The following is a 56,980-nucleotide window of genomic DNA, read 5'->3' as shown; positions in this document are numbered from 1 at the left end:
ATGAGTTAAAGCTGCGTGGTTATCAAACTGAGTCCCAACAATCGTTAAAAATTAAATATAAGGACATATTTCGCACGGAAGAGTTACGTTTTGATATTTTGGTTGACAAAGCACTCTTAGTGGAAGTTAAGGCAGTCGAAACAGTCATCCCGATTCACAAGACAATTACCTTGTCTTATATGAAGTGATTGAATATTCCATTGGGCTGACTTATCAATTTCCATGCCGAACGATTGGTCGATGGTGTGTCGCGATTGATTTTACCTGGCTCTGGACCAATGACCCTTCCGCCAAACAGCATCTAACTATATGATCGGATAAATATTCACTTAAAAGCTTTCTGCTGTTTCTCTGCTTCCTCCGCTTCCTCCTGTTAGAAATCCTTTTTACATTTACTAGTCTTCGCTTTGGCCAACCCTCCCGCATGATTCTGCTCATCGATAACTACGACTCGTTTACCTACAATCTGGTCCAGCGATTAGGCGAGATTGATCCCGCGATTGACTTGCGGGTGGTCCGCAACGACCAACTGACCGTGGAGGACGCCGTCGCGCTCGCCCCCACGCATTTGATTATCAGCCCCGGCCCTTGCACCCCGACCGAGGCTGGCATCAGCGTCCCTCTGATCGAACGCCTGGCAGGCAAGCTCCCCATCCTGGGCGTGTGCCTGGGGCACCAGTCCATCGGCCAGGCGACCGGTGGCAAGATCGTCCGCGCGCCTCGGCTCATGCATGGCAAGGTTGACCAGATCCACCATAACGGCCGCGGCCTGTTCGCCGGGCTACCAAATCCTCTTTCCGCGACGCGCTACCACAGTCTGGTGATCGAGCCGGAAACACTCCACCCCGACTTTGAAATCACCGCCTGGTCCGATTTGCCGGACCGCCGCCAACGCGAAATCATGGCGATTCAACATCGGCAATTCCCCCTTTTTGGCCTGCAGTTCCACCCCGAAAGTTTTCTCACGCCCCAGGGGACGGACATGCTGCGCAATTTTCTAAATTATTCCCCCCTGGCCACTCGCTTGGCGAAAAATAATCCGGGCCAGACCTTGGGCCGCGGCTTTCACGAACCCCCCGTGGCGGGCGCCCCCCACGGCACGCATCAGCCCTATGCGCACGATTTACCAGTGCTGACGCTAGCGCGGGAGTTATCCCACCCTGAAGATTGAGCGGTGTCCCTAGGGCCTAATTTGCCTGCTTGATAAAAATTGGTCCGCCCGCTCCATTCACAAATTTCATCGTTTTATTTCACTCGCCGGAAGAAAAATTCTGAACTTTTCGAATAAAATAGATTGAGACGGTTTTAAATTACTCGTTTTGGCGGGAGCTTTCGATGGCCAATTCTGGCTGGCGGCGAATTTCTGTTTTTACAGGGTGGACGGGACTGGGTATCTGCCTGTTATCGCTGACGGTCCTGGCCCAGCCGGGGCCGCGTCCCAGCGGACGCGCGGGCAAATCCCCGGCGGAGATCCTGAAAAGCGAATTGGACAAGGCCCATCGCGACCGTTCCAATAGCGGCGATCCGGCCAAGGAACGAAAAGTCCCGACTGATCCAAAATTGCAGGTGCTGTATAAGGACTTTGTCGAAAAGACCGTCAAGCTGGCCCAAGAATACGAAAAGGCCAACGATCTGGACTCGGCCCGCATTTGTTATGAAGAGATATTGTATTTGTTTCCCGATTACGAGCCAGCGAAATTAAAGCTGAACGAATATCTGCAGCGCGAAGCGAGCGCTCAAAAAAAGGTGGTGGATGTCTTTGCCAATAAGGACTGGCAGGACACGGGTCTGGTGGTAATCGCGGGCAAGCCGCTGGTCTTTACCGCCGAGGGAAGCTGGATTTTTAATATCAGTTATAAAATCGGCCCCGACGGGGTCCCCATCCCGGAGGACCTGCGCGACTTTAACCTGGGCGCGCTGATTGGGATGATCGACACGGGAAATCCCAAGGAAAACAAAGCCTTTGTCATCGGCCAAAGCCTGAAGCTCATACCCAAGCTATCCGGGCGGCTGCTGGTGCGCATCTATGATAGCGACGTCAGCGATAACGCGGGCAAGCTGCAACTGGAGGTACAGGGGACGTTTCGTAAGTGAGGGGCTCATTGGCCTAGATGTAAAACCAATTGGTTAGCGGTCATAAATTCCGCATAATCGCCATAACCCGCCGCGAATTTATAAGATAGACTTTCTAAGAGGTTCGGCCCCGCAACGCCATTCGGCACAGCGGAGATTGCCGCGGCACGCCATTCGTAACCCTAACGCGAATTCATCCCGCCGGGACCTTATTCACTCATTCATTTAAAACAGGTATCGCAATGCGCCACAATCCCGTCATGGCAGTCATTTATCTGGGGTTACTGGGCCTGACCTACTATCTGTTCCCGGATTATGAATGTTCGCGAAGTTATGACATAAAACCCGTGAGCGGCACGAATCAGGATCAAGTTTGCCAGATCGCCGCGGATTTTATGGGCGTGGACCGCGCGACCGTCAAGCCGGAGACCACCCTGGCCGAATTAAAAATGGACGAGCTGGATGGCGTCGAGCTGATGCTAATTCTGGAAAATCACTTTGATGCGGAACTTCCCGACGCGGAGTTTGCCCTCTTGGCCGAGTCGCCAAATTGGCGGGAGCAGCACAAAGCCACCAGCCTGGCCCGGTTAGCCGGACTGCTGCGTGATGCCCGCTCCACCGACAAATCCAACACCGGCTCTCCCCCCGAGGTCGAAACGGAATTTCTCCCGGTAGCTGATTTATTCGCGGATTAAACCACTTTTTTACTTTTTTTCAGGGGCAATGTATGTCTAGCCAGAGTTTAACCCAACTGACGGCGCAGCAGTACGATTGGTGGTCTGTATGGCGACAGCGGGGCCGGGCCGCGTATATTTGGCAAGTGGGAATTTTATCCTGCGGACTGCCGGGGGGCTTGGCCTGGGGGATTGGATTAGCGCTGCTGATGGAGTGGAATCTGGCCTGGAGCGTGGGGGCGGGGCTTATCTTGGCCCCCCTGGGAGGATACTGCCTGGGGGAACAGCTCTGGAATGATTTTGAGTCCCGCTATGCGGCAACAGACCCCGCGAATTCGCCACCATCGTCAACCTGATAATATAATCCGGGCAAAATCATGGGCCACGGGATGCGGGTGCCCCTCGGCCGCCGCATTTTCCGGTCGGACCAGCAGCACCGTTTGCATTCCGGCGGCGCGGGCGGCGTCCAGTTCCGCCACGATATCGCTGGCAAAAAGGATCGCATCCGGCGGATAATCATAGTCGGCGGCAATCTTGGCGTAGCTGGCTTTATCCCGCTTGGGACCAGTCGTTGTGTCATAATGGCCACTCAGGTAGGGCAAGAGATTCCCTCGCACGGTATGGGCAAAAAAAAGCTGTTGAGCGGCGATACTGCCTGATGAATAAATCCGCACCGGGACGCCCCGCCGCTGGCATTCCGCCAGCCATGGAGGCACATCGTCATAGACATGCGATTGGAGTTCGCCACTTTCAAAGCCACCTCGCCAGATGAGTCCCTGCAGTTCCTTGAGTCCCGTGGCCTTGACATCTCCCGCCATCAGGCGGCGCACTTCCTGCAAGACCAAATCCAATGCCTGTTGGGGGTCTCGGTCGGCGGACCATTTTTCCCAGGAATCTTTATCGGCGTCCCGGGCAATGAGTTCCAGCGCGCGGCGGGTCGCGGGTTCGTCCCATGTTGCCTGTAAAAACCCCTCCACCCGCGCGGCGGCATAGGGAAACAACACATCGGTGACGAACGAGATTGACGAGGTTGTTCCCTCGACATCCAACAAAACGGCGGTGGCGGAAAAATGCGGCATCCCCTTAGGGTATCACCCGCCAAACATTTGCGTCCAGTGGGCCACGGATTTGCCCACGCCAATCCGCCGGTGGTCGCCCAGTTGGTTCTTAAAATGCCCCGGGCTATGAAACCACGCTAGGTGGGCCTCATTCCCCAGCGGAGAGCCCATAAAGATATTTTCACCGTCGGCCGTGGTTTTGAAATTGACCGCCCGGTCCCAGGGGGTCTTTTTGCCGGTGACGGGGGACTCGTGGGCGAAAAACTTCAGCTCGCGCATATCCTGGCTATGGTCCCGTGAAGCAGCGACAAGCGCCGGATCAATCTCTAGCACGTTCAGGCCCAAGAGGCCCCGCAGCAGATTAAGCTCCAGGATACAACGGGATTCCTCGGGATCGAGGTCCGCGGCGAGTTTTTCGTTTTTGGCTAAAACTTGCCGATCCTGGTCGGTCATCGGCCCAGCTAGTTTGACCGCTAGTTCTTCTTCCCGCTGGAGATACATTTGAAAATTGGGCTGCTCGCCAACTTTTTCAGTACCTTGCGCAATCAAGCGATATTCGGCCACGGCGCAAAGTTCCCATAGGCGGCCCAGCTCGGCCATTTTTTCACGCCGTGTTTGCAGGTCCGGCGATTTGGCAAAGATCTCGGTCCGGTCCATGAGCAACAATTCACCCAATCGGGCGACCGCCGGATCAGCCACGGCCACAATCTGTGGTTTGGTTAGTTGTTCTTCTTTGGTCAACTCCAGCACCGACTGCCGCAACTGGGTTACTTCCGCGGATGAAATCGCTTGCAATCGCGATTGGGATGTGGCCCAAGCCGCCTCGGTAAATAAACCCCGATACTTGCTAAGTTGCGGCTCCAGATCCTTCACAATCAAATGCCGGATCCGGGCGATGCCCTCTGGCCCATAGGTGATCGCCTTTTCCACCGCCGCGGCTCGATGGCGCGGGGAACGGGCATAGCGGCGATAGCTGGCCAAAGCCGCGCCTAGTTGCCGCTCCTGCACTTTGGTCAATTTACCCGAAGGCAAAAGTGGCGGGGGCTCAGCCGCTTTGGCGGCGGGTAACGCGTTCACCTGGGACTGTTGCGCCAAGACGGGATTTGCCCGAACTCCGCTACAAATCATTACCAGGGGTACAATAATCAAACAACATATCCTATTCCCCGGCCAAAAAGCCGCGGATCCGCGCATGCCCGCCATGGTTTCTGTTCCTGTCAATCGGTTGGGACGATTTGATACTGAACGATCTGATATTCACTCGCTCATCAGAGGAACCTGTGTGGAAACAAGTGGCCGAAAGGAGCAAAATCCCTGCTTTATTCGCATTTGCCAGAAATTTTATTCACATCCAGCAACCAAGTGAAGAAAAATAATAATATTTACACAACCCACATCAAATCAAAATTTTCCGCGGTATTTTGGCGGTTTGCAGAACAAGAATTCTTCCCAATCACCCTAGCTTAACGCCACGCGCAGCCCGTCAAAAGCCAGTTCCATCCCGTCGGGCAGTTCCGCGCTGACGTGTTCATGGTCAATCTCGTGTCCCATGTGGGTAAAGATGGTCCGGCGGGCACCTAAGCGCTGCGCCATGTCAATGGCTTCTTGCAGGCTAAAGTGCGATACATGCGGCCGGGGACGAAGCGCGTCCAAAATCAGCACATCCAGATCGGCTAGTAACTCTTGGCTTTCCGCGGGTATGCCGTTGGTGTCGGTGCAATACGCCACATTTCCAAAGCGAAAACCCAGCACCTCAAACCGTCCATGTCGCAGTCGCAGCGGCACCACCCGCGTCCCCAGGACATCAAAAGGGGCCAGCTCCACGCGGCGAAAATCCAATGTCGGCACGCCACCGGCGTAATTTTTGGACTCGGGGGCAAAGGCATAATCAAAGCTCTTGCGCAGGCGAGCTTCCACCTGTTCCTCGCAATAAACGGGTATCGCCCCCCCCAGGTAAAACGAAAATACCCGCACATCATCCAGGCCCATGACATGGTCGGCATGATCGTGGGTGTACAAAATCGCGTGGGCGACGCCGATTCGCTCCCTTAATAGCTGCTGCCGCAGATCGGGCGTGGTGTCCACCAAAAGCGTCCCCCCGGGCAAGCCCAGGGCGATGCTGCTACGGAGCCGCTGGTTACGGGGATGAGCGCTAGCGCACACCGGGCAACCGCAACCAATGCAGGGGACGCCGACCGAAGTGCCAGTCCCCAAAAAGACCAGTTGTCCCGTTAAGTCGGCGGATAAATAAGCGGCGTGGGACAACAGCCAAATCCCGGTGAAAGTCAGAAATGCCGAATCGTTACTTCACAAAAAGCACCGAAGTCAACAAAACAAGTTTTCGGCAATTCTTTGATCCCTTTGTTTACTTTGTTCAAAATGCAATTGAACAGGAGGTAGCGAAGGTAGCAGAGAAGAGATTTGTATTTCCTCCGCTCTCGCTGCTTACTCCTGTTCAAAAATGAAATGCGTGCTCGTTTTGCGCTTTACTTCTTTAAATAGCGCTGCGCCATTTCATCCAAGGAGACCGGCTTGATTTTATCCGCGTTCCCCGCCTGGCCAAATTGGACCATTCGCTCGGCGCAGATTTTCTTCATGGCGTCGCGGGCCGGTTTGAGGTAATCCCGAGGGTCGAATTTATCGGGATGCGACCACAGCACCTGGCGAATCGCGCCGGTAATGGCCATGCGATTGTCGGTGTCGACATTGATTTTACGCACACCGTGTTTAATGCCGCGCTGGATTTCCTCCACCGGCACGCCCCAGGTCTGCGGCATTTTACCGCCGAATTTGTTAATGATATCCTGCAGCTCTTGCGGCACGCTGGACGAGCCATGCATGACCAAGTGGCAGTTCGGCAGGCGGCGGTGGATTTCCTCGATGCGCTTCATGGCCAGGACTTCACCGTCGGGCTTGCGGGTAAATTTGTAAGCGCCGTGGCTGGTGCCGATGGCCACAGCCAGCGCGTCCACGCCGGTATCCCGCACAAAACGCTCCGCCTCGTCGGGGTCGGTTAGCAATTGATCGTGGCTTAGTTTACCCACCGCGCCATGGCCGTCCTCTTGTTCCCCTTCGCCATGCTCCAGCGATCCCAGACAGCCCAACTCTCCTTCCACGCTGACGCCGCGGGCGTGGGCCAGCTTGACCACCTCGGCGGTGACTTTCACGTTGTAATCGTAATCCGCGGGGCTTTTGCCATCCTCGGCCAACGATCCGTCCATCATCACGCTGGTAAAGCCGTTCTCGATGGCGCTCAGGCAGGTCTGGGGACTGTTGCCATGATCCTGGTGCATGGCAATGGGAATCTTGGGGTATAACTCGGCGGCGGCCAACATCAGGTGCCGAAGGTAGTTATCCTGCGAATAACCGCGGGCCCCGCGGGACGCCTGCACGATTACCGGCGAGTTGGTTTCCTTGGCCGCTTCCATGATGGATTGTATCTGTTCCATATTGTTGACATTGAACGCCGCCAAACCATAACCATGCTCGGCCGCGTGATCCAACAAAATGCGCATCGGCACCAAGGGCATAACACCACTCCTGCAAGGGAAAAACCGCGAAAAACAAACTTTGGCCACATCCCGGCCGCCCTGGCCAAAAATCGTATTCTATGCGGAAATAGGCGGGCACAACAGGGGGCGAAAATCCCTAAAAATGCATGCCGTGGACCCGGCCAGATCACTCATCCGTCGATTGCAGTAACGGATCAAGTTTGTTTTGGGCAAGACGAATGGCCAGTACCTTTGGCTCGGTCTCTCCCTGGACCTGATGGCCTAGAAAATAATGCCCCAGACTTCCCGGCCGATCGGGCACGGGGGCGATCACCAGCATCTGGCCCGGCAAAAGCTGCGCGGAGATGGACAAATGCTCTAAAGTCAGCCGGGGCTTGCGAATTTCCTGGCGAATGATGCCTTCCTCGCCTACCCAGTGTTGCCTAGCAACCCCATGCTGGATTTCCGGCAAAAGCCGCACTCTTACTCCACGATTCACGGCGGATTGCAACTGCAACCGCCAAACACCCCGCGCTTGGGTGAGGGATTGGCCCTCAATCCGACCTTGATTATTGTACAACAGCGGCCAAGTCGCGTGCTCTCCACCCGCCTGCACTTCCGCCGATTGACCAGGAATCAAATGCAGCGTGTTCCGCCGCACACAAGGCTCGCTCCCCAGGGCCATCGCCGCCACCGCGGCGGTTGGCGCATCAGTCGGGGGAGAGGCCTCTGTTTTTTCCGCTGACAGGGTTCCCCCATTATCCGCTAGCGGGATTTCATCAATCAATTCGGCAGGAGATTGAGGGGGTTCACCGGGGGCCTCTGTGGAATTTGCTGTATCGCCAACAAATTCCCCAAGTTCGTCGCTGGTAAGCGGCTGGGTTTGCTGGGCCAATAACTTTGCCAGCACGGGATTTGGCGTGCCAGTCACCACGCCGGCCCGCAGTCCATTGGCGGCCAATTGACGGCGGGTTTCGTCTGACAAGGCAAATTCGTCGACTCCTTGCCACATTTCGGCGGCGGCGGCGGTACTAACGCGGGGAGAACGAATACTGTAAATTTCCAGCGCGGATTGCCCCTCCGCCAGTTCAAACGATTTGAGAGGGGAACGTCCGGTCGGCGCGACCCAATTTAGCCGGCAACCCGCCAGCGCGCAACAGGCCAATCCCGCGCCTAACAGATGCAAAAAATGGCAAATTGCCCGCCAACGCATGCCACCCATCCTTGAGTAGGCTCATACCATAGTTGAGCTATAAGAGGCTTCTCACCCAATTGACTGAGTTCCACGCCGCGACATGTGCCGCGTCCCGCGTTGAATAAAAATTGAATATGCCGATCGCCAAGAATATCCCCGTGCGAAGCCAGGGTCAATCCGAACTTATGGCCTCTTCACCCAAGAAATCCCTCGGGCTAGAAAAACAAAAATAGAAGTAACTGGGGCCGCCTGTCCCAGACACCAAGAAATCCACCCGTTCCAGCCCGGCAATACTGGAAACGGGGAATGCAAAAATGCTAGCAATAACCGCGACAAACTAAGTTAACCGGGGACGGCAAAAAAACATCAATATAATAACTATGCCTCGATCTCCGGAGCGGTCGCCACAGCAGCCGACTGGCCCACAAATTCCAGCAAAACGCGCTGGCCGGCATCTCCCAGGCGGGGCTTGGCCAATTTGAGGATGCGGGTGTAACCACCGGGACGGCTAAGAAAGCGCGGGGCAACTTGGTCAAAGCAAAGCCGCATGGCTTCTTTGTTGCCTAGCAGGGTGGCGACGCGGCGACGAGCCTCGACATGGGGTGCGATGGCCTGCGTCCACTTGGTCCAATCGGGGCTTTTGCGCCAGGATTTGTACGCCTCGCCGCGACGGTCGATTTCGCCGTCGGCATTAGTCGGCGGACCAAACGGGCGGGCCGCCTCCAGCGACTCTTGCGAACGAATCGCCAGGGTGATGCATCGCTCGACCACGGGGCGGACTTCCTTGGCCTTGGGCAGGGTGGTGATGATCCGACCGGCGACTTTGGGTTTCCCTTCTGTCCCTTCTTCGTAGAGTTTTTCGGTCAGGAACAGAGCGCTGGCCAGGTTCTTCAGCAAGGCGCGCTGATGGCTGGGGGAACGACCTAAAACCCGGCCTTTACGACGATGACGCATAACCCACACTCACAATTTGTCAAGCGCCGCGCGGCGGTGGCAACCGCCGCGCTGGCAATGATGGAAATAAATGCCTGCCAAAAACTGGCCACGAAATAAAAACGCTGCTGCTAACGAAGGATCCTGGCCGGGGGGCTAAACCGCCGCCACCGCCGCTGGCAACCGCATGCCCAGGCGTAGACCCAACTCCGCGAGTTTATCACGGACTTCGCGGAGGGTAGTCTCGCCAAAGTTGCGAACTTCCAGCAGTTGGTCCTCGTTACGGACGACCAAGTCGCGCACGGTGTTGATATTCTCGCTTTCCAGGCAATTGGTGGCCCGGACGGAAAGCTTTAGTTCGGCCAGACTCATGTTCAGCTTGGCCTCGATGGAGGGATCCAAACCACCCCCCCCGGCCGAGCGGGCGGTCGTGGTCACGCGTGGTCCCAGTTCATTGTACTGGACAAATGGATTTAAGTGCTTGCGAAGGATTTTTGCCGCTTCGACCAGCGCCATCTCCGGGTGGAGCGAGCCATTGGTCCAGATTTCTAAGGTCAGCTTGTCGTAGTTGGTCTTTTGGCCGACGCGGGTTTCCTCAATATCATAACGAACGCGGGTAACCGGGCTGTACACGGCGTCCACCGGGATGATCCCGATTTCCTGCACGTTGGCGCTGTGTTCCGTCGCGGGGATATAGCCCCGGCCGTTTTCAATCACCATTTCCACCTCAAATTTGACGTCTTCGGTCAAGGTGGCAATCACATGGTTCTTGTTAATGACCTCAACCGTGTCGTCGGTCACGATGTCGGCACCGGTCACCAGGCCCCGCTTGGACTTTTCAATGCGAATGACTTTTGTCGAATCCGTGTGATTCTTGATGACGAGCGACTTGATGTTGAGGACGACATCGGTCATGTCCTCCACCACGCCCGGCAGCGTGCTAAATTCGTGCTGCGCGCCCAAAATCTTAATCTGGGTCACAGCGCTCCCCTCCAGGCTGGAAAGGAGAATGCGCCGCAAGCTGTTGCCAATGGTCACGCCAAATCCACGTTCAAACGGCTCCGCCACGAACTTGCCGTAAGTGGGGGTCAGCGTGCGGTAATCGCACGTAACATTACTGGGAAGTTCAAAACCGCGCCAACGAATATGCATGGATTACAACTCCTAAAAAAACCTTTGCCCCGCGGGGCAAAAATTTTTACATGAAACACAGGCATCGTCGAGCGGAGCGGGCATCACCTTGCGCGCTCCCATAAGACCTCGACACCCGCATACACAATTGTTCGGGGGGCAACCGCCACGCGGCGGGGCCACAATTATTCTTGTTTAACTGGATTACTTGGAGCACAACTCGATAATCAAGTTGGCCTGGACCGGTATGGAGACGTCATCCGCGGCGGGCAGGCGGTTCACCCGGCCTTCTGGAATGCCTCCTTCGATCCGGCTTAAAAAGTCAGGCACGCCATGCGTGTTCTCCGCCAGGATGCCGGTCACCGCCTGCAGGCTCTTGACGCGGTTTTTTACCCGGATAACGTCCCCCATCTTGACCAGATAACTGGGAATATCCAACCGGTGGCCGTTAACCGTGATATGACCGTGCACAATCAACTGCCGGGCCTGCGCCCGGGATTGGGCAAAGCCCAGTCGATGCACGATGTTATCTAACCGCCGTTCCAGCAGACTCATGAGGGCTTCGCCGGTGTTTCCCTTGCCCCGGTTCGCCCGGTCAAAGTAGCCGCGAAATTGCCGCTCTAGCACGCCATAATAATGCTTAACCTTTTGCTTTTCGCGCAGGTGCAACCCATAGTCGGTCAGTTTGCCGCGCTTGGTGTTGTGCATCCCCGGCGGCACATCCCGCCGTTCAAACGCGCACTTCGGCGTATCGCAACGGGTGCCTTTTAAAAACAACTTCATGCCGTCACGGCGGCACAAGCGACAAACGGGTCCAGTGGTACGGGCCATAACCGCTCTGATTAACGAAAAAAGCAAAAAGGGACAATCAAGCCAATTAAATTCATCCAGCCGAAAATCATCTACCAACAAGCGTAATTACACCCGCCGCTTTTTCGGGGGGCGGCAGCCATTATGCGGCAGCGGGGTAACATCCTCGATACTCTTGATCGACATACCGGCGGCCTGCAACGCGGTGATCGCGCTTTCACGACCGGCGCCCGGTCCCTTCACCCGCACTTCAATCTCTTTCACGCCAAATTTGCTGGCCTTTTCGGCACATTGCTGGGCGGCGCATTGACCGGCATAAGGAGTGCTTTTGCGGCTTCCCTTAAAACCGGTGGTCCCCGCGCTTGACCAACACAGGGCGTCCCCCTTGGTATCGGTAATGGTCACCGTGGTGTTATTAAATGTCGCCTTGATATGCGCAATTCCGGCGGAAACATTGCGGCGGATTTTCTTGCGCTTATTAGCCTGCGAACTTGCTTGACTTTGCTTTGCCACGAATCAACTCTCCCCTACAAAAAAATTTCGCCCAACAACACCCACAGCTAAACCAACCGACTTTGCCGTAACCGACCCAGCTAAAAAATCGAACACCCGACCAGGGCACAAAAATCACCCCGCCCCGTTCAACCTACTTTAGATCCTTGACACCCTTCTTGCCCGCCACGGTTTTCTTTGGCCCTTTGCGGGTGCGAGCGTTGGTACGGGTCCGTTGGCCCCGAACTGGCAAATTACGTTTGTGCCGGGTGCCGCGGTAACAACCGATGTCCTTTAGTCGCTGGACATTCTGCTGCGTTACCCGCCGCAGTTGCCCTTCTACCGTGTAATCCTTGTCTAACAACGTGGCGATTCGCGCGACTTCCGCCTCGGTCATATCCCGGGCATTTGCCTGCGGATCCACGCCCGCTTTTTGACATAATTCACGCGCGATGACCGGTCCCACGCCATACAAATACTGCAGCGAGAAAACCGTGGGCTTGTCCGCCGGAATGTCCACACCCATCAAACGAGGCATCAGTTCACCGCTAAAAAACCAAAAAATGAATGTTTAAACGCCGGGATGCATGACCCAGCCAACAACTAGCGTGGCTCGGCGCCCGACCAATCCACACCAAAAAAAACACCGCCATCACAAAAATGGCTGGCTCAAAAATTTGGAGTCACAAAAACAACCGGTTTTAACCCTGACGCTGCTTATGGCGGGGGTTGCTGCAAACCACAAACACCACTCCCCGGCGACGGACAATCTTGCAGGCGTCGCAAATCCGCTTGATGCTAGCTCGAACTTTCATGACTCACACCCACGATTTATTCAAAAAAATTGGAAGAAAGTTAGTATATCGGGGTCTGGCCCCCCCTAGCAAGGCCCCGCCCGGTGACTTTTTTTGTTAAAATTGGGATTATTCGATGACCGGTAATTGATATTGGGCAAATTCTTCCGGTTGGGGGGCGGCGGTGAGGACCCAGGGACCATTTTCGGTGATGGCCACGGTATGTTCAAAATGCGCGCTCGGGCGGCCATCTTGAGTCGTCTGTGTCCATTGATCCGGGTGGGCTTTGACTTTTTTGCTTCCCATATTGACCATCGGTTCCACGGCGATGACCAGGCCCGGCTCTAGTTTGAAATCATGATTGCGGCGAAACGCGGTATTTACAAAGTTAGGAACCTGAGGCTCTTCGTGCATTCCCCGACCAATGCCATGCCCGACAAAATTTTCCACCACGCTATAGCCGGCGGAGCGGACAAAGATGGCCATTTGCTCGGCGACTTCGCCCCAATACTTTTTTTTGCCCATGAGATCGATTGCCAGATTTAAGCAACCCAGGGTCACATCCAGCAGGCGTTGGGTCTCGGGGTGGACTTTGCCCACGGCGTGGGTCAGGGCGGAGTCAGCGCACCAACCGTTGAGCCGACACCCCGTATCAATGCTGACAATGTCCCCCTCGACCAGGGGCTTGTTTTTAGGAATGCCGTGCACAACCTCGTCGTTAAGGGAAATGCAACAGACGGCGGGAAAGGGAATTTTTCCCGGCACCCCCTTAAACAGGGGAATGGCCTGGTGTTTGGCAAAATAGCGTTCCACCGCCTGGTCGATTTCCAGCGTGGTCGCGCCGGGCTTGACCATTCGTTTGATGATTTGATGCGCGCCCCAGTTGACAATTCCCGCGCGGCGCATGAGCGAAAGTTCCCGCGCGGATTTGAGGCTGGGAAGTTGTGTCGATTTTTCCGTGCTGCGTCGCATTACCGCGTTTCACCCGCAAAATTTAATGCCTGGATAAAATATCCACCCGCCACGCCTTACCGCCCGTTCATTATACGATTAATTCGGCTGGATGCGGTGCCGCTCGAGCGCGGCCCGAATCCGCTCAAAAACCTCGTCGGTGGTGCCGATGCCGTTGATCGTCTCTAATAAACCCCGTTGTCGATAGTAATCTAAAAGGGGCTCGGTCCGCTCGCGATAGGTGTGAAATCGCTGGCGAATCACCGCTGGTTCATCATCCACCCGACCCCGCCCCGCCAAACGCTGGATTAATACTTCTTCGTTCACCCGCAATTCCAAAACCACATGCAGGGGAATTTGATGTCCCAGCAAATATTCGTCCAAGGCCTGCGCCTGGCCCAGCGTGCGGGGGAATCCATCCAACAGGCACCCCACCCGGCAATCAGGCTGATCCAGCCGCTGCCCCACCAATTTGATCATGATGGGGTCGGGGACCAAATGCCCCTCGTTCATGTATTTTTCGGCCAGGAGCCCCTCGGGGGTATGCAGTCGGACGGCCTCCCGCAGAAGATCTCCGGTGGAGACATGCGGGATTCCCAGATAGCGGAGCAAACGCTGGGATTGCGTTCCTTTGCCCGCGCCCGGTGGTCCGATAAAAATCACCCTCATGTCCGTGTCGCTCGCGCACGTGATTTGGTGGCGAAAAAAAACGCGGCGATCCCGCGAAAATTCCGTGTTCCGCCGCCACGGTGGGCCAAACGCAAATGCGCGTCCCCGATCCGGGACGCAGCCCCTGTGGTTCAGCCAAATTCACCCGTTCTACTCCGCCACCTACCACCCGCCGCCTCTCTCGTAAATTATTGCAAAAGTCCGCGATAGTTCCTCATCACCAAATGGCTGTCTATCTTTTGCACCAAATCAAACGCGACACTGACCGCAATCAACAGGCTGGTCCCGCCATAAAACACCGTGATTTGCGACGGCAAGTCAATAATGCTCCCCAACACCAAGGGCAAAATCGCCACCAACGCCAAAAAACCCGCCCCAATATAGGTGATCCGCACCATGACTTTTTCCAGATAACTGGCCGTGGGTGTCCCCGGGCGGTGTCCGGGGATAAAGGCCCCCATGTTTTTCAAATTATCCGCGATATCCTTGGGATTAAAACTGATCGCGGTCCAAAAGAAGCAAAAGAAAAAGATCAAACCCACGAAGATCGTCATGTAGGTCAGCGAATGCTGGTCATTGAGGGCATTAGCCAGGGAGCTGACCACCCCCTGCCCTTTAAAGAAGTTCGCGATCGAGGTAAAGAAGAACTGCGGAAACAGCAACAAACTGCTGGCAAAGATGATCGGCATCACCCCCGATTGATTCACCTTTAAGGGGAGATATTCCTTGGTTCCGCCGTAGACTTTGTTTCCTTTGACATGCTTGGCGCTGTGCGTGGGAATCCGCCGCTGGCCCAGGGTCATCATGATAACCCCCAACACCACCGCGTAAAATAGACCCAGCAACAAGATGATGTACTCTACCCCGTAGCGTCCATCCCCCGAGCCACCCAACTCCAGCGTAAAACGGTCGCTCGAGTTGTACATGGCTCCGGGCAATTCCGACAAAATGTTCGCCATGATCAGCAGACTAATTCCATTGCCGATGCCATATTCGTCGATTTGTTCCCCCAACCACATTAAAAACACCGTTCCGGTGGTCATGATCAACACACAGATGATTTGCCAGTACCAGATCATGCCGCTCTGCAGATTTTTGGGATCATTCAGAAACTCCGGCAAGACGGAGCCATTGCCCGAGGAATAGCCCAGGATCAAGTAGCTTTGAATCAGGGCCAACGCCACGGTTAATAAACGCGTGTACTGATTGATTTTCTTGCGCCCCGCTTCGCCTTCTTTTTGCAATGCCTCAAGCGGGGGATAAAAGGTGGCCATCAGTTGTAAAATGATCGAAGCCGAAATGTACGGCATGATCCCCAGACCAAAAATCGTGGCCCCCTGCAAATTGGTCGCGCTAAAGATCGCGACGGTGCGCATGACGTTGGCTAGCCCATCGCCGCTTTGTCCCGCCAGATCCCGCAAAGCCTGCTGGTTAAAAACCGGCAACGGCACTTGCCAACCAATCCGATAAACGGCCAGCAGCGCCAACGTCAAAAAGATCTTGTTGCGCAGTTCCGGAATAGTAAAGACAACCCGCAGTTTTTCTAACATATATCGTCCCTGGTGATGCGGTAGAGGCAAAATCGGCAATCCCTGACGGCAACTGTCTGTGTCAGGAATCCGCTGCGCGCTCTCCAGCCTGAATTATAAGGGAATCGGGGAAAAATTTCACACCCACAAAAAATTAGCCACAGTTTGCGGCTGTGGCCAGAGCGATCAGTGAAATTCCCCGTTGTCCGGACACTTACCGGCAAAATTTGACACCCATTGTCTGTCAAACTATCAACCGCCCACATCCCAACCGCCGCCAAACCCCAGCCCACAAGCGAAATGACACGGCGTTTACCCGGGTAAAAACCCCATTTCATCAACAATACAGCTTTAGATTACGATTTTTGCTTGTTTTTTACCACTGGGGCTGGTCCCGGTAGCTCCACGATCTCGCCCCCCGCCTGGGAGATCTTCTCCCGGGCCGCCGCGCTGTATTTATGGGCGTAGAATTTTAACTTTTTGGTCAGATTGCCTTGGGACAAAATCTTTAAAAAGTCAAACCGGCCATTCGCCAGCCCCTTCGCCTTGAGCGTGGCGATGGTGACTTCCTCGCCCGTTTCAAACAGCTTTTCGATGGAACCCAGATTTACGGCAAAAACCTCGCGGGCCCACTGGTTGTTAAAACCGCGTTTGGGAATACGGCGAACCAGGGGGCTGCTCGAGCCGCTTTCAAAGACCACGGATTGTTTCCAGCCGGAAATTTGCCCCTGGCCCTTATGACCGCGTCCAGAGGTTTTTCCATGACCCGAACCAGGACCGCGACCGATCCGTTTGCGGTTTTTGTATTTGCGAATGCCTTGATTGACGTCGTGAATATTCATGACAGTGTGACTCCCCGCAGACGTTCCACTTCGGAGCGCGTGCGTAATTGGGCCAAAGCCCGCATGGTGGCTTTGACCAGATTCATGGCGTTGGTGGAACCGTAACACTTGCTCAGGACGTCGTGAATGCCGACCGCCTCGCAAACGGCGCGAACCGCCGCGCCGGCGATAATTCCGGTACCGGGACTGGCGGGCAATAATACGACCTTGGAAGTGCCATATTTGCCGGTAACCGTGTGGGGAATGGTATTATCGGCCAAGGGAACGGACTTCATATTTTTTGTGGCGTCCTTGGTCGCCTTGTCCACGCTGGGGGGGACTTCGTTTGCCTTGCCATAGCCCTGCCCCACGCGGCCACGGCCATCGCCGACCACGACCATGCCGGCAAAGCTGAACCGCCGGCCCCCTTTGACCACGGTGGCGCAACGGCGAATGGCAATGATCTTGTCGGTCAATTCGCCGCGATTGGATGATTCGTTAGCCACAATCAATTCTCACAGTTGAACCTAGGAAAGGCGAAAAACTTCAATTAAAACTGCAAGCCCCCCTCGCGGGCGGCATCGGCCAGGGCGGCAATCCGCCCATGATATTTGAATTCCCGTCGATCAAAGCAAACCTCGGTCACACCCGCCGCCAACGCCCGTTCGGCCAATACCTTGCCCACCGCCTGGGCGGCACCGACATTTCCCCCTTTGGCAACCATCCCCTTGATCCCCTCGTCTAGGGTGCTGGCCGAAGCCAACGTCCGACCCTGGGCATCATCAATCACCTGGGCGTACATATGCTTTAAAGAGCGAAACACGCACAGGCGCGGGCGCGAAGATACACGGTGTACCTTATTGCTGATCCGGCGGCGGCGGCGGAGTTTTTGGGTGGATTTGCGGCTTTTGTGATACATGACGGATACTCGCGGCGTGTTGTGTACAAACCCGCGGGGGGTTTGGCGAAACACAAAAAATAACAAACGGTAGGCGGACAACGCCACCCGTAAAATCAAACCAGGGGCGGCATGCGCGGGTGGCGGACCAAGCCGCGCCCACCCAAAAAAATGACTACTTGGTAACGGCCTTGCCAGCCTTGCGGCGGACTTGTTCCCCTTCGTAACGAATTCCCTTTCCCTTGTAGGGTTCGGGTTTGCGTTGCGAGCGGACTTCGGCGGCAAATTGACCCACTTTTTGTTTATCAATCCCCTTGATCACCACATGCGTCTGGTCGGGGCAGGTGACTTTTAGGTCGGGGGGAATCGGCATCTGGATTTCATTGGCATAGCCGACCCGCAATTGCAGGGTGTTCTTTTGGATGGCGGCCAAATAACCGACACCCACAATTTCCAGCTTTTTCTCGTAACCTTTGCTAACACCTTCGACCATATTTTTAATGAGCGCGCGTGTCAGACCGTGGACGGACCGACCCAGGCGCGATTCATCCACCCGGCCGATGACGACTTTTTTACCCCCGTCCTCCAGGGTAATTGTGGCCAAGGGGTGAAACGTTTCGGACAGTTTTCCCTGGGGGCCTTCGACGTTGACGCGCAGACCTTCCACGGCGACCTTAACGCCAGCGGGAACGGTAACCGGGATTTTTCCGATGCGGGACATGACAACCAGCCTTTGGAAAACTCGAAATAAAAAATCACCACTAAACCGCGGAATCAACCAGCGCTAACAACCCCGCGGGCAAACCGATAAAGGCGGCAATTTGGTCCAGGGGAAGGGATTACCGCGGAACACCGACCGTGCTAAGTCGCGCCGCCAGCGATTACCACAATTCGCACAAGACCTCGCCCCCCAGCTTTTGTTGGCGGGCTTCGCGGTCGCTAACCACTCCCTTGCTGGTGCTCAGGATGGTTATGCCTAATCCATTCAAAATCGGCTTTAACGCGGCGGAACGGCTAAACACGCGCCGCCCCGGTTTGCTGACCCGTTTGATATGGCGGATCACCCGCTCCCCGTTGGGGCCGTATTTTAACTCCAGCCGCAATTGATTGACCGGCTGGGATTCCAACTCTTGCCAATCCCAAATAAATCCCTCGCGCTTCAGCACTTCGGCCAAGCCGCGCTTTACCGAGGAAACAGGCATTTCCACAATGGGCCGTTCAATGCGGACCGCATTGCGAATCCGCGTTAACATATCGGCGATCGGATCAGTCATCATGGGTTATGGGTTCCTTTACCAACTCGCCTTGCGGACGCCGGGAATTAAGCCTTGGTCAGCCAATTTACGAAAACAGATCCGGCACAGGCCGAATTTGCGATATACCGCCCGCGAACGGCCACAGTTCAGGCAACGGCGATTCAGCCGCGACGAGAATTTGGGTTTTCGCTGGGATTTGACAATCTTGGAAGTGCTTGCCATGAATTCCACCAAGGACATTAAAGTAACAACAACCCGCCGCCGATCGCGACAACGGGATTACAGCGGCTCAACGCCACACAACAGTGGCTAGCTGGTCCGCCGAAAAACCAGGCGACTAAGCCTTTGCCGAGCCTTTCTTGCCGGTATTTTCATCCGTCTTAAACGGTAGCCCCATCTCACGCAGCAATTCGCGGGATTCCTCATCCGAACTGCCGGAAATGCATATCGTGATATTCATCCCCTGGGGACGGGTGTATTTATCAGGATTAAGCTCGGGAAACACCAACTGCTCGCTCAAGCCCAGGCTGTAATTTCCCCGACCGTCAAACGCGTTCTTGGGCAGACCGCGAAAGTCGCGCACACGGGGCAACGCCAGCGAAAACAGGCGATCCAAAAACTCGTACATGCGAAGTCCCCGCAGGGTCACCTTGCACCCGATGGGGAGGTTTTCTCTTAATTTAAAGCCCGAAATCGAATGCCGACTGGTGGTAACCAGCGGCTTTTGGCCGGTGATTTGGGTCATCGCCGCCACCGCTTCTTCCAGGTGCTTCTTTTCGACTGTCGCGCTTCCCACGCCCATGTTGACCACCACCTTTTGAACCTTGGGCAGATTCATGGGATTGGTACGGCCGAATTTTTTGGACAATTCGGGCAGGATGCGGGTTTTATATTGTTCCAGCAGGCGCGGGGTGGGAGGGGGTCCCTCGGCGACGGCGGCTGCGGGCGCGGCTTTGGTTTTTTTGGCCATGGTCGTACTCGACATCAACTTAAGTTCGGACAAATCAAATTTCGGCGGTTCTCAATCAGGCAACCCGACGCGTCCGCCAAGACGCAGCTCGAGCCGAACAAGGGATTACTTTTTCGCGACGGGCGTTTTCTTTTTGGAAATGACGCCAATATCGGCTTTGCACTTTTTACAAAAGCGCGATTTCATGCCATCATCCGCGATCCTGACACCGGTGCGGGAGGCTTGATTGCAGCGCGGACAAACCAGCATGACATTGCTGATGGACACGGGCATTTCTTTTTCCAGGCGGCCGCCGCGAGGGTTTTGCCGGCTTCGTTTCATGTGCTTGAAAACCACATTGACCTGTTCCACCAGGACCAATTCGCGGTCTTTGTACACCTTGAGCACTTTGCCGGTGGTGCCTTGGTCATTGCCCGCCAAAATTTTAACCAAATCATTAACTTTGATATGCATCACACCACCTCGCTGGCCAGGCTGACAATCTTCATGAAATTGCGATCACGCAGTTCCTTGGCCACAGCTCCAAAGATGCGGGTGCCGCGGGGATTTTTGTCGTTATCGATCAGTACCACGGCGTTGTTATCAAACCGCACATAACTGCCGTCGGTACGGCGGGTCGGCTTGCGACAACGAACCACGACGGCCTTGACAACGGCCTTTTTCTTGACATCGCTGCCGGGGATCACCGTCTTGACGCTGCAAATAATGACGTCCCCCAGGCTGGCGGTGCGGCGTTTGCTGCCCCCCAAAACCTTAAAGCACATCACTTCTTTCGCGCCCGTATTGTCCGCCACGGTTAAGCGGGTCTGCATTTGAATCATGATTTACTGTCCTTCACCTGCCATGCATGGCCACAAAAGCCAAATGTCGCAAAAGCCAATTGTCACCGCACCTGCCCACGCCAATTTTCGCCTTATGTCGTTCCGCACTTCCGCCAAAGTCGTGGCGATCTTTGCCATAAATCGCCAAGAGTCGCCCAAGCGATTTACTTCTTTGCCGCGACCGTGGCGGCCGCTTCCTCGGCGGCGGCGGCCTCCAGTTTGGCGGCGGCACGCATAGCCGCCAGGTCGACCGCGGTGCTCTTGGCTATGATGCGAACCAACTCCCAACGCTTGAGGGCGGATTTTGGCGGACATTCGCGGATTTCCACGGTATCCCCCAGGTGCGATTCGTTTTGTTCGTCATGGACATAGCAAATGGTTTTGCGATGCAAAATCTTGCCGTATTTGGCATGCCGCACGAGGCGCGGGATTTCCACCCGACGCGTCTTGGCCGTTTTATCCGCTTTGACCACACCCACCGCCAAACGTTTCGGCATACCGCACCCAACCTCAAAAAAATCGGAACAAAAAATGACCAGCCACCATACAAACCAGCCGACCTCGACCAAGCACTGTGTTATCCATTCCGCGTTATCCATTCCGCGTTATCCATTCCGCTGCCCTAGCCAACAGCCCCGCTATTGGGCTAAACGTTGCCGCTCATTTAATATGGTCTGACAACGGGCAATCAACCGGCGGTTTTCCCGGAGCGCGCTGGGAACATCCAATTTTTCGGTCGCCTTTTGCAGGCGCAGCCGAAATAGATTTTCCGCGGCATCCTTCCAGGTTAGCCGGATTTGCTCATCGCTCATTTGACGTAAATCACTGACGGATTCCATCTCATACCTCGGGCGTTCGAACCGACAAAATTTTCAGGGAGGTTCCGGCAAAAAACCAGATCAACCACACAAGCTCCAACTTAACCCGCGGAGTTCCGCTAGGTGGAACGACGCTTGATAAAGCGAACTCGGACGGGCATCTTGTGCGCTAAACGCGACAAGCACATCCGCGCAGCTTCTTCCGATACGCCGCCAATCTCGTACAAAACCATGCCGGGCTTCAGCACCGCGGCCCAGTAATCGGGCTCGGCCTTGCCGGTACCCATGCGGGTTTCCAGCGGTTTGGCGGTAATCGACTTGTGCGGAAACATCCGCACATACAACCGACCCTCGTTGCGGAGGTACTGGCTGGCTGCCACACGACCGGCTTCGATCGTCTGGGCGCTGACCCAACCTCCCTGGGTGGTTTGTAAACCGTATTCGCCAAAGACCACGCGGTTGCCGCGGGTGGCCTCACCTCTTATACGTCCTCTTTGGCTTTTTCGGTGCTTGACTCTCTTGGGCATCAGCGCCATTGTTCACCTCGTCATAAGTCCCTTGATTGATCCACACCTGCACGCCAATATGCCCCTGGGCCGTGGCCGATTCGGCAAAGCCGTAATCGATTTTTGCCCGCAGGGTCGAGAGCGGCATTGAACCCTCGATTGATTTTTCACGACGAGCCATTTCAGCCCCGCCCAGGCGGCCGGCCAACTGGATTTTGATCCCCTTGGCCCCCCCTTCCATCGCGGTTTCGGTGGCCCGTTTCATGGTCCGGCGAAAGCTGGCCCGTTTGGCCAGTTGTTCGGCGATATCCTCGGCCACCAACTGCGCCTGGATTTCAGGACGGCCGACTTCCTCAATTTTGACATTGATCCGCCGACCCAATTCGTTTTGTAATTCTTCTTGCAGTTTTTCAACGTCCTGCCCCTTTCGACCAATAATCACACCGGGACGGGCGGCAAATACAATCACCTTGACTTCGTCGCGGGTCCGTTCAATTTCAATCTTGGGGATCCCGGCGAATTTGAATTTTTCCTTTACAAACTCGCGAATCTTGCGGTCCTCCTGCAAAAGTTCCTTGAACTCTTGCTTGCTGGCATACCAACGGCTTTTCCAGCCTTCCATGATGCCAACGCGAAAACCGACGGGATTGACTTTTTGACCCATATATGACCTGTCAACGTGTTACGACACTTTGCTGGTGATGGTACTACTGATGGTGTTACTTCCACTCCCAGAGTGAAAGTCTCAAACAGTTGAATAATTCGTTCGCTAGGGCTTTCCCGGATGAATCAGCACATTTTGGGTAATGGACCGGAACCTGCAAAACCCCATTTCCCCAAACATTACTCCTACAAAACCTCGAGCTGCACCTGAATGTGAGCGCTCCGCTTTTTAACCATAAAGGCCATCCCCCGCGCCCGGGGGCGGACCCGCTTGAACATGGGACCTTGGTCGATGCGGGCATCTACCACAATCAAATTTTCCAATTCCCGTTCGTTGCTTGATTCGGCATTGCCAATCGCGCTTTTGATCACCGCCTCCAGCAGGCGTGCGCCCCGTTGCGGCATGTATCGCAAAATGTCCAAAGCGTCGTCGGCGTATTTGCCGCGAACCAAATCCGCGATCGGCCGCACCTTGCGGGCGCTGATCCGGGCAAAGCGATGGGTGGCTATGTAACTCATGGCTATTCGTAACTCACGACAAAAACTAAACGCCAAAAAACATCCAAAACGCTATACGACCCGTGTGACTATCGATTTCCGTACCCAGTAAGTGCCTTACTTAGTAAATACCGTGCCCGGCAACTACCGCTTGGCCTCGGCCTTTTTGGCGCCGCTATGGCCACGAAACGTTCTCGTCGGGGCAAATTCCCCCAGTTTGTGCAAAATCATCTCTTCGGTCACATACACTTTCACGTGGGCCTTGCCATTGTGAACCATAAACGTGTGGCCGATAAATTCGGGTACGATGGTGCAAGCGCGGGCCCAGGTTTTGATCGGGTCTTTGCGGCCGGAATTGTTCATCGCTTCGACCTTGGCATAAACCTTGGGATCGACAAACGGACCTTTTTTTGACGAACGACTCATCGAAACAGGAACTCCCCAAAAGGATTCTTTATATTTGTCCCCACCGCAAACCAACCCAACCAACCGTTATCCAAATAGCCGCAACAAACGGACACTCAGTGGCGCGCTGACAATTACAGTAACAAAAATTACAGTACCCACAATTACTGCGGGATCTTGATCTGACCGTACCGCCGCGACCGACGGCGGCGCACAATGGCGGAATTGCTGGGTTTGCGGCGCTTGCGCGTTCCGCCCCCTTTGGCGCTCTTGCCCGTGGGACTGACCGGATGACGCCCCCCCTTGGTCCGACCTTCACCACCACCGTGCGGATGGTCGGTCGGATTCATGGCCGTGCCGCGGACATAAGGACGAATCCCTTTCCAGCGATTGCGCCCCGCCTTGCCAATCACAACATTCATGTGATCGGAATTACCCATCGTGCCAATCGTCGCCCGACAGGCCGAAGGAATACGGCGAATTTCACCGCTGGGCATGGTGATCTGGGCCCAATCCGCCTCGCGCGCCATTAACGTCGCGCTGGACCCCGCCGAACGACAAATTCGTCCGCCCCGACCCGGCTGCATTTCAATATTATGAATCGGCATGCCGGTGGGGATATTTCGCAGGGGCATCGCATTGCCCACGGTCGGCGGAGCCGTGGGGCCGCTTTGCACGGTCATGCCGGCGGTGAGTCCCTCGGGAGCCAAAACGTAACGCTTTTCTCCATCGGCATAAATCAACAAGGCGATCCGAGCGCTGCGATTGGGATCATACTGCACCGAGTCGACCTTGGCCGGGATCCCGTCCTTATCGCGACGAAAATCGATCAAGCGATATTGGCGGACGCTTCCCCCGCCACGATGGCGCGCGGTAATGACCCCCTGATTGTTCCGCCCGCCATGCTTTTTCTTGCGATGGGTCAGGGTCTTTTCCACGGTGTAGCCTTTGGTCAGCTCGGCAAAGTCGCTGACCGTGGCGCCGCGGCGGCCCGGCGAAGTCGGTTTGTATCGTCGAATTCCCATGATATTCTATGTGTCCTGGCAAACAGTTGTGCGGTGACAACGGCGGGGAGGGTTAACAATCGTCCGCCGCCAAAACCAATCAACCAACCCACTAATTAAAAAAAGTCGATCCGGTGCTCGTCGCTCAGCTTGACCACCGCTTTCTTCCAATCCGCTGTTTGGCTCATCCGCGCTCGCGTGCGGCGGGGTTTTCCCTTGCGGTTTTGAATAGCCACCCGCAGCACCTTGACATGAAACATTTCCTCGACCGCGCGGCGCACATCATATTTGGTCGCCGCTTTGTTCACCTGAAAAGCATACACGTTATCGGATTCCGATAACTCCGTCCCCTTTTCGGTAATTAAGGGGCGGATCAATACCTGATGCGGGGGCAACAGGTCCGGCTGCGACAGGTTGTCATTTTCAGTCGACATGATCACTCAATCTTGCAAAGGATTCCCGTTACCTACGAACACTCACTCAACCTAAACAGCCTAGGCCCCATTCAGCCGCCGCACCCACCATATTTTCAATTGCCCACATCCAACCAATGTGGCCCACCATACCCGCCCGCCAACCACACCCCGCACTAACCGGCGGCAGCCGCCATCTGGCTGCGCGACTTGGGCGTGGCGGCCGCTTGCTGCGTCAACTGCTCAAGCGCGCTTTTGGTTAATAGCAACCGCGCGGGACGCAAAATCGACCAGGCGTTCAAATCCCGCACCGGGGTGATTTCCACCTTGTCGATATTGCGCGTGGACAAATACACGTTTTCGTCATGCTGGGCCAAACCCACCAAGAGCGACTGATCGGCGCAATGCACCGCCCGCAAAATAGCCGCCATTTCGCGGGTCCGCGGTTTATCAAAGTGTAAGTCCTCCACCACAGTTACCTGGTTGCTTTGCAGTTTGGCCGCAATCGCCATCCGGGTGGCCAGCTGGACCGCCTTGCGCGGCAAGCGATAGCTAAAATCGCGGGGATCCTTGCGAAAAATGTGCCCCCCGCCACGACGCACACCGCTTTGCTTGGAACCAGCACGGGCGTTGCCTGTCCCTTTTTGACGGTACATCTTTTTGCCGGTCCCAGCCACCATGCCGCGCGACTTGGTCCGAAACGTCCCCTGCCGCTGATTGGCCTGGTACATCACCACCACATCATGCAACAACTGCCGATTGATCGTGGGCGCAAAGACCGCCGGATCGACATCCATCGTGCCGACTTCTTTTCCCGCCCGATCATAGACAACCAAACTGACCATAATCGCACCTGCTAGGCAAACAGCCGCATCAACGCGACCGGTAAATTGCAGCCAAAATCCACGCTCAACGCCAAGACTAACGCTTAATATTAGTCGGACGAATACTCACCAAAGCACCCGCTGGACCAGGAACAGATCCGCGAATCAACAACAAGTTATTTTCCAAATCCACCCGCACCAATTGGATATTCTTGGTCGTGACCCGTTCATTACCATAATGACCGGCCATCTTTTTGTTCTTAAACGTACGAGCGGGGTGAGTGTTACCGCTCGTACCGCCGATACCGCGATGATACTTCTTGACACCGTGGGTGGCGCGATTCCCCTTAAAGCCCCAACGCCGCATGGCACCGGTATAACCACGCCCCTTGGTATTGGCCGTGACATCGACCGCTTTGACTTCGTTAAAGAGATCCACCCGCAACTGCTGGCCCACGGCCAAGTCGCCAGCGGGTACACGAAACTCCCGCACATAACGCTGGGGTTCGCAATTGGCTTTTACGGCTGGCTCAACACCAGCCTGGGCACGCAGCTTAGAACGCTTGCTTTCCAGGGGAGCAACCTGGCCGCGCTGTGCACGAGAAGCCAGACGACGTGGTTTATCAAGATAGCCAACTTGCACCGCCTCGTATCCATCACGGTCCCGCGTGCGCAATTGCAGCACGTGACAAGGACCCGCCTGGATCACCGTAACGGGGATAGCCTCCCCCGCTTCATTAAATACTTGCGTCATCCCGACCTTGCGGCCGAGTAATCCCAGTGCCATGGCTATGATTCCTACGCAGTCTGGCTGGCGGAAGCACAAGAACCAAATCCCGCGCTAGGCGGTGATTTGTCCGGCGAATGGGAGTTACCGCCCAATCGCCAGATGTCTTGCCTTATCCCCCGAGCATCCGTGTCATGCAAGTCAAAGAATGCCTTACGGACAAACGGAACGGGTAAAAACAACCAAAATTACACACCCCAGGACGAGAACGACCCGACCAAGGGGAAAGATTCGTTATCCTACGGAATTGAACATGTCGCCACAAGGGGCGGCATGCCATTTTTCCGATTGAAATCCTAAAACCCTACACCAACCACCCGACTCAACAACAATCTCTTCCCAAGCCCCCTAATCCGCAAACACGACCCTTATGACCGGCTGCTGGCTTTGATCTTAATATCAACACCTGCCGGCAAACTCAGCTTATTGAGGGCTTCAATTGTCTTGGCGGTGGCCTGCATAATGTCAATCAGCCGCTTGTGCGTCCGAATTTCAAATTGCTGGCGGGCCTTTTTATCAATATGCGGGCTGGAAAGCACCGTGTACCGTTCAATCCGCGTTGGTAGCGGGATTGGCCCATGCACAACGGAATCGGTCCGCTTGGCGGTATCGACGATTTCCGCCGCGCTTTGGTCCAACACGGTATGGTCGTAGGCTTCCATCCGAATGCGAATACGTTCTTGCGAGGCTGCGGCCACGGGTTGCTCCGATGAATTTCGCTTGATTACCGCCGGAATTACCAGGGAAAAATCAAGTTGTTTGACATACTCAGGCAAATGCCAGTAACAGCACATTTGCCAACTCAACCATCCAATGCCAAAAGTGGCAAGCCCTGCATTCTATCAGTACCGCAAAATACCGTCAAGAGGATCTTAAAATTACATAAACTGCCATCCATAAACAACTTATGGCAAATCATGGGAATGCGCATGAATCAGGTCATTCGTCGCAAACGGCAGTAGCTGGCAAAGATTACCAGGACCACCAAACCCGCCACCACACTCGGTTCAGGGATCACAATCTGGTCAAAATTCACATTGTCAATGCCCACATTCCAGTCCAAGCCAAATTGCAAGATTAATTTACCCCCGTGGGTGTAGTTGGGGGTTACCAAGACAGACGAGCCGCTGCCGCTTCCAGGCAGCGCTAGCGGGTAGGTCTGTAGTAAGTTGTAATCCTCGTCATATAAGCGTGCGTGCTGATTTTTAGCAAAAAAGCTCCAATTTCCCACTTGAAAGCTATTGAGTCGCACGGCATAGCCAGGCTCGGGCACAAAAGCGATTTCACCAGTACTGGTTGGCTCGGTTGGATACGCGACGCCGATCAACTCGTTGTAGCCTGTCGTCCAGGTGGTCAGGTAGTTATTGAGGGTGGCGCTGTTTCCGCCTGCGATATCCAGGGTGCGGTAATCCAAGGCAATATTGGGGGTAAATCCTTTCCCCAGGCCATAGTTAAAGGTGCCCATGGTCAAGGCGTTGACATTGTCGCCGTAGTTGACGGGGAGGATGCCAAAATTAGTAAAATCCGGGTCATTGTCAAAAAGTAAAATGGTGCCCCAAGCCGGGCTAACGACCAGCGCGCAGCAAAAAACCCAAGCCGCGACCCAGCAAGAACGAAATGTGGTGTGGTTCATGAGCGTCCCTTTCCCGGTTGTGAGAAACATGAGTGGAAAATTTGAGCGATCCCCTGCCAGACGCTAAATTTAATTAGAACCTTGCCGATAATCAAGAATTTTGCACGGGGAATATTCAATAAAATGATTCTGGGCCAATATGCATTTTTTTCCGTCTGTCAAGAGCGTCAAAGTATAGTTTAAATAGAAAGTAATGTCTAAAATGCCAGTATAAAAATGTATTATTGGCGGACGGAGTTTTCCTATTAACGATAGCATCCATGCCGTTATTCCGCACTGTCGCAATCCCTTCGATGACGCAACCTATCGAAGAACTCCGAAATATCGGTCCTGCTAGTGGACGCTGCCTCAGGGAATGCGGGATAACCACAATCGAGGAACTGCAGAGGGTTGGAGCTACCTGGGCCTATAACTTGGTAAAGCGCAAATACCCCCGCACTAGCCTCAATTTGCTATGGGCGTTGGCGGCGGGGTTAGAAGAAAGAGATTGGAGAAGCTTGACCAGTCATGAAAAAATGCGTTTACAGTCCTAGTCCTTATCCCTGGATATGCCAGCTTGCGCTGCTCGTTTGTGTTATCGTTTTTTCCGGCTGCGGTACTTGGCAGCAGCCTATACTCCGGAATCAAACTACCCCGTTTTGGGAATGGTGTGTTGCAAATAAATTTGGCATTAGTACAAGCAACGGCACCTTGGTCTACAACAAACACAAAAATAGTCCCACGGGACAATTGGGCCTGATAGAATACTTGGCTTTGACATCGGCAACAGATCCACCCCAAGCGCAGAAAGCGGTCGTCGCGGCTGTGACCGATTTGCAAAAAACCGCAGAAAGTATGGGAATTATCTTGGCCGCGGACGAAAATCTGAGCCAGAACAATCCGGGAGACGAACTAACCCTTCGTTATCAATCGTCAAAGCTCAGGGGAATATTAACCGCCAGCACGGAAGCTAAAGAGTCCAAAGTAAGTGGCAAGACAACTCGCGAATTTTATCTAAAACTAAAACTTGTGGAAGAAGTCATCGCACGCAACCCTTAGCCGCACAACACCTTCTACCAGAAACTTAGCGCTTACAGCAAAATCTCTTTGACCACATTTCCATGCACGTCCGTCAGGCGGAAATCGCGCCCCTGAAAGCGGTACGTCAGCTTTTCGTGGTTGATGCCCAACTGATGCAAGATCGTGGCGTTCAGGTCGTGCACATGGACCGGCTTATCCGTGATGTTGTAGCTAAAGTCATCCGTCTCGCCATGCACGACGCCCGGTTTGACCCCTCCGCCAGCCAGCAGCATGGTAAAGCAGCGCGGATGGTGGTCGCGGCCGTAGTTGTCCTTGGTCAGGGTTCCTTGGCTATAAATCGTCCGGCCAAACTCTCCCCCCCAGACGACCAGTGTGTCTTCCAGCATTCCCTGCTGCTTCAGGTCGCGAATGAGTCCCGCGCAAACCTTGTCCATGTACGGAGCAAGCTGCTTGATGGAAGACGGCAGGCTGCCGTGATGGTCCCATCCCCGCAAAAAGACCTGCGTAAACCGCACGCCGCGCTGCGCTAATCGCCGTGCCAGCAGGCAGTTATAGGCAAACGTCCCCGGTTCCTTCACGTCCGGCCCATACAAATCCAGCACATTTTGCGGCTCCGCGGCGATGTCCACCAGCTCTGGCACGCTGGTTTGCATGCGGAAGGCCATTTCATACTGCGCGATGCGGGCGTTGATTTCGGGATCGCCCACGGCGGCTAGTTTTTGCTGGTTAAGTTCGGCCAGGCCGTCCAGCATATTGCGGCGGGCGTCGCCGGAGACACCCGGCGGATTGCTAAGGTACAGGACCGGGTCGCCCACCGAACGGAGCGCAACCCCCTGATGCTTGGTTGGCAAAAAACCCGACCCCCACAACCGGGCAAAGAGCGCCTGCGTCTGCGAGCCATTCGCAATGCGCGAATGCAGCACGACAAACGAGGGTAAATCGGCGTTAGGGCTGCCAATGCCGTATGATAGCCACGCCCCCAGGCTGGGCCGACCGGCAATTTGGCTGCCGGTTGTCATAAAGGTAATCGCCGGATCGTGGTTGATCGCCTCGGTGTTCATGGACTTAATAATACACAAATCGTCCGCCAATTTGGCCATTTCCGGCACTAATTCGCTAAACCACGCCCCCTGCTGGCCAGATTGTGCAAACTTAAAGATCGTGGGCGCGATGGGAAACCGCGCTTGACCGCTGGTCATGGTGGTGATCCGCTGGCCGTTGCGGACAGTGTCGGGCAGGTCCTTGTCGTACCATTCGGCCATCTTGGGCTTATAATCAAACAAGTCTAACTGCGACGGTCCGTCCGCCATAAACAGCCAAATAACCCGCTTGGCCTTGGGGGCATAATGCAAGTTTGGCAGGGCCGCGCCGGGCACGGTCGCCAGGGGATCGCCACCCGTGGCCGCGGTGTTATTTACCGCGCTAGATGTGCCGCTGGCGTCGTTGGCCAGTAATTGCGGCGAGATCAGCGATCCCAGCGCGGCCGCGCCCAGCCCGGTGGCCATCCGACCAAAGAAGTAGCGGCGGGTTTCGAGTTGGAAAAATTCTAGGCGAGGGTCCATGTTATAAAGTCAGAAGTATGAATGATGAATTCAGAATGAAAGACAAAACCAGTTTCAAATCTAAAATTTCAGATTTGATATTGATCGCTATTCTTTTGTCACAAATTCGTCCAGGTTCAAAATCAAATTCGCCACTAGCGTGTACGCCGCGTGTTCCGCCGGGTCCAGCGCGGCGTTGGCGGGTTTGGGCCCGACGGCCAGCAGCTTTTTCGCGCTTTCCACATCCCCCTTAAAGATTTCCAACTGTCGATCCAGCACGCGCTGCAGGACCGCCGCCTCGACTTCGGTCGGCTTGCGACCCAGGGCGGAGCGATACGCCCAAGCCAGGCGTTCGGCGGGGTTGGCTCCTCCCTCTGACAGGATCCGTTCGGCAAAAAACCGCGAAGCTTCGACAAATTGCTGATCGTTGAGTAGCGTCAGGGCCTGCAAGGGGGTATTTGTCCGGGCGCGACGGACGGTGCAGTATTCGCGGCTGGGGGCGTCAAAGGTCAAAAGATTTGGCGGCGGGGCGGTCCGCTTCCAAAAGGTGTACATGCTGCGCCGATACAACGCCTCTCCCGCATCGGGTTTGAATTCGCGGGTGTTGCTGCCGATAAAGCCGACCGCTTCCCACAACCCCTCCGGCTGGAGCGGCTTGACGCTTTTTCCGCCGATTTTTTCGACCATCAGCCCGCTGACAAACAGCGCCGCGTCGCGGATCCCCTCGGCATCCAGTCGAAAGCGCGGCCCGCGGGCAAATAACTCGTTCGTTGGGTCGCGCTGGACCAGTTCGGGTGTCACCGCCGAGGACTGACGATAGGCCTGCGACGTGACGATCAGCTTGAGCAAATGCTTCACATTCCAGCCACTTTCACGAAATTCGACCGCCAGCCAATCCAAAAGCTCGGGATGCGTGGGTAATTGCCCCTGCGCCCCAAAGTCCTCGGCCGTTTTAACCAATCCCTGTCCAAAAAACTGTTGCCATAGGCGATTGACCGTGACCCGCGCCATCAGCGGGTGGCTGGGATCGACCAGCCATTTGGCCAAGCCTAAACGGTTCAGCGGCGCGCCGGCGGGGAGCGGCGGCAACCACGCAGGAAGAGCCCGTCCCACCTTGTCCCCTTTTTTGTCGTATTGCCCGCGAATGAGCAATCGCGTCTCCCGCTCGTTTTCCATATCGGCCATGACGAGCGTGCTGGGGATCGAGTTTTCCAGGTCGTCCCGTTCCTTTTGAGTGGCGGTGATTTGTGACTGCTGTTCCGTAAACGTCTCTTTGAGTTGCGGATGAACATACTGTAAAAAATGCTCGCGGATCGCTTTCTTTTGGGCGTCGTCCCGCTTGTCCGCTTCGATTTTTAGCGCGTCCTTCACGGGCTGGGGCAATTCATTGCTGCTTTTGGCGTATTCTTCCCACACGATTTGCGATTCAAAGTTGGGCGTCCCTTGCGGTGTTTTGGTCACGATCCCCGCTTTGTCCCAATGGACGGTCCCGTCATGCTGGGTAAACGCCCAACCATTGATATTGGCCCCGGGATTCAAGCCGACTTGGGCGGCTTCGACCTCCAGGCGGACCCATTTGCCAGCTTCGGGCAGGTCTCCCGCCCGGTAACGGGCACCCGAGTTATCCGCGCCCCAGGGAATGACGTTTTCGCCCCAATAAGCGCGATGTTCCCACTGGCCGTCATTCCATTGGAGCATGATTTCCTTAGGAGGATTGGCGGGGTCAAGGAAGACATAGGCAAACAGTTTGTCCCCGGCGCCGACCTTGAGGGGGATTTTTGCCCCGGTAAAAAAGTGTTGGCTTAACCCCGTGGCGGTCCGTTTGTGCGATTTTTCGCCGCTATGGACTGGCGCGGGAGCGGTGACAAATTCCCAACCTCCTTCGGGCTTGGCCTCGGCAGGCAGGTCATCCTCGATCCAGACAAATTCCTGGGTTTCTCCTAATTTTGTGTCCGCCGGAGGACCAGGGTCGGTGTACTGGGTACTGGCCAGTTTTTCGCTAATTTGCGTTCGCAAGGCGGTTAATCGCTCATCCAGTTCGCGGCGTTTTTGTTCTTGTTCGGCGGAGGCAATTTTAATGGAAGGGGGAGGAAGCAATTGATTGCCGTCCATCGCCGCGTCCTGCGTGCTATAAAAGAACGCAAACAACTGATAGAACTCTTTTTGGGTCAGGGGATCATATTTGTGGTCATGGCAAACCGCACAGCCCGCGGTCAGGCCCAAGAAAACCGTGGCGGTGGTCTCCACCCGGTCCACGGCATAACGGACCAACACCTCCTCATCGATGGACCCCCCCTCGCCGGTGGTGACATTGCAGCGGTTAAAGCCGGTGGCGATTTTTTGCTGCGGAGTCGGTTCGGGTAATAAATCCCCGGCCAGTTGCTCGATCACGAATTGGTCATAGGGCTGATTGTTGTTATAGGCGTCAATCACCCAATCGCGATATTTCCACATCGAGCGTTCGTTATCCAGGTGCAAACCGTGCGTGTCGCCATAGCGGGCGGCATCCAGCCAGTAGCGGGCCTGATGTTCACCGTAGCGGGGAGAGGCCAGCAGTCGATCCACCAACTTTTCGTAGGCCTCGGGGCTTTCATCAGCCAAAAACGCGTCAATCTCGGCCACGGTCGGTGGCAAACCAGTCAAATCTTGCGTGACGCGGCGGATGAGGGTGACTTTGTCCGCGGAGGGTGCGGGAGTAAGCTTTTCGCGATTTAGCCGGTCCAGAATAAACCGATCAAGCGGGTTTTTGGCCCATGATTCGTTGGCCACGGTCGGGGGTTCAGGCCGGGTGGGAGCCACAAACGACCAATGCTGCTGCACCGGCGCGCCGCTATCGATCCAGCGGCGGATCAGTTCAATTTCCTGCTCGGTCAGCGTTTTTCCGCTGTCGGGAGGGGGCATTTTCAGTGCGGGATCGCTGGAGGTGATCCGCTGGAGCACTTCACTTTCCGCGCTTTTGCCAGCCAGGATCGCCACTGCACCCGAGTCGGTTTTGGCGGTAAAACCCTCGGCCACGTCCAGGCGTAACCCCGCCTGGCGCTGCGCCTCGTCCGGGCCATGGCATTTGTAACAACGGTCGGAAAGGAGCGGTCGGATGTCGTGGCGATAGCTGACTTCGCCAGCGTTCGCGGGGGGCATGGCAGGCCCATCCGCCCGCACACAGGGCGTGAAACCAACGATAATGATCCACAGACTAAAGCAGGCACAGGCCCACGAAAACGTTCGCATCGGCGGGAACCTTCTTAGTTGGTAGATAGCGGGGGCTATTTGTAGGGCGGATTGTGATCCGCCGAGTTGTGGCGGAGGCGGGCGGGGTGGGCGGGAGAGTTTTCCCCCCAGCCTTTGAGTTTGCGCTTGGCGGGGGGGAAATGCAAGCAATTTTTCGAGTTAGAAGGGAAGAGAAATTCCCTAGCGTAGCAGCCGGCGTCCCGTGGCGGGGAAAGTAGCAGGCAGCGTCCCGCTGCCGAATAAAGTAGTAGGCAGCGTCCCGCTGCCGTAACAGAACTACTTCATACTGCGAAACCTGGAAGGTCCCGGCCACGTACCAAACAGCGTCCCGCTGCCGTAACAGAACTACTTCATACTGCGAAACCGGGAAGATCCCGCCACATAGCAGCATATTCTGCCCTACATTTATTCTTCACAGCGGACTGTGAAGAGCACATTCTACGCCAATTCGTCTAAAAGGCGGTCCAGGGCGGCGTCGAGTTTGTCATCGGTCTCATAAGTGCCACTGGCAATTTGTTGACGGATGGCATTCACCCGATCGGCCCGAATGTCGGGCAAATTCCCCAGCTTTTCCGCATACAGACCTTGGCTAGAAATCTCCAGCGTGTCGCGCGTGTCGATCCCGCTGGCCGCGCCGGTGGTTCCCCCGGAGCGGGTGTTAATGTGCGGCGTGCCGATGCCTTGGGGTCCGTGCAAGTGGGCGGTTCCGTAAATTTGCATGATCTAACTCTCCCAAAAACGCGGTATTCGACCAGGCAGGGCGAGTCACCCGGCAAATTCCGCTAGTCGTGGTAAACCGACCATCGTCGGTGCAAACGCGGGAAAATCGTGTCGACCGTTGTCTGCCGGGGAAAAACCCGAACGGGTTTTTCGGACAATCCCAGCCAACCTCGGGCCTTTTGTAGCGGGCGAACACCCCGCAACACAACTACCGCATTTGACTCATAAGGAATATGTATTTTGTGGGGCGAAATCCGGCCTCTCAAAAATTGCGATCAAACCGCACGCGCTTGATAGCCGGATCACCAACCCTGTACTGGGTAACATCGGGTAAAAAACTGACCAAAAACCCAAAATCCCGCCAAATGCCTGTTGACCGGATCATACGCATCGCTCCGATTGCGTGCAGAGCGAACACTTAATCCTTGGGCGCGGCAATGTTGTTAAACTTCAACATGCCGGGTATCAAAATTCCGGGCTAAACATCACCGTCCCGCAACGCTCTCGTCGCATTTTTTCCCGGGGTGTGGCGGAATGACAACATCGTGGGAATCCAAGTCGCCAAACACGCCACCGACCCAACGAAATAGCGACCCAACAAAAAATTCGGTCCGATGATTCACGCCAAAGGGAGACGTTGCTCCATCAACCTGACCACAAGTTCTTACTTTATCAATAAGTATCATCTGCCAATCGGCAAACCTGCGGCTTGATAGATAACAACGATCAACTCCATTTGACCGTCAAAAACCGACCTGCAAATCTTTTCGGCCCCGTATGCACTAAATCCAGGATGGGAACTCCCCACATCAGTCTTACGCAGTCTCCAACTATCTGTTCGCTTGTACCCTGAAATATTTTGAATTTTTATTCCGATGGGATCCTAAGCAAAATAGTAAAATCTGACAAGATTGGTAGCCTGGCAGCGGGGGATTTTATTCTTGATTGCTAGCAAGTTTTTGCAAAAAACACGGGACTTTGCCACACTCACGGGGTTTCTGAACTGGGTTTCCCAACCAGCCTTAGCCACGCCCTTTTCCAATTATTCGCTTCCCCAGGCGACATTTGCCCCGCTGGACCGTTATAGTTCTTATGAGCCGTAGGTGTCGCACCACGGGCATTTTTAAATTAATTTGCCGTTTTTACGTTGGACTTTGCCGGTCCGCGCTCCCTTTTTTTCAGGACCATTCACTATGAAACGCTTTTGGAAACATGCCCTCTGCTGCGCCAGCCTGACCCTGGTAACGCCGCTGAGCCTGATTTTTGCCGAAGACCCCCAGCCGAAACCTGACGCCGTGGAAGCCAAAAACGCGGAACTGTTTGCCGAACTGGACAAAAACGCCGATGGCGAATTAGCCACCGACGAAGTCCCCGCCGAGCAAAAACGCCTGGTTGCGCGACTGCTGCGCAACGCCGACAAGGATGGCAACGGTACACTCAGCGTGGCTGAATTTACCGCGGGGTTGGCCAAAAAAACCCCAGCGGGAGAAGCCCTCCCCGGTGGTCTGGCCGGACCGGGGGGCAACCCCCTGGCTGATCGCATCAACCCCGCCCAACTCTTTAAACGGCTCGATCAAGATGGTGATGGCAAGGTCTCGATCGATGACGTCCCCGAGGAACGCCGCGAACGCCTGGGCCGGCTGCTAAAAATGGCGGACAAGGACCAAGATGGCAGCATTACCGAAGAAGAATTTACGGCGGGAATGAAGCGAATGCGGGAACTGTCGGGAGGGAGCGCGCCTGATCCCGCAATGAACGATAAACCCCCGGCGGACGCTCCCCCCGAGGTAGCTCCTCCCGCCGTAGGTCCAGGTGGCCCAGAAGGCCCTGTAGGCCCCGGCGGTCCGGGTGGACCCGGTGGTCCTGGCCGCCCAGGTCGACCTGGCGGTCCAGGTGGCCCCGGTGGCCCCGGTGGACCAGGTGGTCCAGGCCGTCCAGGGGGAATGGGCATGGGGCCACTGATGATCGTTCTGGATGCGGATAAGGACGGCACCATATCCGCCGATGAAATCGCCAATGCCGCGGAAGCCCTCAAAAGTTTGGATAAGAACAACGATGGCCAGCTTGACCGCGAAGAACTGCGTCCCATGGGTGGCCCCCGTCCCGGCCCCGGTGGCGAAGGGGGACCGGGTCGACCGGGACTTTTCCGCCCTGGCGGAGCAAATCCGGGTGAGCCAGGCGCTCCAGGCGAAGGACCACGTCCCAAAGGGCCAAATCGCCCGGGAAAAGGCCGCCCATCGGCGGAGCCAGAGTAACGGACATGGTAAGGGTTTTAGCCCGTAAACCAAGTAATTTGCACTACTACCGTCAAATTCTGTGCCTTGTGCGAATATCCTAGCCTTTACTTACCAAAGGCATTTTGTGGGCCAAAGGCCCAACCTATCCCAGCCTAGGGCAAGCGCAGCGCCGCCCTAGGTCAAAAGCAACATACAAGGAAAGGGCCAACGGCCCGATCAATCCGCTTTAGGAAGTGGCAATTTTTTCGCCCGTCCATTGATTTGCGGACTTAAGTCCACACTACATCCCTGGAGTTACGGACTTAAGTCCGCACTACGATCCACCCCCTATCCCGGTGGCCAGCTCAAAGCTCGGCCACCCAGCAGGTGGAAATGCAGGTGGTTGACGGTTTGCCCGCCGTCGGGACCGTTGTTCACGACCACGCGGTAACCATTTTCTAGTCCGGCGGACTGGGCCAGTTGGCGAATCACTAGCCACAAATGTCCCAAGAGGGCCGCATGTCCGGGTTGTAGTTGATCGACGGCGGGAATCGGTTCTTTGGGAATGACCAGGATATGCGTCGGCGCTTGGGGGTGAATATCCCGAAAAGCGAGGCAAAGTTCATCCTCGTACACAATGTCGGCGGGAATCTCGCGGGCGATAATGCGTTCAAAGAGCGTTTGCGGCATGGCGATATCCAATTTGTCCGTTTGGCAACAGGGCGATCAACCTCTATTATGAAGGTAGCCCGCCAGCTTGAATAGTCTGGGAACTGGAACAGTTTGGAACACAGACAAGCCGCGGCGGTAAGGGACATTCTTAACAGCCGCTCCGCATGGGTTTGACATTTTTGACACCGTGGCTGTTAGCGGGCGTGGGCCTGGTCGCCGCGCCGATCATTCTCCACCTTATCATGCGCAAGCAGCCGCGGTTGGTGGTGTTTCCGGCCTTGCGATTTGTCAAACTGCGGGAGCTGGCCAACCGCCGCACCCTGAATCTACGGCATTTGCTCCTGTTAATTGCCCGTTGTCTGGCGATTCTGCTCTTGGCCGTCGCCTTGGCCCGACCCAGCTTACAAAGCGCGGGATTTTTGGGGGAACAAGACGCTCCCGTGGCGGCGGCGCTGGTGTTTGACACCTCCGCCCGAATGGAGTACCGCCAGGATAATCAAACACGTTTGCAGGCGGCCCAGGAAATTGGCGAATGGCTTCTGACGCAACTTCCCCGTGAAAGCGGCGTGGCGGTGCTGGACACACGCACCCCTGGCGGAGATTTTGCCCCGGACATGCTCGCCGCCAAGCAGCGCGTGGGCGTGCTGAAGCCCCAGGCGATTTCCCTTCCCCTGGTAGAGCAACTCGCGACGGCGTTTCGGCTGGTCACCGAACAAGAAGCCCAAGATCGTAAGGAAGTTTATCTCTTCACGGATTTATCGCGCGCCGCCTGGCCTGATTCGCTGACCGCCCGCTTTGCGGCCTTGCGGCAGGAATTTAACGCGGTGGACCTGTATATTATCGATGTCGGCGTTACCGAGCCGCGGGACACCAGCCTGGGGGATGTGCGGCTCAACCAGCAAATTTTACCTCCGCAGGGAACGTTGGTTGTGGAATGCCTGGCAAACCGAACGGGAGCCGACCAGGAACAAGAATTTGTGCTGTACCTGATCGATGACAATGGCAAGCCGCAAAAGCGCGGCGAACTGACTAAGAAACTCAAATCCGACGAGGGAGAGCCGCTGACCTTTCGAGTGACGCAATTGCCCGCCGGTACGCATCAGGGGGTGCTGCAAGCTTTGGGCGAGGACGCCCTCCCCTCGAATAATCAACGCTACTTTACCGTGGAGGTCCGCAGCGCGCGGCGCATACTGATCGTCGCGCCGGATCGTAGCGAAAACTTGGCCGAGGGGTACGCCTTTTATCTGCGCATGGCCCTCGATCCCGAACCGCTCCGCCGCGCGGGGCTGTCACGCTTTGAAACGGTGCTCTTGCGACAGGATCAACTCTCCCGCGCGGACTTTAAACAGTACGACGCGGTCTGCCTGTTGGACCCGGAACCACTCAACCCCGTCATCGCCGAAAAACTGCGAGATTATGTGCAAACCGGGGGGGGGCTGGGAATCTGGCTGGGACATAACGCCGCGCTGGAACAATTTAACTCCGGTGCCCTGCGCGAATTGCTTCCCGCGGACTTGGTCCAACAATGGCGCGCGGGGGATCGCTCGGTTTTCTTGGCACCGACCGATTTGCAGCATCCCATTTTGCGGCCGTTTCAAGCCAGCGAAACCAACAATCCCTGGATCGATTTTCCCGTGCGCCGCTTTTGGCAACTTGGACCCCTCGACCCGGGGGCCACGGTGGTGATTCCGTTTAGTAATCGCCTCCCCGCGCTCTTGGAAAAACCGCTGGGCCAGGGACGCATTTTTGTGATGACCACGCCGATTTCTGAAAGCGCCAACGACCCCAACGCCTGGAACACCCTGGCCACCGGCTTTGACCCGTGGCCGTTTGTGATATTATCCAACGAAATGACGTTGTACCTGCTGGGGAACCAAAGCGAACGGTTCAACTTTTTTGCCGGCGAAGAGGCGATCCTGCAAATCCCCGAAGCCCAGCGGGCGCTCTCGTTTACGCTGACCAATCCCGTGGGGGACACCCTAGGCCAGACCGTGGATCAGCAAACCGGCCTGCTGCGCACCAGCGCCACCGAGCAGGTCGGCAATTATCAACTGCGCGCCGGAGGCAAACGGGATGGCATTCAACGGGGGCTGAGCGTCAACACCCCCGCCGCGCTGTTTAACCTGCGGCGTGTTACACCCACGGAGCTAACGGAATTTCTCGGTGAGAAACGGTTCAAACTGGCCCGCACCCGCGAGGAAATCGACCGGACCGTCAGCACCAGCCGCAGCGGCGTGGAGCTATACCCCTATTTGATCCTGCTGGTTGCCCTTGTGCTAGGCCTGGAATATTACCTGTCCAATAAATTTTATCGCCGTGTGAGCGATGCCAATCCGACCAAGGAGGCCTTGGCGGGATTCAATAGCAGGGGGGAATCGGCGGCAACCACCACGACGGGCGAAAAATCCTCCCCAGCCAGCGTTGCCGGCAATACGGGCACCGGCCCCCAGCCGGTTTCGTCCACGCAATCCCCTCCCCCACCAGCCAACAGCAGCGCGCTGGGAAGCGACCTCAGCGGCGAAAACTGGCCACGGAGTAAGGGTTAGTGTAGTTCGGGTTTCAGCTGGATATACCCTTTCTAGCAAAATATAGCGCAGCTAGCGTTTCGCAAAGGCACGAAGAATTGATGGGTAATAACCGCATTACGCAACCGCTTTGCGGTTGAATTTTTTGGATTGTATTATTCCCAGGGTAACCGCTGCGCGGCAACCCTGGGCTGAGTCACGCAACCGCGTTGCGGTAAAGGCTTACCGCGAAGTGGTTCTGGAACGTAGCCCAGTGGTTGGAGCGCAGCGACTACCCTGGGATATATAGAAATCAGTGAATCTAAACTCCAACGGAGTTTTGTAAGCTATTTGCAAACCCGGGTAAAAATCCCGCTACAATTCACTGGAATGGATATATTATGCTACGGACTAAAGTCCGTGCTACATGCAAGCCAGCTTCAGCCCGTAACTCAAAAATCGCTCATGTACCTACGGACTAAAGTCCGTGCCACGACCACGTTATTACAACTCATTACAAAATCCACCATGCCTCCCATTCCCGGCAGAAAACCCGTCATCCAACAATTGCACCCGCTGCAAGTGCAAATCCTAAAGGAAAAAACTCCCGCCGAACGGCTGGCCCTGGGTTTTGGCATGTGGAGATCCGCGCGGAATCTGGTGCGGGCCGCTATCCGGCATGAACATCCCGACTGGTCCGAGGATCAAGTCCACGCCGAAGCGGCCCATCGTCTGAGTCATGGAGCGACCCGCAATGTCCCGCTAAAACAACACTAATACACCCCTTTCCCCTTAATCATCATCCTCTTCCCCGGCGGTCGGTGATAATTGCAGCTTTAGCCCCGCCAGGCCCCGCCCATGCGCGCCAGCCCAAGCGGCCGGATAGGGGATATCTTCCCCTTTGACCGCGTGCCATAAAATCCGGTTCATGGCGTCATCGTCAATGCGGTCCGGCAACGTCAAATCTTGCCGCTCGCTCAGCTCGGCCAGTTCCCGCAGCTTCGCGGGCAATTGATTCTTTTGCAGCGTTAGCTGATTCAACTTGATCTGTGCCGGGCGGGCAGTGAACGGCGTCACATCCGCCTGTTCGGTAAAGCATTCCCGCATCAGCGGCGCCAGGCCATCCAGTTGATTCAGGTGCGGCAGGCCCAAGATCCGCTCAATCGTATGCACGACCGAAGATTGATTATAAAAGTTGCTGACCACCGCCTTCCGCTTGGTATAAGGGCTTATCACCAGGCATATCGAACGATGCCCATCCACATGGTCCCAACCATCTTGGGGATCATCCTCGATGACAAAAATGCAAGTCTTGGGCCAGAACTTGCTATTGCTGATCGCTTCCACAATGCGGCCCAAGGCCAAGTCGTTATCCGCCACATGCGCTTGCGGGGTCGGCATGCCGGGCGTTAATCCCGACGCATGGTCCTGTGGCAAGTGCATGATTACCAGGTTGTGCCACTCGCCCGATTTTTCCGCCGCGCGAAACTCGGTCAAAAACCGCTCTGCCCGCAGCACATCGGGAATGTTCATGTTCCAACCGGGATAATCCGGCGCGGTGTATTTCACTAGATTTTCGATCCCGCATTTATTAGTGATCTTCAGCGTGTTGGCCCCGCTGTCAAAATCCTCCCAAATTTGCTTAAAGCCCCCCGGTTGCGCCTCGGTATAAACCAGTTCGCCATAATTGCGAAACGTCTTGCCATGCAAGAGCGCGTTATCCCACAAAAAACCCGCGCTGGAATACGTCAGCGGGTCATCCCCAAACGTGTAACTGCGATTGAACCCTCCAAACGCCTTTTCCAGGTGATCCGTGACGATCCCCTCTGTCGCCCAACTGTGCCCATCCGCCGAGAGGACGCCATTGCAGTAAAAATTGTCAAGCAGCACAAACTCCTCGGCCAACGCATGATGATTGGGCGTGACATCCGGGCCATAAATGCAAAGCTCGGGCATGCCGTTGCCTTGTTTCAGCTTGCCAAAGACCTGATCGTAAGTCCGATTTTCCTTGATGATATAAACCACATGCTCAAAGTGGCTTGGTTCCCCCGCACGGGCGGGAAGGGGGACCGGCGGGACATCGGCCTGGGCCTTTTCCGCCTGGGCCAAAACCTGCGGCACGCGGCTGTCGGCTAAAACTTGCTTAGTATAAGCGGCCAATTCTTCCGCCGTGGGGATCGTGACCTGGGTGAGCGAACCCCGGTGCTGGTGCGAGTTGAAACCTGTTCGGTTGGGTTGCGCGGTGCGGCTCCCTTCTCCTTTGACATTGGCAATAAAAAGTTCCCGCCCGTTAGTGATCACTCCTCCCGGAAACCAACCCGTGGGGATAAAGCCGGTAATTTTAGGCTCTTGGTCTTTTGTCAAATCCAGCACCGCCACCGCGTTATTGCCGCCGTTGGCCGCAAACAAGGTCTTGCCATCCGGCGATAAACAGAGCGCATTGGTCAAGCTGCCAAATGGTAAATTTGGATCGGGACGGACGATCACCGTTTGAATTTTTTCCGGCGCGGCTGTCGGAATCATTGAGACCGTGTCGGAATTGGCATTCGCCACATAAAGCGTCCCCCCATCGGCGGAAAGTGCCAATCCCGCGGGATGCAGCCCGACGGCGTATTCCGCCACCATTTCATTCTTGCCCAAGTCCAGCTTCCCCACGGTCCCCGTCTTGGCAATGCCCCGCTCATCAATCACCGTGGGCGTCCCCGCGGAGAGCGCGGTCAGGTCCCCCGCCTTGGCCATTCGTCCCCCCCAATTGCTGACATAAGCTGTTTTTTGGTCGGGAGTGATCACCACCGCGTACGGGGCAACACCCACGGGAATTTCGGAGATCAATTTCCCCGCGGTCAGATCCAGGACGCCGACACTATTGCTGCGCGAGAGACAGACCAGCGCGCGGGCGCCATCGGCAAAGAGAGTTATTCCCGTGGGATAGGGGGGGCCGCCGACCTTGGCCGCGGGAAGGGTAATCCCGGGGTCATAGGCCCATTTGCCAGCGTCATCCTGGCGGGCGATCTGCACTTTATTGCCAGAGTTGGTCGCGTAGACGGTTTTATTATCGGGGCTGATGGCCAAACCATGCAGGGAGGCCCCGCCACCGCCGGGAAAAGGCAATTCGCGCTGGATTTCCCAGGGGGCCGGATCGACAAACACCAGGCCCCGATGGTCCTTGGCAACCAGAAAGCTACCGTCCGGCGCCAGGGCCAAATCGACCGGCCGCCCGGGATAAGCCACGGTTTTCCCCGCGGGACGAATGAGTTGACCCGTGGGAACCAGATGCCCGCCGCCGGTCGGTCCAACCGGTAGGGAATCTTGGGCGTGTAAACAGAGCAAACTCTGTCCCAGGGTGGCGCAAAGAATCAAGTAACGCAGCATGGTTTAAATCGAAAGAAGTGTGATACTGGGCGTAGCTTGTGGGCCGAAGGCCCAACCTATCCCAGCCTAGGGCAAGCGCAGCGTCGCCCTAGGTAAAGTGAAGTAAAAGTGGCAGGGCCAAAGGCCCGCTTCATCCTAACAGTCCACAAAAAAATCGTTGTTAATTATCAGCCTGAAACATGAACAGGATCGCGAGCTAAAACAGGTACGCCTGGCTATGAACGCACGCTTGGCAAAAAATGGCAACGGCCAAAAAAATAGTGGCAGGCGTCCCTTGGGACGCGTTATAGTGGAAGTTCGGTGGCGGTGCAAATGAATTTTTGATAATGAGGTCAGGCATTATTACATGAGTTGCAAATTTTTCCTTGTGGGCCAAAGGCCCAACCTATCCCAGCCTAGGGCAAGCGCAGCGTCGCCCTAGGTAACAGTTTATAACTGATATTGGTAGGGCCAAAGGCCCGATTCAATTGTTTTTTACTAAACATTTAACCCCTAGCCGCATCCGCGCTAGACATTGAGTTGCGCACGAAGCATGAATCAATTTGATCGAATTACGTCGGATCCGGCTGTTATGAATGGCCAACCCTGCATCCATGGCATGCGACTTACGGTCCGGAGGGTGCTAGAAGTGTTAGCCCTGTATGTCGATCGTGCGGAATTGCATGCGGAATACCCCGAACTGGAAGCCGAGGATATTCGCCAAGCCTTGGAATTTGCCGCTGTTTAACTGGAATGAAAAACTCTCATCAAAGGTTGATAACTTGGTTTTAGAGGACAAAAATCATGCACCGTCCCATGTCCCGCGCGCTAGGTACGATCTTGTGCTGGGGTTTGCTGTTGCTTTTTGCCTTACCCGCCGTCGCCCAGACCCGACAGCAAAAGGTTTTGGCGGACAAGGAAAATGTCGAAGCGGACGGCTTTTGGATTTATAACGATCTCCCCCGGGCCTTTGCCCAAGCCAAAGCCGAGAATAAGCCGTTAGTTGTCGTCCTGCGCTGCATTCCCTGCGAGGAATGCGTCAAACTGGATGATCACTTGGTCGATACCGATCCCCAGTTGCGACCACTGCTTGAGCAATTTGTGCGCGCCCGCGTGGTCTTTACCAATGGCTTGGATTTAAGTCTCTTTCAGTACGATTATGATCAATCGTTTGCCGTTTTTTTACTCAATGCCGACGGGACGATCTATGGCCGCTTTGGCACGCGCTCGCACCGGACCGAGTGGATTGGCGATGTCTCGATAGCAGGTTTGGCCAAAGCCCTAAGCGGTGCCCTGGAACTGCACCAGGATTATCCCGCCAATCGTAAAGCACTGGCTGGCAAACGGGGTTCAGCCCCGGACTTTGCCACGCCCGAGAAAATCCCCGGGTTAGAGAAATACACCAGCCGACCAGACTACGCAGGCAATGTCGTGCAGACCTGTATCCACTGTCATCAAATTGGCGATGCACTGCAAGCGAGATATTTGCGGCAAGGGAAACCTATTCCGGATGAAGTGCTCTTTCCATATCCCCACCCCACGTCGCTGGGATTGGTCTTGGATCCCCAAGAACGCGCTACAGTCAAACAGGTGCTAAAAGACAAACCGCTCGGCGAGGGACATTTTCAAGCGGGAGATCGTATCAATAGCGTGAACGGACAACCCATCCTCTCGATCGCCGATGTGCAATGGGTGCTGCAGCAAATACCCGCAAAAGGTGGAACCCTGGTCATCGAATACAAACGTGGGCAAGATACAATTACCCAGGAAATGTTGCTGCCTCCGGGCTGGCGCAGGGGGGACGACCGCTCGTGGCGGGTCAGCACGTGGGAACTGCGCAGGGTCGCCACGGGGGGGATGTTGCTGGAAGCGGCGACCGACCGACCAGCGGATTTACCAGATGAACGGATGGCCCTGCTGGTCAAGCATGTCGGGGAATACGAGCCGCACGATGTGGCCAAGCAAGCTGGATTTAAAAAGGGGGACATGATCATTTCCTTTGCCGGTCGCACCGATCTGCCGCGCGAGACTGACTTGCTGGTCCATGCCCTGGGCGACCTGCGTCCCGGGACGAACGTGCCGGTCACGATTCTGCGTGAGGGGCGGGAAATCAAGCTGGAATTACCTGTGACGAAATCAGCCGACCGGCGCTAGCCCACGGTTGCTGTGTCGTAAACGGCTATCCAATCACTGAAAAATATTTCTTTGTCGATGGTGACATGATGCTAGCCAATAATCGAAATACCGCGACCAGATTGAACTGGAAGCAATTCTGCATCTGCCTGGGCCTATTTTTGACAACGTGTTCGCCGCTCTGGGCCGCAGGGCCACTAACGCCGGAACAATCGCACGCCCAGTTTGTGTTGGCCGATCCAAATTTAGTTATCGAGCTGGTCGCCAGCGAGCCGGACGTGCAAAGTCCCGTGGCGATTGCCTTTGATGATCAGCGGCGGATGTACGTCGTCGAGATGCTGGATTATCCCAATGGCCCCGCCCCGCGGCAGCCGCCGGAGGGGCGAATTCGCGTGTTGGAGCCGGACAAGGATGGCCGTTATCGTGCCCGGCCACAGCCATTTGCCGACAAGCTGCTCTTTGCAAATGGAATTTTGCATTATGATGGTGGGTTTATTGTCACCTGCGCGCCGCACATACTGTATCTGGACGATACCAATAGCGACGGCGAGGCTGATAAACGGGAAATCCTCTTTGAGGGGTTCAATGAGGGGAATCCCCAACTGCGCGTCAGTTCGCCGCTGCTGGGCCTGGATGGCAAAGTTTATGTGGCGAATGGCCAAAGCGGCGGCAAAATTCGCCAAGTGCATGGCCTAGAGGGGGACGCCGCCAAAAACGCCCCCGTCATCAATATCAGCAACCGCGATTTCTGCTTTGATCCCATTACGATGCAGGGGGAGGCGGTCAGCGGCATGGGCCAGTTTGGGGCCACGTTTGACCAGTTTGGGCGGCGATTTACCTGCACCAACCGCAACCACTGGATTTACAACCCCCTCCCCGAAAAATACATCCGCCGCAACCCGCATATGGTTCCGCCGCTGCAACCGGAGGATGACCAAGGCCCCGGCGGCGCGGCCAAAATCTATCCCCTGACCCGTAACGGCGCAACCATGCCCGAGCACGCGGGGACGTTCTCCGCCGCGTGCGGTATTCATGCGTATTGCGGGACGCTCCTCCCAAAAATCTATCGCGAGAGCCTGCTGATCTGCGACCCAACGGGAAATCTGGTCCGGCAAGAAGTCCTCACGCCCCAGGGGGCGGGTTTTACCGGACGCCCCGCTTACCCCAACCAAGAGTGGCTGGCGTCGCGCGATCCGTGGTTTCGGCCCGTGTTTATCACCACCGGTCCCGACCGCGCGCTCTACATCGTCGATTTTTACCATCAGGTGATCGAACATCCCGAATGGCTGCCGGAGGATAAGAAAAACGATCCGAGCATTCATGCCGGTAAGGACCGGGGGCGAATTTGGCGGGTTCGGCCGCGGGATGGGTTAAGACCTGAAGTAACGGAACACAAGGAGGAGCAAGCTACACAAGATGCGGACGTGCTGGCCGCGAAAGAGGTACGTGAGAATTACAGGCTACTGCAGAATGGACAGTATGAGCCTAAACTTATCTCACGCAATAAGGGGTTTTATCATCCGCAAGTTCGAGCACAGAGTATCAAATTCTTTGCAAGCTTAATTTCCAAGGAATTATCCGTCACACGTGATCTACGTTCATACGCGTACGACGAAGATGCCAGTGTACGTTTTCAGGCTGCTCTTGCGTTGGGTGCTTTCAATGACAATAGCGTCCTTGAGGCACTAGCAGCGATTGCCTTGAGCGATGCAAACGATCCTTGGACAAGACTTGCCGTACAAACAGCCGTTCCCGAACGCGCTGGAAAGCTGCTTGCAATTTTATTTGAGGAGTATTCCGATGTATTAACTTGGGGTGATAGGGATGACGGCACTATACCCCCCTTGCAACTTTGCCAACAAATCTCCCCCGAGCGTCTCCTTCTCGTCCGCGAACTGGCCGGTCTGGTCGGCAGTCGCCGCGATAAGGCCGACATTCTGACCGTCCTGGAAGCCATGTTCGCCATGCAGGGGCCGCACGCGCTCGAGTATCAACTGGCCGTGCGGGCCGGCCTGGGGGATGGCGTCGCCCGGCGACGGGGAAACTGGCAAACGCTGGTCGAGGCCATTCAGCCCGAAGGGGCCAAATACATCGAACGGCTGGATGCGCTGATGGCCAACACGCTGCGGCTGGCTCGCGAAGGTCGGGAGGAAACGCCCCAGCGGCTGGCGGCCATTGCCACACTTTCCCAAGTCGATTGGGCGGTCGCCCAGTCGGTGTTAACCCCCTTACTCACCACCGACCAACCGGAAAAAGCGCGTCTGGCGGCGATTCAGGCCCTTTCCGCCCACGCCAGTGACGAAGTCGCCGGGATGCTGGTTTCGGCCTGGCCTGCGCTTTCCCCTGCCGCGCGGCGGGCCACGCAAGAGGCGCTCTTGGCCACGCCGCATCGCGTCCTAGAACTTGTGTCCGCGTTGGAAGCGGGCAAAATCGAACCCTCCACGATAGAACCGCTCCGCCGTGCCCAACTGACTGGGCACAAGCGTTCCGACGTGCGGGAGCGGGCCAGTAAAATCTTTGCCGCCGTGGCCACGCCCGAACGGCGCGAGGTGGTCGCCCGCTATCAAGCGGCCCTGGAACTGGCGGGCGATTATGGCCGGGGGCGGGCCGCGTTTATCCGCGTGGGGTGCGCGTCGTGCCACCGCGTGGGCGAAGTGGGCGTGGCGGTGGGGCCGGACATCTCCGACACCCGCACCAAAACGCGGGCCGCGCTCATCCAGGATATCTTGGACCCCAACGCCGCGATCGACGGCAACTACTTTAACTATGTGGTCGAAACCAAGGATGGCCGAACGCTGACGGGGCTACTCTCCACCGATACCGCCACCAGCATCACGCTCCGCCGGGCGGATGGCCAGACCGACACGCTGCTGCGGCAGGACCTAGAGAGCGTGACTTCCACGGGCAAATCCCCCATGCCGGAGAACCTGGAAACACTCCTCACGCCGCAGGACTTGGCCGATGTGGTGGAGTATTTGTTTGGCAGGGGGGGAGTGGAGTGATGGAGGAGTGGAGTTTGGAGGAGTGCAGAAAATTGTAGCGGAACTCGCAAGAATTCCCTCTGCGGTAGCGGAACTTGTTTTGGGGAGTGGGGTTTGGAAGGTAGAAGAATGGAGAGTGTGGTTTGCGTTTCGCACGTAGGTCCCGACCGCCGGGCGGGACTTGTATAGAGCATTGGAGCGCTGTATAGCAGAACAAGCAAAAGTTCCACCGCACGCTAGTCGGAATTCTGGCAAATTTCCGCTACCGGATGGTGAGTTATACGATACGTCACCCTGCGCAAATAAAAAAAGGCGGAGAGCTGCGCTCTCCGCCGTTTATTAGCCGCAATCAAGCGATCCCGGAACTTACTTGTTCCAATTGGGGTCGATGATATTTCCGTCACTCTTATGTCCCAGACGCTGGAAAGTGACTCGGTTAATTTCGAACGATATCGTATGGACCGAGGCATCCGCCATCACAATTTGCAATCCGGCGGGATGTCCCGACCCGAACAAATTACTATTGGACCCCCAACTCCCTTCGATAAACCGGTCGGGAATCGGTGTTCCCGCTGTCCAACGAACCACATCCCAGTCATAACCCAGGTTCCAACCCTGGTCGTTGTCCTGGTCCGTACCGCTAATGGCTTCCAAGAACTTCAGGTTTAGCGATTTTTCACCGTAGAGCAGCGTCTTGCTCAGGCCATCGGTAACATGCTTGACCAGTACGCTACCACGACACAAAGTAATACCACTTCTGGAAAAGTTATTCCAACCACCATTTTTCTCAAAACTTACCGCATCACCATAGCTTGATGGTCCATATGGTTGTGCCCCATCCCGATCGCTTCCCGAGCAGGCCACGTAATCATTGCGCACGACATACTTGGGCCGTGGTTGGGCGTTAGCGTAGTTCGTCCCGTGGGTAAACGGGATCGACTCAGGCCGCCGCCGTGACGGACAAAAGTAACTGGGGACGACGGTTTCAATTGCCCGGGAAATACCCGCCAGCTTTTGCTTGCTGTTAGGGGGACCTTTCCCCATGTCGTACACGTCTTTTTCTTCGATATAGGGCAAAATGCAAAACATCCAGCCGCTGGGTTGGTTTTTACCCACGCCCAAATCCGGATCACCGGCCCAACCCCAGCCCCAGCCGCCGGTGGGAAACACCTTTGCGGCGCTGATATGGTTTTGGGCGGCGACGCCAAATTGCCGTAAGTTATTGCGGCAAGAGTTGCGTAGACCTGCCTCGCGAGCCATTTGAATCGCGGGAAGTAGCAACGCGACAAGAATGCCAATAATGGCGATAACAACGAGCAATTCCACAAGTGTGAAACCACGGACAGAACCGGCACAGCCATGCGCGGCAGGGCGCGTGCGACGACGCTCAATCATGATAATTTTCCCCGTAATGCGGAAATTGACCCCTACAGGTCAAAATCCTACCCGCCAGAAAACGACGACCCCCGTCTATTTCCGGCAAAACGATCCCCTGAGACAAGAACTTCTTTATACCTCTCTTCGCACCAGATTGCACGAACAATTTGTGAAAATTTTCGAATTGGCAGAAAGAGGTAATTTCTCTTGGCGCGATAAACAGCTATCCAAAATATGGCAATTATTTTATGGCACGATTTACAGCTTAAAGTTGAGGGTTTGCAGCACCAACCGCAACGCCCGCTGCCCGAGGGTTTGCGGGTCGGCATGGATGCGGGCCCTGCCGCGCATCCCCGGCAACAATAAGCTGCGGGAATCGTCAAACCGCGCTTTGGCTTCATAAGAAGTGCTAATCGGCCGTTCGATCCCTTTTTGGTCGGTCTGAGTTTCGATTTCTCCCCCGGTTTTGACGCTATTGGCCCGTGATATTGCCGTAACCCTAGAACTGGAAATACTTTCCAGCGTGCTGGATAACATTTCATGCGGCAGCGAGTCCAGCTTGATCTCGACGGCTTGGCCGGGACGGACAAAATCGACCTCGGTCTGGTCGATCACCATGATGGCTTCTAATTCTTGGGGGTTGCCGATCAAGCAAAAGAGCGTGGCCATTTCCAGGACGGCCCCGCGATTTTTGGCTTGGAGGGGGGTACCCGACCAGCCGGGAAGCTTGCCATCCTCGTCAACGGGGGGTTCGGGGAGAGCGGGGGGAGAAATAATCGTTCCCGCCACATCCGCCACCAGGATCAAACGGTCCAAGTCTTGCAATTTTAATTCTAATTGTTGTTCGGCGACCTCCAATTGCTTGCGAATGGTGGCAATTTCATTTCCCGCGCTCGAGCGCGGATCGTGTCTTTCGCGTAGGAGCGATTGGAACCGCTTGCGCAGGTCTTCGGTTTTTTGCTCCAATTCATTGATATCCAACTCCAGCTTTTCATTCTTGAGTTGGGCCAATTTAGTTCCCGGAGTGACGCGGTCCCCTTCATTGACAAAAACCTCCACGATTTCCCCGCTTACCTCCACATACACCGGATGGGCGCGGCTGGGATGGACCTCCACCGAGCTAAACACGCGGTATGGCAGCGGAATCAGCACAATCGCGCCGATCACTCCAGCCAAGATGAATCCGGTAATCGTGACATTTTTAGCCTTCACTTGCTCCATCCTCCCCGGCGCGGAAAAGAACTTGTATAAATTCCACATTGGCATGACCAGCAAACTGGCGAACGACGCCAACGCCAGCAATTGGCCCAGCACCCGCAGGCCGTTCCCTTCAAATACATGATACAAAAAGAACAGAATGGAAATGGACACAATCCACAGATAAACCGTGGCGGCGACGCTATACAGGGCAAAAAACCATTGATTACGCTGGGGCAAAAACGGGTCGTCCTGTTCCTTTAATCCCAGGCACCACACGCCCAGCTTGCGGCCCAGAATGGTGGTGGCTTTTTGGCGGAGATTGGGGATTTCCGCCAGATCCGACAAAATGTAGTAACCGTCGTATCGCATGAGGGGATTGGCGTTAAACATGACGGTACTAACGGAGCTGACAAACATCGTGCTCAGGCAAAGAAAATTAAACAACCCCGGCTGGCTAAACCACCAGCCAAACGTGGCCAGCCCGGCGATAAATAGCTCCACATACATCCCCGCCGCGCCAATCATCGCCCGCTGCCATTTACTAGGGAGCATCCACGAGTCCGAGACATTGCAATACAGGCACGGGGTAAAGACCAAGAGCATGGCCCCCATTTCGTGGCATTCGCCGCCAAACTTTTTACAGGACAAACCGTGGCCAAACTCGTGAAAAATTTTGGTCACCGCCAGCGCCAAGCCCAGCCAAAACCAGTTGCGCGCGGCAAAAAATTCGTGAAAGGTCGGTAGCTTACTTTGAAATTGATCAAACTGGACAAGCACCAACAAAAGCGCGGATATCGCGGTTCCCAGGACAATGACCGCCCCGTACCAGGTAAAGAGCCACCCAAACCAGGGCAATAGCGCGGTTAAGATCCTCTCGGGGTCGATCCCTTTGAACCGAATTGCCAGAATATTGGCGAATTTGCCCCACAGTTCGCGCCATTGGCGATCCTTGTGCCGTTTGAGCAGTTGTGGCCCCTGCCCCGGCAGATCGGCAATGACTAAATGGCTGCGATGCAACATGCCGATCAGACGGCCCAGCTCGTCCAGCGTGATTTTTTGCGGGGCAAACTGTTTTTCGAAGCGGCGCTTCATCTCGTCCAGGCTGGTTCGCCCGTCGAGCATGTTCAAAATCGCAAATTCTTCCTCTTGAAAGCGAAAATACGCCAGCCCCAGCGGATCCTTGACAATCCAGTACAAGCTCCCCTGGTAACGGGACTGCTTGACCACCAAGTCTGGCCGTCGTTTTACAGCCAACGCCCGCGCGGTGCTAGAAGACAAACTGTCGGCGAGCGTGGGCATGGGGGGAAAAGCTGAATAATTAGCAATAAAGGGACAAACGCAGTCAAATACTATTCTATAAAGAACAAGGGTGGGAAAGAAATGACCCTGTTGCTAACTCGGGGAAATATTCTGACATAGACCGAAAAAATGTTTTATGTCAAATATGCCGCTGCCCCGCTAAACACAATCCACATAATTGACCATGCGGAGCCAACTCCGCCGCTGCCCGTGCCAAGTCCGCACGGTTGAGGATTATGTCCACATCCCGCGTGTTACGCACCACTGCCTCATCCACCTGGGCCACCCAGTGTTGCACGGCATGGTCGCCAATCATCGCATAAGGAATTTGAGCCGCATGGGGGGAATTGGTTACGCGATGCAAACGATCCTTGACAATCCGATAGCTCGCTCGATTCTCGCCCACAGGGCGTCACCAGAGTATTTGATCTCGAGCATGTTGAAGTAAGCTTATCTTCCCCTTGACACAGCTAACCCCCGCCACGGGGAATAAGTATTTCGGGAAAATCCGATACGTCCCACGCCCGCAAGTTATTCTACTCTTATAAAACGGTAAAATCCGCAAAAAATTACTCCCACAGCGCCTCACCCGCATACGACGTCAGTGGCACAAAAATCAGCAGAGGTAGCCACGCCCCCAACGACGGACTGATCAAATAGCTGCTCCCCAGGTACTGGCAGCCCAGCACCACCACCATAAACCCGATCACAACCACCACGCACCAGCCCACGGCCAGAAAGACGTTACGGTTTTGCCCTCGCAGCAGGAGCGGCAGGCCCAAAAGCAACAGCAGCACATCCAGTGCGGGTTGCAGCAACCGCGCGTGAATCCCCACGCGCACATCGTTTCCGTAGTCCATCCCCCGCCGATACAATCCGGCGACCAACTCCGCGGTCGAGGCATACTGCCGCCAACTGAGTGGATCGACCAATAGCTCAAAGGCGACTTCGCTGGCCACAAACGCCTCATCGTGCGCCAGCCAGTTTGCTTCCGCCGCGGTCCAAAGAACTTGCTCGGCGCTGGACAACCGCCATCCCGGCTTTTTGTCTATCGCCACAGGCTGGGTTACACCCTTTAAACGATAGCCCGCGGGATGGTCGGCGTTCCCCGACTCGTAACTAGCCGTGCGGGCGACGAGCGTCCGGCCCCAGGTCGCCGCGGCGGCCCGCGGAAGGGAAAAGTTAGGCTCCAAGATCTCTTTGGAATCCAACGATAATCCCCTCCCCCGCAAAATAATCCCGCTCCAATAATCGGGCCGCGGGTCCAACTTGCGCTGTGTTTTGCCCCCCAGGTCTTGCGCCGTGCGGGTTAGTTTTTCCCGATATTGCGGCAATACGACCTCGCGTCCGGCGGCGGCCACAATGGCCAAGCCCCCGCCCATCAAAATCAATCCGGAAATTGCCCGCCGGGGAGAGATGCCCGCCGCAAGAATCGCGGTAAGTTCCTGGTGCCGCTGCAAACCGGCCAACGTAAACATGGCCGCCACTAGCGCCAAAATCCCGCTGGTCCGGTCAAAAAAGGCCAACGACCGAAAGAGATAGTATTCCCCCATCACCGCTAGGGGACTGGTTTCGGTCCGTTGCGCATATGCTAAAAAATCATCCAAATTACCAAACGCGTCGATCATGACGTACAGCCCGGTCAAGCTAATAAAGCACACCAGCCACGTCCAAAAAAACTGTCCGATCAAATATCGGTCAAAAATTGTTAACATGTCCGCCAACCCCGCAATCCGCGAAAATGCCCCTTCCAAAAACAATGCGGGAAGAATGCTAGCAGCCAGATGTGATTACCACAAGATCGAACTGACGATCATGCGGCATTCGACGTGCAAATCAGGCGAAAGAAATAAAATAAGCAACCTAGGGAGCCTGGGCGACTCAGGGCTTTTTGGATTCGTAACGTTCGACCAAACCGCATTCCACCAATAACCGTCCTTGGGTGTCGTATCTCTGGGATAATACCTCCCCCAGCAAATAAGCCGCCTCACTTTTGGTGCCAATCGCCAGCATGGTTCGTTGCCAGGGAAATTCCCCCACCCAGGCAAACGTGATCCGTTGCCCCGAAATAGCCGCAGGCTTCACACAAACAAAGCTTTCGCGGCGGGGAAGCTCCTCTCCCTGAATTGGAGCCGCCCAGAGATAGACCCGCTGGCGACGGGGAGACGAGGGGGCTTGATCCGTGGTGCCGGATTTTTTGCCGGTCAACGGGGCTTCCTGCTCGTCAAGCCAGGGGCGGCTGATCATAGTGGTGGGTCTGCCAGTCAATTTGCAAATGCGTCATCAAGGCCCTGGGCCCATCAACAGGCCACTGCGACTCATCGAATATATACCTTATAATTGGAAGGGAGGGGTAAAATCGGGTTAAAACGGATCATAAGGATAAACGGAGTTTTTCTATTGTCTGGTAATTATTGGGAAGGGGGTGTCCTCTGGTTATCCCGAGACCACGGCATTTTGGGGAAAAAGTGTTGGATATTTACCCGGAGCGTATTATTTTTGAGGCCTACTGGACTATCCAGTCTGGAAATGACTGAAAATTATTTAAGAATCCTATCATCCGGCAGGGATTGACCTTACGAATTTTCGAAAAATTGTAAGTTGAGCTTGAAAAGTTATTGAAATTTGCGCTAGCATCGCCTAAGTTGTGGAAATCGTGTTGATGGAACGCTTTCTACTTGCCACAAGGATGTCGCTATGGCGCAACACCATTTTTCGAATTTTTCGGATTCGAACTCCTCGGCCACAACACTTTCCCCCGTCGCAAGCCCCCGTGCCGATTCTCTTTTACGGCCAGTCGCCGACAAAAACCGTTCCCCCGCAAAAAGCACCATCGGGGCTGAAAAACGGAAATTAACCAGCGGTCTACTAGAAAAACCCTTGCCCCTCCGGGCAACCCCCCGCCTCCCGGAAGATGCCGTCCAAACGCCTCCCACCACGGATCGGCGTCCCTCGCTTTCGGCTTCCGCGGGGATTACCCGCACTCGCTTGGTTCCCCGTTCCACGCCAACTCCCCGGCGTCCCAGCGAACCGGTCCTTGTCCAACCGGCCCGTTCCGGCGATCATCCCGATATTCAGCAACTGCTGCTGAATGTGTTTCATGCCCCGTCGCGGGACGACTTTCACGCCTGGAGCGAGCGTCCCGGCTACGACCCGCAGCAACGCTTGCTGGTTAAGCACCGCGATCGCTTAGCCGCCCATACCTTGGTGACGGACTACGTTTTGCAGTTTGGAGCTTGCGAGTTGCCCGTCAAACAACTCCATTGGCTGGCCACGTTTCCCAGTTATCAGGATCGGGGATTTGCCACGGCCCTGGTCCGCGCGGCGGAATCCCGCATGCGCGCCGAACAGACCCCGCTGGGCGTCCTTCGCACCAAAATCCCCCATTTTTTTGCCCGCCAAGGTTGGGCGGTATGCGGTCGGCATTCCGTCTCCCATGGGCGGGCGCGGGAAGTATTGGCCCGGTTGTCGGCCTTGCCGGCGGGACGGCTGTTCCCTTTGTCAATTCGATATTGGCGGCATGTGGAGTTACCCGCGCTGATGCGGATCTATGCCCAGAACTTGCCCCAGGCATACGGTGCCGTGGTCCGCGGCGAGGAAGATTGGCGCTGGCTAATCAGCCGCAAGGCCTTTGATCATATTTTGGTGGCCATTCATGGGCGGGACCGGATGGATCTAGAGGACACCCGCGCCCCGCTAACCGGTTACGCCATTATGCGGGGCCAGCGAGTCGTTGAACTGGTAACCGATCCCGCCTATCCCACCACGGCCGAGCAACTATTGGCGCGGGCGTGCGGTGAAATGATCGAAAACGACCGCCAAGAATTGGCCGTGGAGGCCGCGCCTGGCTGCGAAGTCCACGGTTATATCGCCGATAGCGGCGGTCAATTTAATCAAAGCGAAGCGGACGGCGGCGAAGCCCTCATGGTAAAAATTCTGGATTTTGCCTCCTTGATCGCCCGCCTAGGCCCAGAAATCCTCTCCCGCGCGCAAGCCGCGGGGATCAAGGGACCATGTGAATTGGGCTTTCACTTTGAAGGCCAAAAAGGCCAATTAGTCCTGAATCGTAAATCGGTGCAATGGATCCCCGGCAAGTTGGGCCGCGCTTACCTACAGTTAAAAACGGCGGAATTGACCCGCTTGTTATTGGGGCATGGCTGTGTGCGAGAGGCCCACGCCGCAGGGCGCATATCGGCCACGACCAACGCCGCCCTGCAACTGGCCCAAACGCTGTTCCCGCCGGTCCCCTGGTGGCGACCCAGTTGGGATGAACTGGGTGCGTAAAAAATAGTATTTCCTCAAGATTTATTGTTTAAACTCAATATTTTATTTGCGACGACGACCCCAGGTAAAGCAAATGGCGGCCAGGCTTCCCAGGACCCAGGCGCTCGGTTCGGGGATGGCGTTCACGACGGGGTTGCCTCCCAGGGGGTTCCCCACACCGCTGCCAAAGTTGCTATCAATCGGCAGGTAATCCGCAGGGGTGATCAACCCGTCAAAGTCGCCATCACCCAGCGTCCAACCGCCCGATAGTCCCGGCGTGGTGGTCCCCAGGTTGCTATCCACCACAACGTAGTCCGCGCCATCCACCTGCCCATCCAGGTTATAGTCCCCCGGATAG

General features: G+C 55.7%; 61 protein-coding genes (1 of these 61 cut by a window edge). 14 read left to right on the top strand and 47 right to left on the bottom strand.

Going from position 1 to position 56,980, the window contains the following annotated elements:
- From SFX18_11430 to SFX18_11410, 5 genes are all read left to right on the top strand, one after another.
- Positions 1–188, top strand: the 3' portion of a protein-coding gene (locus SFX18_11430; GenBank protein MDX1963758.1) for a GxxExxY protein. It extends 121 nt beyond the left edge of the window; the window shows 188 of its 309 coding nt (coding positions 122–309); its start codon lies off the left edge, out of view; it ends in the stop codon at positions 186–188.
- A 236-nt stretch (positions 189–424) separates the two neighbouring features.
- Positions 425–1,171: an aminodeoxychorismate/anthranilate synthase component II gene (locus SFX18_11425; GenBank protein ID MDX1963757.1), complete on the top strand. Its 747-nt coding sequence runs from the start codon at positions 425–427 to the stop codon at positions 1,169–1,171.
- Between the two features lie 164 nt (positions 1,172–1,335).
- Entirely contained in the window at positions 1,336–2,094 is a 759-nt protein-coding gene (locus SFX18_11420) for a hypothetical protein (GenBank protein ID MDX1963756.1), read from the top strand.
- 221 nt (positions 2,095–2,315) lie between these two features.
- Positions 2,316–2,768 (top strand): phosphopantetheine-binding protein, encoded by a 453-nt coding sequence (locus SFX18_11415; GenBank protein ID MDX1963755.1) that lies wholly within the window; start codon positions 2,316–2,318, stop codon positions 2,766–2,768.
- Positions 2,769–2,800: 32 nt separating this feature from the next.
- Positions 2,801–3,103 carry a hypothetical protein gene (locus tag SFX18_11410; protein MDX1963754.1) on the top strand — a complete coding sequence of 101 codons (303 nt, stop codon included), beginning with the start codon at positions 2,801–2,803 and terminating at the stop codon, positions 3,101–3,103.
- On the opposite strand, the gene mtnC is transcribed toward SFX18_11410, so the two are convergent.
- From mtnC to SFX18_11230, 36 genes are all read right to left on the bottom strand, one after another.
- Positions 3,095–3,826, bottom strand: a complete 732-nt coding sequence (gene mtnC / locus SFX18_11405) for an acireductone synthase (protein ID MDX1963753.1) — start codon at positions 3,824–3,826, stop codon at positions 3,095–3,097. The two genes, SFX18_11410 and mtnC, sit on opposite strands and share 9 nt — an antisense overlap.
- 12 nt (positions 3,827–3,838) lie before the next feature.
- The gene (locus SFX18_11400; GenBank protein MDX1963752.1) at positions 3,839–4,900 is read right to left on the bottom strand and encodes a CAP domain-containing protein; all 1,062 of its coding nucleotides are present in this window, start codon (positions 4,898–4,900) and stop codon (positions 3,839–3,841) included.
- A gap of 363 nt (positions 4,901–5,263) precedes the next feature.
- Positions 5,264–6,070 carry an MBL fold metallo-hydrolase gene (locus tag SFX18_11395; protein ID MDX1963751.1) on the bottom strand — a complete coding sequence of 269 codons (807 nt, stop codon included), beginning with the start codon at positions 6,068–6,070 and terminating at the stop codon, positions 5,264–5,266.
- A gap of 221 nt (positions 6,071–6,291) precedes the next feature.
- Entirely contained in the window at positions 6,292–7,335 is a 1,044-nt protein-coding gene (gene fba / locus SFX18_11390) for a class II fructose-bisphosphate aldolase (protein MDX1963750.1), read from the bottom strand.
- Positions 7,336–7,483: 148 nt separating this feature from the next.
- A complete protein-coding gene (locus tag SFX18_11385) occupies positions 7,484–8,509 on the bottom strand; it encodes a hypothetical protein (protein ID MDX1963749.1) in 1,026 nt (341 codons plus the stop codon).
- A gap of 360 nt (positions 8,510–8,869) precedes the next feature.
- On the bottom strand, positions 8,870–9,445 hold the full coding sequence (locus tag SFX18_11380) for a L17 family ribosomal protein (protein ID MDX1963748.1): 576 nt from the start codon (positions 9,443–9,445) through the stop codon (positions 8,870–8,872).
- On the bottom strand, positions 9,415–9,537 hold the full coding sequence (locus SFX18_11375) for a hypothetical protein (protein ID MDX1963747.1): 123 nt from the start codon (positions 9,535–9,537) through the stop codon (positions 9,415–9,417). Before SFX18_11375 ends, SFX18_11380 begins: the two co-directional genes overlap by 31 nt.
- Positions 9,538–9,580: 43 nt before the next feature.
- Positions 9,581–10,576 carry a DNA-directed RNA polymerase subunit alpha gene (locus SFX18_11370; GenBank protein MDX1963746.1) on the bottom strand — a complete coding sequence of 332 codons (996 nt, stop codon included), beginning with the start codon at positions 10,574–10,576 and terminating at the stop codon, positions 9,581–9,583.
- A gap of 183 nt (positions 10,577–10,759) precedes the next feature.
- On the bottom strand, positions 10,760–11,386 hold the full coding sequence (gene rpsD, locus SFX18_11365; GenBank protein ID MDX1963745.1) for a 30S ribosomal protein S4: 627 nt from the start codon (positions 11,384–11,386) through the stop codon (positions 10,760–10,762).
- Between the two features lie 87 nt (positions 11,387–11,473).
- On the bottom strand, positions 11,474–11,878 hold the full coding sequence (gene rpsK / locus SFX18_11360; GenBank protein ID MDX1963744.1) for a 30S ribosomal protein S11: 405 nt from the start codon (positions 11,876–11,878) through the stop codon (positions 11,474–11,476).
- Between the two features lie 133 nt (positions 11,879–12,011).
- A complete protein-coding gene (gene rpsM, locus SFX18_11355) occupies positions 12,012–12,395 on the bottom strand; it encodes a 30S ribosomal protein S13 (protein MDX1963743.1) in 384 nt (127 codons plus the stop codon).
- A gap of 163 nt (positions 12,396–12,558) precedes the next feature.
- A complete protein-coding gene (gene rpmJ, locus SFX18_11350; GenBank protein MDX1963742.1) occupies positions 12,559–12,672 on the bottom strand; it encodes a 50S ribosomal protein L36 in 114 nt (37 codons plus the stop codon).
- Positions 12,673–12,780: 108 nt separating this feature from the next.
- Entirely contained in the window at positions 12,781–13,623 is an 843-nt protein-coding gene (gene map, locus SFX18_11345; GenBank protein ID MDX1963741.1) for a type I methionyl aminopeptidase, read from the bottom strand.
- 78 nt (positions 13,624–13,701) lie between these two features.
- On the bottom strand, positions 13,702–14,271 hold the full coding sequence (locus SFX18_11340) for an adenylate kinase (protein ID MDX1963740.1): 570 nt from the start codon (positions 14,269–14,271) through the stop codon (positions 13,702–13,704).
- Between the two features lie 188 nt (positions 14,272–14,459).
- Entirely contained in the window at positions 14,460–15,821 is a 1,362-nt protein-coding gene (gene secY, locus SFX18_11335) for a preprotein translocase subunit SecY (GenBank protein MDX1963739.1), read from the bottom strand.
- Between the two features lie 335 nt (positions 15,822–16,156).
- Entirely contained in the window at positions 16,157–16,642 is a 486-nt protein-coding gene (gene rplO / locus SFX18_11330) for a 50S ribosomal protein L15 (protein ID MDX1963738.1), read from the bottom strand.
- A complete protein-coding gene (gene rpsE / locus SFX18_11325; protein ID MDX1963737.1) occupies positions 16,639–17,127 on the bottom strand; it encodes a 30S ribosomal protein S5 in 489 nt (162 codons plus the stop codon). Before rpsE ends, rplO begins: the two co-directional genes overlap by 4 nt.
- Positions 17,128–17,171: 44 nt before the next feature.
- Positions 17,172–17,540 carry a 50S ribosomal protein L18 gene (gene rplR / locus SFX18_11320; protein ID MDX1963736.1) on the bottom strand — a complete coding sequence of 123 codons (369 nt, stop codon included), beginning with the start codon at positions 17,538–17,540 and terminating at the stop codon, positions 17,172–17,174.
- Between the two features lie 154 nt (positions 17,541–17,694).
- Positions 17,695–18,240 (bottom strand): 50S ribosomal protein L6, encoded by a 546-nt coding sequence (gene rplF / locus SFX18_11315; protein ID MDX1963735.1) that lies wholly within the window; start codon positions 18,238–18,240, stop codon positions 17,695–17,697.
- Positions 18,241–18,400: 160 nt separating this feature from the next.
- Positions 18,401–18,796 carry a 30S ribosomal protein S8 gene (gene rpsH / locus SFX18_11310; protein ID MDX1963734.1) on the bottom strand — a complete coding sequence of 132 codons (396 nt, stop codon included), beginning with the start codon at positions 18,794–18,796 and terminating at the stop codon, positions 18,401–18,403.
- A 15-nt stretch (positions 18,797–18,811) separates the two neighbouring features.
- The gene (locus SFX18_11305) at positions 18,812–18,997 is read right to left on the bottom strand and encodes a type Z 30S ribosomal protein S14 (GenBank protein MDX1963733.1); all 186 of its coding nucleotides are present in this window, start codon (positions 18,995–18,997) and stop codon (positions 18,812–18,814) included.
- 115 nt (positions 18,998–19,112) lie between these two features.
- Entirely contained in the window at positions 19,113–19,745 is a 633-nt protein-coding gene (rplE, locus tag SFX18_11300) for a 50S ribosomal protein L5 (protein MDX1963732.1), read from the bottom strand.
- A gap of 105 nt (positions 19,746–19,850) precedes the next feature.
- A complete protein-coding gene (gene rplX, locus SFX18_11295) occupies positions 19,851–20,198 on the bottom strand; it encodes a 50S ribosomal protein L24 (GenBank protein ID MDX1963731.1) in 348 nt (115 codons plus the stop codon).
- Positions 20,198–20,566, bottom strand: coding sequence for a 50S ribosomal protein L14 (rplN, locus tag SFX18_11290; protein ID MDX1963730.1), 369 nt, complete (start codon positions 20,564–20,566; stop codon positions 20,198–20,200). Before rplN ends, rplX begins: the two co-directional genes overlap by 1 nt.
- Before the next feature lie 164 nt (positions 20,567–20,730).
- Positions 20,731–21,063, bottom strand: a complete 333-nt coding sequence (gene rpsQ, locus SFX18_11285; GenBank protein ID MDX1963729.1) for a 30S ribosomal protein S17 — start codon at positions 21,061–21,063, stop codon at positions 20,731–20,733.
- 141 nt (positions 21,064–21,204) lie between these two features.
- Entirely contained in the window at positions 21,205–21,405 is a 201-nt protein-coding gene (rpmC, locus tag SFX18_11280) for a 50S ribosomal protein L29 (GenBank protein ID MDX1963728.1), read from the bottom strand.
- Positions 21,406–21,503: 98 nt separating this feature from the next.
- A complete protein-coding gene (gene rplP / locus SFX18_11275) occupies positions 21,504–21,911 on the bottom strand; it encodes a 50S ribosomal protein L16 (GenBank protein MDX1963727.1) in 408 nt (135 codons plus the stop codon).
- On the bottom strand, positions 21,859–22,554 hold the full coding sequence (gene rpsC / locus SFX18_11270) for a 30S ribosomal protein S3 (protein MDX1963726.1): 696 nt from the start codon (positions 22,552–22,554) through the stop codon (positions 21,859–21,861). Before rpsC ends, rplP begins: the two co-directional genes overlap by 53 nt.
- Positions 22,555–22,739: 185 nt before the next feature.
- Positions 22,740–23,072 (bottom strand): 50S ribosomal protein L22, encoded by a 333-nt coding sequence (gene rplV / locus SFX18_11265; protein MDX1963725.1) that lies wholly within the window; start codon positions 23,070–23,072, stop codon positions 22,740–22,742.
- A 123-nt stretch (positions 23,073–23,195) separates the two neighbouring features.
- Positions 23,196–23,477 carry a 30S ribosomal protein S19 gene (gene rpsS, locus SFX18_11260; GenBank protein ID MDX1963724.1) on the bottom strand — a complete coding sequence of 94 codons (282 nt, stop codon included), beginning with the start codon at positions 23,475–23,477 and terminating at the stop codon, positions 23,196–23,198.
- 143 nt (positions 23,478–23,620) lie between these two features.
- The gene (gene rplB / locus SFX18_11255; protein ID MDX1963723.1) at positions 23,621–24,481 is read right to left on the bottom strand and encodes a 50S ribosomal protein L2; all 861 of its coding nucleotides are present in this window, start codon (positions 24,479–24,481) and stop codon (positions 23,621–23,623) included.
- A gap of 95 nt (positions 24,482–24,576) precedes the next feature.
- Complete coding sequence (gene rplW, locus SFX18_11250; GenBank protein ID MDX1963722.1) at positions 24,577–24,894, bottom strand: 50S ribosomal protein L23; 318 nt, start codon at positions 24,892–24,894, stop codon at positions 24,577–24,579.
- Between the two features lie 155 nt (positions 24,895–25,049).
- Positions 25,050–25,718 (bottom strand): 50S ribosomal protein L4, encoded by a 669-nt coding sequence (gene rplD / locus SFX18_11245; GenBank protein MDX1963721.1) that lies wholly within the window; start codon positions 25,716–25,718, stop codon positions 25,050–25,052.
- 76 nt (positions 25,719–25,794) lie between these two features.
- A complete protein-coding gene (gene rplC / locus SFX18_11240) occupies positions 25,795–26,484 on the bottom strand; it encodes a 50S ribosomal protein L3 (protein ID MDX1963720.1) in 690 nt (229 codons plus the stop codon).
- 368 nt (positions 26,485–26,852) lie between these two features.
- Complete coding sequence (gene rpsJ, locus SFX18_11235; protein MDX1963719.1) at positions 26,853–27,182, bottom strand: 30S ribosomal protein S10; 330 nt, start codon at positions 27,180–27,182, stop codon at positions 26,853–26,855.
- A gap of 236 nt (positions 27,183–27,418) precedes the next feature.
- The gene (locus SFX18_11230) at positions 27,419–28,117 is read right to left on the bottom strand and encodes a PEP-CTERM sorting domain-containing protein (protein ID MDX1963718.1); all 699 of its coding nucleotides are present in this window, start codon (positions 28,115–28,117) and stop codon (positions 27,419–27,421) included.
- A gap of 507 nt (positions 28,118–28,624) precedes the next feature.
- Here SFX18_11230 and SFX18_11225 point away from each other — a divergent pair.
- Entirely contained in the window at positions 28,625–29,155 is a 531-nt protein-coding gene (locus SFX18_11225) for a hypothetical protein (protein ID MDX1963717.1), read from the top strand.
- A 32-nt stretch (positions 29,156–29,187) separates the two neighbouring features.
- Here the strand turns inward: SFX18_11225 and SFX18_11220 are convergent, their stop codons facing one another.
- The 3 genes from SFX18_11220 to SFX18_11210 all read right to left on the bottom strand — a co-directional run bounded on the left by SFX18_11220 (position 29,188) and on the right by SFX18_11210 (position 34,626).
- On the bottom strand, positions 29,188–30,699 hold the full coding sequence (locus SFX18_11220; protein ID MDX1963716.1) for a DUF1501 domain-containing protein: 1,512 nt from the start codon (positions 30,697–30,699) through the stop codon (positions 29,188–29,190).
- An 87-nt stretch (positions 30,700–30,786) separates the two neighbouring features.
- On the bottom strand, positions 30,787–33,906 hold the full coding sequence (locus SFX18_11215; protein ID MDX1963715.1) for a PSD1 and planctomycete cytochrome C domain-containing protein: 3,120 nt from the start codon (positions 33,904–33,906) through the stop codon (positions 30,787–30,789).
- A gap of 438 nt (positions 33,907–34,344) precedes the next feature.
- A complete protein-coding gene (locus tag SFX18_11210) occupies positions 34,345–34,626 on the bottom strand; it encodes a flagellar biosynthesis anti-sigma factor FlgM (GenBank protein MDX1963714.1) in 282 nt (93 codons plus the stop codon).
- A gap of 941 nt (positions 34,627–35,567) precedes the next feature.
- Here SFX18_11210 and SFX18_11205 point away from each other — a divergent pair.
- Complete coding sequence (locus SFX18_11205; protein ID MDX1963713.1) at positions 35,568–35,729, top strand: hypothetical protein; 162 nt, start codon at positions 35,568–35,570, stop codon at positions 35,727–35,729.
- A 90-nt stretch (positions 35,730–35,819) separates the two neighbouring features.
- Positions 35,820–36,881 (top strand): hypothetical protein, encoded by a 1,062-nt coding sequence (locus tag SFX18_11200; protein MDX1963712.1) that lies wholly within the window; start codon positions 35,820–35,822, stop codon positions 36,879–36,881.
- Positions 36,882–37,190: 309 nt separating this feature from the next.
- Here SFX18_11200 and SFX18_11195 read toward each other — a convergent pair whose 3' ends face one another.
- Complete coding sequence (locus SFX18_11195; GenBank protein ID MDX1963711.1) at positions 37,191–37,532, bottom strand: histidine triad nucleotide-binding protein; 342 nt, start codon at positions 37,530–37,532, stop codon at positions 37,191–37,193.
- 146 nt (positions 37,533–37,678) lie between these two features.
- Here SFX18_11195 and SFX18_11190 point away from each other — a divergent pair, with 146 nt between their 5' ends.
- Both SFX18_11190 and SFX18_11185 read left to right on the top strand, forming a co-directional pair.
- Complete coding sequence (locus SFX18_11190) at positions 37,679–40,060, top strand: BatA domain-containing protein (GenBank protein ID MDX1963710.1); 2,382 nt, start codon at positions 37,679–37,681, stop codon at positions 40,058–40,060.
- A gap of 423 nt (positions 40,061–40,483) precedes the next feature.
- A complete protein-coding gene (locus SFX18_11185; protein MDX1963709.1) occupies positions 40,484–40,795 on the top strand; it encodes a hypothetical protein in 312 nt (103 codons plus the stop codon).
- Between the two features lie 15 nt (positions 40,796–40,810).
- Here SFX18_11185 and SFX18_11180 read toward each other — a convergent pair whose 3' ends face one another.
- Positions 40,811–43,390, bottom strand: coding sequence for a bifunctional YncE family protein/alkaline phosphatase family protein (locus SFX18_11180; protein MDX1963708.1), 2,580 nt, complete (start codon positions 43,388–43,390; stop codon positions 40,811–40,813).
- A 532-nt stretch (positions 43,391–43,922) separates the two neighbouring features.
- On the opposite strand from SFX18_11180, the gene SFX18_11175 reads away from it, so the two are divergent.
- The 3 genes from SFX18_11175 (at position 43,923) to SFX18_11165 (ending at position 48,504) form a co-directional block, all read left to right on the top strand.
- A complete protein-coding gene (locus tag SFX18_11175; protein MDX1963707.1) occupies positions 43,923–44,117 on the top strand; it encodes a DUF433 domain-containing protein in 195 nt (64 codons plus the stop codon).
- Between the two features lie 56 nt (positions 44,118–44,173).
- Positions 44,174–45,523: a Trx7/PDZ domain-containing (seleno)protein gene (locus tag SFX18_11170; GenBank protein MDX1963706.1), complete on the top strand. Its 1,350-nt coding sequence runs from the start codon at positions 44,174–44,176 to the stop codon at positions 45,521–45,523.
- A gap of 65 nt (positions 45,524–45,588) precedes the next feature.
- Complete coding sequence (locus tag SFX18_11165) at positions 45,589–48,504, top strand: c-type cytochrome (GenBank protein ID MDX1963705.1); 2,916 nt, start codon at positions 45,589–45,591, stop codon at positions 48,502–48,504.
- A gap of 345 nt (positions 48,505–48,849) precedes the next feature.
- Here SFX18_11165 and SFX18_11160 read toward each other — a convergent pair whose 3' ends face one another.
- From SFX18_11160 to SFX18_11140, 5 genes are all read right to left on the bottom strand, one after another.
- Positions 48,850–49,878, bottom strand: a complete 1,029-nt coding sequence (locus SFX18_11160) for a DUF1559 domain-containing protein (GenBank protein ID MDX1963704.1) — start codon at positions 49,876–49,878, stop codon at positions 48,850–48,852.
- A 240-nt stretch (positions 49,879–50,118) separates the two neighbouring features.
- Positions 50,119–52,359, bottom strand: coding sequence for a biotin/lipoyl-binding protein (locus SFX18_11155; protein ID MDX1963703.1), 2,241 nt, complete (start codon positions 52,357–52,359; stop codon positions 50,119–50,121).
- 139 nt (positions 52,360–52,498) lie between these two features.
- Positions 52,499–52,765 (bottom strand): hypothetical protein, encoded by a 267-nt coding sequence (locus SFX18_11150; GenBank protein ID MDX1963702.1) that lies wholly within the window; start codon positions 52,763–52,765, stop codon positions 52,499–52,501.
- Positions 52,766–52,928: 163 nt separating this feature from the next.
- On the bottom strand, positions 52,929–54,074 hold the full coding sequence (locus SFX18_11145) for an LptF/LptG family permease (GenBank protein ID MDX1963701.1): 1,146 nt from the start codon (positions 54,072–54,074) through the stop codon (positions 52,929–52,931).
- 166 nt (positions 54,075–54,240) lie between these two features.
- Positions 54,241–54,606, bottom strand: a complete 366-nt coding sequence (locus SFX18_11140) for a hypothetical protein (GenBank protein MDX1963700.1) — start codon at positions 54,604–54,606, stop codon at positions 54,241–54,243.
- Positions 54,607–55,056: 450 nt separating this feature from the next.
- On the opposite strand from SFX18_11140, the gene SFX18_11135 reads away from it, so the two are divergent.
- A complete protein-coding gene (locus tag SFX18_11135; protein MDX1963699.1) occupies positions 55,057–56,643 on the top strand; it encodes a GNAT family N-acetyltransferase in 1,587 nt (528 codons plus the stop codon).
- A 42-nt stretch (positions 56,644–56,685) separates the two neighbouring features.
- Here the strand turns inward: SFX18_11135 and SFX18_11130 are convergent.
- Positions 56,686–56,980 (bottom strand): hypothetical protein (locus SFX18_11130; GenBank protein ID MDX1963698.1); only part of this gene is annotated, 295 nt, incomplete at its 5' end.

The sequence above is a fragment of the Pirellulales bacterium genome, assembly GCA_033762255.1.
In the GTDB taxonomy this organism is placed as follows: domain Bacteria; phylum Planctomycetota; class Planctomycetia; order Pirellulales; family JALHPA01; genus JANRLT01.
Note: the sequence above shows the minus strand (reverse complement) of the source record. Positions and strands in the feature narration are given on the sequence as shown.

Excerpts from the sequence above, each read along its gene's own strand:
- SFX18_11155 (MDX1963703.1), bottom strand. The coding sequence starts at position 52,359 with ATGCCCACGCTCGCCGACAGTTTGTCTTCTAGCACCGCGCGGGCGTTG.
- rplD (MDX1963721.1), bottom strand. The coding sequence starts at position 25,718 with ATGGTCAGTTTGGTTGTCTATGATCGGGCGGGAAAAGAAGTCGGCACG.
- rpmC (MDX1963728.1), bottom strand. The coding sequence starts at position 21,405 with ATGGAATCCGTCAGTGATTTACGTCAAATGAGCGATGAGCAAATCCGG.
- rpsQ (MDX1963729.1), bottom strand. The coding sequence starts at position 21,063 with ATGCCGAAACGTTTGGCGGTGGGTGTGGTCAAAGCGGATAAAACGGCC.
- SFX18_11340 (MDX1963740.1), bottom strand. The coding sequence starts at position 14,271 with ATGAGGGTGATTTTTATCGGACCACCGGGCGCGGGCAAAGGAACGCAA.
- SFX18_11190 (MDX1963710.1), top strand. The coding sequence starts at position 37,679 with ATGGGTTTGACATTTTTGACACCGTGGCTGTTAGCGGGCGTGGGCCTG.
- SFX18_11215 (MDX1963715.1), bottom strand. The coding sequence starts at position 33,906 with ATGCGAACGTTTTCGTGGGCCTGTGCCTGCTTTAGTCTGTGGATCATT.
- SFX18_11370 (MDX1963746.1), bottom strand. The coding sequence starts at position 10,576 with ATGCATATTCGTTGGCGCGGTTTTGAACTTCCCAGTAATGTTACGTGC.
- SFX18_11410 (MDX1963754.1), top strand. The coding sequence starts at position 2,801 with ATGTCTAGCCAGAGTTTAACCCAACTGACGGCGCAGCAGTACGATTGG.
- rplO (MDX1963738.1), bottom strand. The coding sequence starts at position 16,642 with ATGAATATTCACGACGTCAATCAAGGCATTCGCAAATACAAAAACCGC.
- SFX18_11180 (MDX1963708.1), bottom strand. The coding sequence starts at position 43,390 with ATGCTGCGTTACTTGATTCTTTGCGCCACCCTGGGACAGAGTTTGCTC.
- SFX18_11230 (MDX1963718.1), bottom strand. The coding sequence starts at position 28,117 with ATGAACCACACCACATTTCGTTCTTGCTGGGTCGCGGCTTGGGTTTTT.
- SFX18_11415 (MDX1963755.1), top strand. The coding sequence starts at position 2,316 with ATGCGCCACAATCCCGTCATGGCAGTCATTTATCTGGGGTTACTGGGC.
- map (MDX1963741.1), bottom strand. The coding sequence starts at position 13,623 with ATGCGACGCAGCACGGAAAAATCGACACAACTTCCCAGCCTCAAATCC.
- SFX18_11140 (MDX1963700.1), bottom strand. The coding sequence starts at position 54,606 with ATGATCAGCCGCCCCTGGCTTGACGAGCAGGAAGCCCCGTTGACCGGC.
- rplC (MDX1963720.1), bottom strand. The coding sequence starts at position 26,484 with ATGGCACTGGGATTACTCGGCCGCAAGGTCGGGATGACGCAAGTATTT.
- rplN (MDX1963730.1), bottom strand. The coding sequence starts at position 20,566 with ATGATTCAAATGCAGACCCGCTTAACCGTGGCGGACAATACGGGCGCG.
- SFX18_11195 (MDX1963711.1), bottom strand. The coding sequence starts at position 37,532 with ATGCCGCAAACGCTCTTTGAACGCATTATCGCCCGCGAGATTCCCGCC.
- SFX18_11145 (MDX1963701.1), bottom strand. The coding sequence starts at position 54,074 with ATGTTAACAATTTTTGACCGATATTTGATCGGACAGTTTTTTTGGACG.
- SFX18_11385 (MDX1963749.1), bottom strand. The coding sequence starts at position 8,509 with ATGCGTTGGCGGGCAATTTGCCATTTTTTGCATCTGTTAGGCGCGGGA.
- rplR (MDX1963736.1), bottom strand. The coding sequence starts at position 17,540 with ATGTATCACAAAAGCCGCAAATCCACCCAAAAACTCCGCCGCCGCCGC.
- rpsM (MDX1963743.1), bottom strand. The coding sequence starts at position 12,395 with ATGCCTCGTTTGATGGGTGTGGACATTCCGGCGGACAAGCCCACGGTT.
- rplE (MDX1963732.1), bottom strand. The coding sequence starts at position 19,745 with ATGGCCAAAAAAACCAAAGCCGCGCCCGCAGCCGCCGTCGCCGAGGGA.
- rpsS (MDX1963724.1), bottom strand. The coding sequence starts at position 23,477 with ATGAGTCGTTCGTCAAAAAAAGGTCCGTTTGTCGATCCCAAGGTTTAT.
- rplW (MDX1963722.1), bottom strand. The coding sequence starts at position 24,894 with ATGTCGACTGAAAATGACAACCTGTCGCAGCCGGACCTGTTGCCCCCG.
- mtnC (MDX1963753.1), bottom strand. The coding sequence starts at position 3,826 with ATGCCGCATTTTTCCGCCACCGCCGTTTTGTTGGATGTCGAGGGAACA.
- SFX18_11425 (MDX1963757.1), top strand. The coding sequence starts at position 425 with ATGATTCTGCTCATCGATAACTACGACTCGTTTACCTACAATCTGGTC.
- rpmJ (MDX1963742.1), bottom strand. The coding sequence starts at position 12,672 with ATGAAAGTTCGAGCTAGCATCAAGCGGATTTGCGACGCCTGCAAGATT.
- rplF (MDX1963735.1), bottom strand. The coding sequence starts at position 18,240 with ATGTCCCGCATCGGAAAAATCCCGGTTACCGTTCCCGCTGGCGTTAAG.
- rpsH (MDX1963734.1), bottom strand. The coding sequence starts at position 18,796 with ATGATGACTGATCCGATCGCCGATATGTTAACGCGGATTCGCAATGCG.
- SFX18_11210 (MDX1963714.1), bottom strand. The coding sequence starts at position 34,626 with ATGCAAATTTACGGAACCGCCCACTTGCACGGACCCCAAGGCATCGGC.
- SFX18_11185 (MDX1963709.1), top strand. The coding sequence starts at position 40,484 with ATGTACCTACGGACTAAAGTCCGTGCCACGACCACGTTATTACAACTC.
- SFX18_11420 (MDX1963756.1), top strand. The coding sequence starts at position 1,336 with ATGGCCAATTCTGGCTGGCGGCGAATTTCTGTTTTTACAGGGTGGACG.
- SFX18_11200 (MDX1963712.1), top strand. The coding sequence starts at position 35,820 with ATGAAACGCTTTTGGAAACATGCCCTCTGCTGCGCCAGCCTGACCCTG.
- rplX (MDX1963731.1), bottom strand. The coding sequence starts at position 20,198 with ATGCATATCAAAGTTAATGATTTGGTTAAAATTTTGGCGGGCAATGAC.
- SFX18_11160 (MDX1963704.1), bottom strand. The coding sequence starts at position 49,878 with ATGATTGAGCGTCGTCGCACGCGCCCTGCCGCGCATGGCTGTGCCGGT.
- secY (MDX1963739.1), bottom strand. The coding sequence starts at position 15,821 with ATGTTAGAAAAACTGCGGGTTGTCTTTACTATTCCGGAACTGCGCAAC.
- rplB (MDX1963723.1), bottom strand. The coding sequence starts at position 24,481 with ATGGGAATTCGACGATACAAACCGACTTCGCCGGGCCGCCGCGGCGCC.
- SFX18_11175 (MDX1963707.1), top strand. The coding sequence starts at position 43,923 with ATGAATCAATTTGATCGAATTACGTCGGATCCGGCTGTTATGAATGGC.
- fba (MDX1963750.1), bottom strand. The coding sequence starts at position 7,335 with ATGCCCTTGGTGCCGATGCGCATTTTGTTGGATCACGCGGCCGAGCAT.
- SFX18_11165 (MDX1963705.1), top strand. The coding sequence starts at position 45,589 with ATGATGCTAGCCAATAATCGAAATACCGCGACCAGATTGAACTGGAAG.
- rpsD (MDX1963745.1), bottom strand. The coding sequence starts at position 11,386 with ATGGCCCGTACCACTGGACCCGTTTGTCGCTTGTGCCGCCGTGACGGC.
- SFX18_11305 (MDX1963733.1), bottom strand. The coding sequence starts at position 18,997 with ATGGCAAGCACTTCCAAGATTGTCAAATCCCAGCGAAAACCCAAATTC.
- rplP (MDX1963727.1), bottom strand. The coding sequence starts at position 21,911 with ATGCCCAAGAGAGTCAAGCACCGAAAAAGCCAAAGAGGACGTATAAGA.
- SFX18_11220 (MDX1963716.1), bottom strand. The coding sequence starts at position 30,699 with ATGGACCCTCGCCTAGAATTTTTCCAACTCGAAACCCGCCGCTACTTC.
- SFX18_11225 (MDX1963717.1), top strand. The coding sequence starts at position 28,625 with ATGAAAAAATGCGTTTACAGTCCTAGTCCTTATCCCTGGATATGCCAG.
- rpsC (MDX1963726.1), bottom strand. The coding sequence starts at position 22,554 with ATGGGTCAAAAAGTCAATCCCGTCGGTTTTCGCGTTGGCATCATGGAA.
- SFX18_11135 (MDX1963699.1), top strand. The coding sequence starts at position 55,057 with ATGGCGCAACACCATTTTTCGAATTTTTCGGATTCGAACTCCTCGGCC.
- rplV (MDX1963725.1), bottom strand. The coding sequence starts at position 23,072 with ATGAGTTACATAGCCACCCATCGCTTTGCCCGGATCAGCGCCCGCAAG.
- SFX18_11380 (MDX1963748.1), bottom strand. The coding sequence starts at position 9,445 with ATGCGTCATCGTCGTAAAGGCCGGGTTTTAGGTCGTTCCCCCAGCCAT.
- SFX18_11170 (MDX1963706.1), top strand. The coding sequence starts at position 44,174 with ATGCACCGTCCCATGTCCCGCGCGCTAGGTACGATCTTGTGCTGGGGT.